Raw genomic sequence first — 57,671 nt, forward strand, 5'->3', positions numbered from 1 at the left:
TGTGCAATTCGAAGTAAAAAGTAAAAATTCAAAAGTGAAAGTTATCTTCGGTGAGCTCGCTACGCTCGGTTAAAAAGTAATAAAAATTTGCGTCCACAATACCTGTCTACATACTAAGTACTAAATACTAATATCTATCGCATTACCCACTACCAATATTTTCCTTACCTTTATATAGTAAACCCTAAATTTACTATGTTATGCATTTCGACGAACAAAAGCCATTGGATATCGTGCTAAACGATCTTTTCGAGCAGTACAGCAAACATGTTGCTGATGTTTCTAAAATTACGAATGCGTTGCTCGAAAAAGCTGTGATCAACGCCCAGGAAGATATCGTAAATGACCATATCGCATTCCGGACATTAGGCGTGCCGCATTTAGGCATACAATCCTTTGAGAAGATTTTTTTGGCTTATGGCTACCAGCGACGCGATCATTATTATTTTGAGGCAAAGAAACTCGATGCATATTGGTATGCACCACCTGCTGCGCACTATCCACGAATTTTCGTTTCCGAGCTGCAGGTAGAGGCTTTAAGTGAAGAAGCCCAACAAATAATACACCGCTATACGGATGACATTACTTCGGATCCTGTATTAGAGCTTGATCTAGCTGATGGGGCCGCTGTGGCAGCTTTCCTACAGCGTCCGCTGTGGTCATTGCCTACGGCAAATGATTACGAGCGCCTGCTCCAGGAAAGTGAATATGCGGCATGGGTTATTTATAATCGCTACTATCTTAATCACTACACCATCAGTATCCATGAATTGAAAGATGGGTATAACACCTTGGAGGAATTCAACGCCTTTCTGGAAAATATAGGTATAAAATTGAACAGCTCCGGCGGAAAAATAAAGACCAGCGCTGATGGCCTTCTGCGCCAAAGCAGTACTGTTTCGGCACTGTATGATGCTACATTTGCTGATGACCGTATCTTGCAAATTGCAGGTAGCTATGTCGAGTTTGCAGAGCGACTTCCCCTTCCCAAATTCCAGCATCTAGGCAAGGAAGAACTGCAACCGGCGCATCGTCGGGAGGGCTTCGAAGCTAACAATGCAGATAAGATATTTGAAAGCACCTATACGCAACAGATAAACAAAAAATAGATCGGGCTATACGATGAACGGGCACTTAAAGCAACTTCAAAAACAGCTTGCGGGTGAGCTCTATTACGATAAAAAGATGCGTGCACTGTACGCAACCGATGCTTCGGCCTATCGGGAATATCCGCTTGCCGTAGCTTTTCCCAAAGATGTGAACGACATCAAGGCGTTGATCGCATTTGCACGCGGACACCATACATCGCTCATTCCGCGCACGGCGGGCACCTCGCTGGCTGGCCAGGTCGTCGGTGCAGGAATCATCGTTGATGTGTCTAAACATTTTACTGAAATAACCGCAATCAATGTCGAAGAGCGGTGGGTGCGTGTTCAACCGGGCGTGATCCGCGATGAGCTAAACCTGTTTTTAAAACCCTATGGGCTTTATTTTGGTCCGGAAACGTCGACGGCTAATCGGGCCATGATCGGCGGAATGGTCGGCAACAATTCCTGTGGATCGAACTCCTTAATTTATAAAAGCACGCGCGAACATACCATGGAAGTAGATGCGCTACTAAGCGATGGGTCTTCCGTTACCTTCCGGCCTCTCACATTTGAAGAGTTTTGCGCAAAATGTGACCTTCAAAATTTGGAAGGACAGCTGTATCGCCACATACGCACGCTATTGAGTGATTATAATAATCAGGAAAGTATTCGCCGTGATTTTCCTAAAAAAGAGATCCAGCGGCGAAATACCGGCTATGCGATCGATCTTTTGCTGGACTCAGATCCTTTCACCGCCGGCGCAGATCTTTTCAATTTTTGCAAACTGATTTGTGGATCCGAGGGAACTTTGGCCTTTATTACCTCCATAAAACTGCAAGTCGTTGAAGCCCCACGACAGCAGAGCGCGTTGCTGTGTGCACATTTTGCCACTGTGGAAGATGCATTACTCGCCAATCTGATTGCGTTGAAACATCAGCCATTAGTTAGCGAGTTGATGGATAACTATATTCTCGAATGTACAAAAAACAATATCGCGCAGAGTGAAAACCGATTTTTTGTACAAGACGATCCCGGGGCGATCCTCGTTGTGGAATACACCGGGAAGACTTTAGACGATATTTATACCAAAATCGGGGAGGTAGAGCAAGATATGCGTGATGAAGGCCTAGGTTACTATTTCCCCATTGTCGCTGGTGCAGATAAAAAGCGCGTTTGGGATCTACGGAAGGCCGGGCTGGGATTGTTAAGCAATACGCCGGGAGACTTTAAGCCGGTAGCTGTGGTGGAAGATACCGCCGTATCCGTTGAAGACCTACCTGCGTATATTGCCGAATTTAACGAAATATTGGCTCGCTACGGACTTTATTCCGTGCATTATGCCCACGCCGCCACCGGAGAACTGCATTTACGCCCCATCTTAAATTTAAAAAATGAAGCGGGCAGAACACAATTCAGGCTTGTCGCCACGGAGATTGCTAAGCTGGTGAAAAAATATGGCGGATCATTGAGCGGCGAGCACGGCGATGGTCGCCTTCGAGGCGAGTTTATAGCACACATGCTCGGCGAGCATAACTATGGTTTGCTGCAACAAATCAAACAGCTTTGGGATCCGGACAGGATATTCAATCCTGGTAAAATTGTCGACACACCTGCCATGGATACCTTCCTAAGGTACGATAACGTGCAACCCTTTCGAGCGGACATACCATCTGTGTTTCGATACCAAGGGCAGCATATCTTGCAGCACATCGAGCAATGCAACGGGTCTGGTGATTGCCGGAAAACGCATCTATCTGGTGGCACCATGTGCCCTTCCTATATGGCTACGCGCAATGAACAAGATACCACCCGTGCGCGTGCGAATATATTGCGGGAGATGCTTTCTACCTCCACAAAAGACAATCCGTTCGACCATCGCGAGATCAAAGAGGTGATGGATTTATGCCTGAGTTGCAAGGGCTGTAAATCGGAATGCCCTTCAAATGTAGATATGGCTAAATTGAAAGCCGATTTCCAGCAGGCATACTATGATGCGAATGGCGTGCCCCTGCGCAGCTGGTTGATAGGGCATGTGGATCGGATGACCAGGCTTGTACAGCCGGTTTCGCGACTCTATAATTGGTCTGTCGGCCATCCCGTGCTAGGTTCCGCGATTAAGCGTTTGTTGGGCTTTGCGTCAGCCCGTGCCTTGCCAGCGGTTACCCAACAAACACTGTACAATTGGTTTTCCAAACGTCAGAGGACGGGAGCTGTAACGATGAAAAAGCAGCTGTATTTTTTCTTTGATGAGTTTACAAATTACCATGATGTCGAGATTGGGCAGCAGGCCATACTATTGTTAGAAAAATTGGGTTATGCGGTGCATGCTAAGGCACATCCGACCAGTGGTCGAGCGCTTATCTCCAAAGGCTTTTTGCGAGAGGCCAAAGCTTTAGCTAATCAGCAGGTAACACATTTTGCTCCGTTGTTGGATGAGAAGCATTACTTAGTGGGTGTCGAGCCATCCGCTATTCTTATTTTTCGAGACGAATACATTGATTTGGTTGATGAGGAATTAGTTTCGGAAGCCAAAAAGATTGCTGGGCGGGCATTGACTATAGAAGAGTTTTTGCATCAAGAGATGTCAGAAGGAAATTTAACAGCAGAGCATTTCGTTTCTGATAGGAAGCAAATTGCATTGCATACGCATTGCCAGCAAAAGGCATGGGGCCTGCAAGATAAAATTGCGGACGTACTGAGGTTGCCCCAAAATTACATGGTAGATGTCATCCCCTCGGGATGCTGTGGTATGGCTGGATCATTTGGGTTTGAAAAAGAGCATTATAGCCTCTCGCAGCAGATAGGCGAGTTGGTGCTGTTTCCTTATCTGCGAAAAAAGCCGACAGATACTGTATTGGCAGCGCCGGGTACATCCTGCCGACAGCAGGTTTGGGAAGGCGTTAATATAAAAGGGGTACACCCCGTAACTATCCTGCTAGAGGCTTTGAAGAAATAGCGCGCGCAATAACGCAAATCGCACGCGCTACATTTATTATTTGGCAGCTGTTATTACCTGCGTATTCAATTTCACATATTCTTCATTGTTAGCTGATTTCGCCATAGCCACACCTTCTGTTGCGGTTTTGATTGCTCCAGCTTTATCTCCCGCCTTCAGTTGAATTTTGGCTTTCCAGTATTTGATGTGCGGCGCTTTCGTATTGTCTTTGTCGGCCTCGTTGGCCCAAGCTAGCGCTTTATTTATATCCAAGTTGTTATTATAGTAGTATTGCGCAGCTTGGAAGTACGGCTTTTTTTCGCCCTTCATAGCTTCATCAATAGACGCCATAATCTCTTTCGATTGATCGACGGCAATATGGAAAGAAATTTTGCTGTTTTCCCACGCAAGGGAAAGATCCGCTCCGTTTGGTTTCACATTTTCAAAAGCCATCGTGAAGGTCTCCACTTTATCGTTTAATTTTTTGGCCTTTGCCGGAAAGCGAACCAAATCCTCTTCTTGTTTGTATTGGTAAGCACCCCACTGGTTAGCGTTCTTGCTTAAAATTATAGTCCAGTCACCCGTTTTTTTCGGGATGCTGAAGATCCCATATGTACCAGCTGGAACTTTATTGCCCGCGATGGTCACTTCCTCTTCAAATGTGATACTTGGAATATTGTTTGCCCCCGTTCTCCACACCTTGTCATAAGGTTCTAAGCCTCCAAAAATTACGCGATCATTTAGATTGGGGCGCTGGTATACCAACGTCACCTTTTTTATACCGATGGCTTGCTCAATCTTTGTTGTGCTGCTCGACTGGGGAAGCTTTACTTGCGCCTGCGTTTCTGATAAGCTTACGAAGATGATTCCAGCGGTAAGCAATGCTAAAAATCTTTTTTTCATTTTTCTCTCTTTTTATTTTCGTTAAAAATAAGGTTTTTTATGTAGATCCGTAGCATGATAAAGAGCTACATATTTCCCTATCTTTGTGTATGGCAACAGCAATACCATTAGCAGAACGCATGCGCCCGAAAAGTATCGCCGATTATATTGGGCAACAGCATATTATAGGCGAGGGTGCAGTGCTTCGTAATGCAATAGCGCAGCAGAATATTCCTTCCATGATCTTTTGGGGGCCGCCCGGCGTGGGTAAGACCAGTCTCGCATTTTTAATCGCAGGCGAACTAAAGCGACCGTTTTTCTCCCTCAGCGCCATACAATCGGGGGTTAAAGATATCCGAGAGGTTATTGATAAAGCGGAGAAGCTCCGTAATTTCAATCAAGAGCAACCGATCCTGTTTATTGATGAGATCCACCGTTTTTCTAAATCACAGCAAGACTCATTGCTTGGCGCCGTGGAGCGCGGTTTAGTAACGCTTATCGGCGCCACAACGGAGAATCCTTCGTTTGAGGTAATATCCGCGCTTTTATCGCGCTGTCAGGTATACGTATTGGAGCATTTATCCGAACAAGATCTACGCATGATATTGGATCAGGCCATAGAACGCGACGACTATTTAAAGGATCATCCTGTACACATTGAAGAGTATGAAGCGTTATTTCGCTTATCAGGTGGTGACGCGAGAAAGCTACTCAACGTCTTCGAACTGGTGGTACATGCGGCCTTTGCGCAGCAGCAATCTGTCACCAATGCTTTTGTATTAAAGCAGGTGCAGCAGAATATGGCGCTTTATGACAAAACAGGCGAGCAGCACTATGATATTATATCTGCTTTTATTAAGTCGATCCGAGGTAGTGACCCTAATGCTGCGGTGTATTGGCTGGCGCGGATGATTGAAGGGGGTGAAGATCCTTCCTTTATTGCGCGTCGTCTACTTATTTTAGCTTCCGAAGATATAGGAAATGCAAACCCGAACGCTTTGCTGTTGGCCAACAACTGTTTCCAAGCAGTAAATGTAATCGGCTGGCCAGAATCACGGATCATACTCTCGCAAACGGTGACCTACCTCGCGTCGTCTGCAAAAAGCAATGCATCCTATGAAGCGATCAATAAGGCCCAAGCGTTAGTTCGCCAAACTGGCGATTTGCCGGTGCCGTTACATTTGCGCAATGCCCCTACAAAACTGATGAAAGAGCTTGATTATGGTACGCAGTACAAATATGCACACGCTTTCCCCGGCAATTTTGTGCAGCAGGAGTTTCTACCGGATAAGCTAAGCGGCACCTTACTTTATGATCCTGGAGCAAATGTCGCGGAGAGCAAGTTGCGAGAATCGCTTCAAAAGAAATGGAAAGAGAAGTATGGATATTGAAGTAATTTTAAGGATGATTAAAGATGTGCATTGCTACATTTCACGTTACAGCGTTCGCCCAACGCCATATCGGTGGCCGTAGTAAACGTGACATCCCCATAAATTTCACTATATTTGTAGAAATATCACGGAATGACCTTTACAGCGATAGATTTTGAATTGGCGACCGCCGCCTATAATAGTGTGTGTGCAGTGGGTATCGTAAAGGTGGTAGACGGCGAGATCGTTGAGCAATTTCACAGCTTGGTTCGTCCCCCCGATAACAAATACATGTGGCAAACCACACGTGTACATGGTATAAAAGCAAAAGATACCGTGACAGCCCCCACCTTTCAAGAGCTTTACCCTACTATAGAAGGCTATTTGCAAGGAGCTTTCATGGTCGCGCATAATGAAAAGTTTGATCGGGAAGTCCTGATGAAAACCATGGCGCATTACGGTTTAGATTACAAAAAGTTGCAATTGTCTCCTAACTGGGATTGCACCAGCATTATCTACCGGGCTAAGGGTTTTAAGAAAACCAAGCTTAGTATCTGTTGCCGTATTATGGGCATTGAGCTTAATCATCACGACCCACTATCCGATGCAAAAGCGAGTGCACAACTCTACCTACTTCAAGAAAGCGTAACAGCAGATTTGGTTCAAACGCATTTCCCTGAGGAGGAGTCTAAGGCGAGCTGATTTTTTTATAACCTTGGGTTTTGAAAACGTTTGCGTAATACCTTAATTTTTTTCAAAAAAAACTTTTGATCTTTTGAGGAAACGTTGTACTTTTGTCTTTCAAAAAGGTTTGAATATCACGTAGATTATGAATTTTTGGGAGAGATTATTTGCTAAAAGAGAGGATACGGCAAAAATGCATGTTTTGGATTGGTTGAAATGGGACATCCACAACCATATACTGCCGCAGATTGATGATGGTAGTCAAAGTATACAAGATTCCGTGAAGCTGATCAAAGGGCTAAAAGATATAGGTATACAAGGTTGTGTTTGTACACCCCATGTGATGAGTGGTGTGCATCCAAATACACCAAGCACCATAAGCACCGCTTACGAAGCGCTGAAACAAGAGCTTGTTCGCCAAGGGCTTAAATTTCAATTGGAGTTTGCCGCGGAATATATGATTGATGAAGAGTTGGATGCAAAAATCAGAAGTCGGGAACTATGCTTGTTGCCAAATGGACATATGCTAATTGAAATGTCTTATCTTTCTGAGTCAAAATCACTTTTTCATACGATCAAAGCAATTCAAAACAATGGCTACCAGCCGGTGCTAGCTCACCCAGAGCGGTATAACTATTACCACCATAACTTTCAGATATTTAAAGATATCAAAAATGCAGGCTGTCTACTTCAGCTCAATTTATTGTCGATCTCCAGATATTATGGGCAAGGGGTTAAAAATCAGGCACTGATGTTGATTAAATCGGGTATGTACGACTTTTTAGGTACTGATATGCATCATGGTAAGCACCTTGCTGCCATTAAACAGGTGCTGCAAAAGTACGACGTAGAAGAATTGCTAAAGCCTTGCGAAATTAAAAACGAATCACTTTTTATACAAAAATCTGATATCTTGGCGTTAGAATTGGCGGTATAAGTTTCTCAAGGATGTGGCTTGATATTTGTCGCAAAAAAGATCACCGTTTCGCCGTATAGCAGATTAAGTATGATAAAGACCATTGCAGTAATAGGACAGGGATACGTAGGTTTGCCATTGGCACTCGCATTTTCACAATATTTTCCGGTGATTGGTTTTGATATCGATCAAAAGCGTGTTGAGGCTTTACAGAATGGGGAAGATTGGACGAAAGAGGTTAATGCGGCCCAGCTTTCGCTATCCTACCGCGAGCCGGGAAGTATATCTCCCGGGTACCGTGCTTCATCCACATTGAGCGATATCGCTGCTGCGCAAATCTATATCATCACGGTGCCTACGCCAATTGATGCTTTTAATACACCCGATCTTCAATTTCTAAAGCGTGCATCAGCGGATGTAGGCCAGGTATTGAAGAAGGGGGATTTGGTGATTTACGAATCCACCGTCTATCCCGGCTGCACAGAGGAGGATTGTATCCCCGTTTTGGAATCAGTTTCAGGATTAACTTGCAACGTGGACTTCGCCGTTGGATATTCGCCAGAACGTATAAATCCGGGCGATAAAGTCCATACGTTAACCAATACCATCAAAGTAACTTCGGGTTCTAATCCAGCAGCAGCAGCAGAGGTGGACGATCTCTATAAGCGGATTATTACTGCCGGCACACATCAAGCATCATCCATTAAAGTTGCGGAGGCATCCAAGGCTATAGAAAATGCGCAACGTGATGTGAACATATCATTTGTTAATGAATTGGCGCTGATATTTGACCGCGTAGGCATTGATACACAAGAAGTGCTTGACGCGGCGTCCACGAAGTATAACTTTCTAAAATTTAAGCCAGGCCTTGTAGGTGGGCACTGTATTTCCGTGGATCCCTACTATCTCGCACATAAATCATCTCAACTGGGTTATCATCCCGAGGTTATTTTATCGGGGCGCCGTATCAATGATCGCATGGCCGCTTTTATCGCCGGAAAGACCGTTAAGCTGTTGATCAAAAAAGGGGTAACAATTAAGGGTGCCCGAGCACTTATCCTCGGAATTACGTTCAAGGAGAATTGCCCGGACATACGTAATAGCAAAGTTGTCGATGTTTATCGGGAGCTAAAGGAGTTCGGCCTTTCCGTTGATGTGTTCGACCCTTGGGCAAGTGCAGAGTCTGTAAAAAAAGAGTATGGCATTTCTTTATTGCCGGCGCTTCCTGCACAAACGCTGGATAGTGCACATGCTATTGTTGCATCTGCCGTGCGGTCTCGTTCGCTAAATAGTCTCGGCGGCGATCAAAACCTCGATGAATCGTTCCCTACTCCATATGGAAGGTCAAATGTAGATAACGGCAGTCAAAGCGGCGCATACGACGCCATAATTTTAGCGGTTGCCCATCAAGAATTTTCCAACCTATCGTTTAGTAATTTAAAAAAGGAACCCGGCGTGCTATTTGATACCAAGGCGGTGCTGCCGCGATCAATAACAGATGCGCGCTTATAGTTTTCGCTAATTTTATTCTTTCTTGCAGCTGCTTTGCTTGGCACATCAACATTATAGAGTTGCTATTAACATTCAAAACAAGTACTTTTGGTAAGATTGTAATGCCAATTTGCGTCTATGTGAGCGGAAAAGGTTGTTTATAAAGCGTGTAGTAGATGCTCCATGTTTGTATGTAGCTCAGGATAAACTAACTTGCTTTGCAGATAGTTGTCATTCCTGTCAGGAGTAAACATTGGAGATGAAATTGATTTAGAAAAAACTTAGGGCTTTATTACATGACGAGGTTTTTAATGTTACCTTTTTGTTTAGGCAGGTGAAGTGCATATTTTGGAACGAATTTTGATCGTACGGGGCATGTCCGATACGTTACGATCAACCTTTCTTTCATTGTCGTCCATACTTATGTTAGCAGATCTCGGTATTCTTTCGTATTAAATGTTTTAAAAGAAGAAGAAGTCATAGTTAAAAATAATTGGGATGGGAGGAGAGAATCAATCAGGTACATTGGGTGATATGATGAACAAGTCGGGTAGAGTTGTAGGGATTACCTTTTCGACTTTTGATTTACTCCATGCTGGTCATGTTCAAATGCTGGCTGAAGCAAAAAGGCAATGCGATTATTTAATTTGTGGATTACAAATAGATCCGAGTGTAGATCATCAATCTAAAAATAAACCTACACAGAGCCTTGTAGAGCGTTATATTCAGCTGCGCGGATGTCAATATGTAGATGAAATCGTTCCTTACGCTACAGAACAGGATTTGGAAGATATCTTGCAAGCATTCAAAATCGATGTTCGTATTTTGGGCGACGAATATAAAGACAAGAATTTTACAGGACGGTCCTATTGTGAGGATACAAATATTCAATTGTATTTCAATAGCAGAGACCATCGTTTTTCAAGCTCCAGACTACGAGAAATCATTTCAGGTAGCGAACTAAAGGGCAGTCCTGCTATCAATAAATCAGATAAAAAGAGATAATAAAAATCAGTAAAATGAATAAAACCATTTTAATAACCGGTGGGGCCGGATTCATCGGATCCCATGTCGTGCGTGAGTTTGTAAACAAATACCCAGACTATCATATCATTAATCTCGATGCGCTCACCTACGCCGGGAATCTCGAAAATTTAAAAGATATTGAAGAGAAACCTAATTACAGCTTCGTAAAAGCGGATATTACAGATGCTTCTTTAATCCTTCAGATCTTTCAAGAACATCAACCAGATGGTGTTATCCACCTTGCGGCAGAGTCGCACGTCGATCGCTCCATTACCAATCCTACGGCTTTCGTCATGACCAATGTTATTGGTACCGTAAACTTATTAAATGCTGCTAAAGAAATATGGAAGGATAACTACGAAGGAAAGCGCTTCCACCATGTTTCTACAGATGAGGTGTTTGGCGCTTTGGGCGATACCGGCCTGTTCACCGAAGACACGAAGTATGATCCGCATTCCCCGTACTCTGCATCAAAAGCTTCTTCGGATCATTTCGTGCGCGCTTATCATGATACGTATGGCCTACCTATTGTTTTGACAAACTGTTCCAATAATTACGGTCCGAATCATTTCCCAGAAAAATTGATTCCATTATGTATTCATAATATTCTTAATGAAAAGCCACTCCCTATCTATGGAGACGGTAAATATACAAGAGATTGGTTGTTCGTTATCGATCATGCGAAAGCGATTGATATGGTGTATCACCAAGGTAAAAATGGAGATTCTTACAATGTCGGTGGTTTCAATGAGTGGCAGAATATCGATTTGGTAAAAGAGCTTTGCAAGCAAATGGATGAGAAGTTGGGTCGTGCCGCTGGTACTTCCGCTACACTGATCACCTTCGTCAAAGATCGTCCAGGTCATGACTTGCGCTATGCTATCGACGCAACAAAAATAAACGAAGAGCTAGGTTATAAACCATCTGTAACTTTTGAGCAGGGCTTGTCCATCACCATCGATTGGTTCTTAGAAAATGAAGAGTGGCTTAACAATGTCACGTCCGGAGAGTACAAGAATTATTACGATACACAATACGAGGGTTGATGAAAGCGACAGAAACAAAACTAAAAGGCTGTTTTATTTTGGAGCCAACAAAGTTTGGTGATAGCCGTGGGTATTTTTTTGAGAGCTTTAATGAGCAAACATTTAATAAACTTACAGGTACGGAAACTCATTTTGTTCAGGATAACCAATCGTATTCTACAAGAGGTGTTCTTCGCGGTCTGCATGCGCAAGCCGGAGAACATGCGCAGGCAAAGCTCGTTCGAGTATTGGAAGGGAAAGTTATTGATGTTGCAGTAGACGCACGACCAGATTCGGAAACGTTCGGCCAGCATGTGGCAGTCGAACTTTCTGCCGACAACAACCTGCAGTTCTTTGTCCCTCGCGGCTTTTTACATGGGTTTGTCGTGTTAAGCGAAACGGCTAGCTTCTTTTACAAATGCGATAATTTTTACAATAAGGAATCGGAATGCGGCGTCAAGTTTGACGATCCAGCTTTGGGTATCGATTGGGGAATCGATGCAAATGAACTCATCATTTCTGACAAAGATCAGGTGTTGCCAAGTTTCGATACCGTTTTTAAAAAGTAGTTTCCAAATCCTATGAAAATACTTATTACAGGTGCTAATGGTCAATTAGGTTCCGAACTGAGCGATGTATTTAAAGATCGCACGGGCTATGAGCTCTTTTTTTTGGATAGGAAACAATTGCCGTTGGAGCAAACAAACCTTATCCAAGACATCTTGGGCATGTATCAGCCTGATCTAATCATCCATTCCGCCGCTTACACAGCGGTTGATAGAGCAGAATCAGAACCTATTCTGGCCGATCAGGTCAATCATTTAGCTTCCGAAGAGATTGCCCAATACTGTCGTTTGCATGATGTAAAACTCATTGCCATATCGACAGATTATGTTTTTGATGGAAACTCTGCAAATCCTTTAAACGAGGATGCTGCTGTAGCGCCTATCAATACCTATGGCGAAACAAAATTACAGGGCGAATTGGCTATTCAAAAATGGGCACCCCATTATATTATTATTCGTACCTCTTGGGTTTACTCTACCTATGGAGCCAACTTTGTAAAGACCATGATCCGCTTAATGGGTGAACGCGATGAGATCTCGGTAATCGCCGATCAAATTGGCTCGCCGACCTACGCCCATGATCTAGCGCAGGCAATCTTGAGCATTTTAGAATCTGATAAATGGGAAAATGGCATTTACAATTATAGTAACGAGGGGCAGATCTCTTGGTATGACTTTGCTATCGCTATTCGCGACATAAAAGGATTGCATTGTAAAATCAATGCCATCTCTACGGAGCAATACCCGACACCCGCCAGACGTCCAAAATATTCCTTGCTCGATAAGAGCAAGATAAAGACAACGTTTTCCGTTGATGTACCGAATTGGAAGGATAGCTTACAAAAGATGATGTACAAGCTGTAATTTCCAAAATTATATACAACTAAGCTATCTTAGAGAGACTCCCTATGGTATCACTTCATAGAAAAATAGAACAATGAAAGGAATTATATTAGCCGGCGGATCCGGCACCCGTTTGCACCCACTGACCTTAGCGGTGTCCAAGCAGCTTATGCCTGTGTACGATAAACCTATGATCTATTATCCGTTATCAACCTTGATGTTGGCAGGAATTAATGAGATTTTAATTATTTCGACACCGCAGGATTTGCCAAACTTTGAGAAATTGTTGGGTGACGGTTCGCAGATTGGTTGCAAGTTTTCGTATAAGGTTCAACCTTCACCAGATGGACTTGCTCAGGCATTCATTCTTGGAGAAGAGTTTATCGGCGACGATAAGGTTGCGCTAATCCTGGGCGATAATATTTTTTACGGCTCTGGTATGTCCAAGTTATTGCAATCTTGTGCTGATCCTGATGGCGGAGTTGTATTTGCCTATCAGGTTCACGATCCGGAGCGTTATGGCGTAGTGGAATTTGACAAGGATAGAAACGTCGTGTCCATAGAAGAAAAGCCAAAAGAACCGAAGTCAAATTATGCCGTTCCGGGCCTATATTTCTACGACAACGAAGTTGTCGAAATTGCCAAGAATATTCAACCATCACACCGTGGTGAATTGGAAATTACCGATATCAATAAAGAATATCTCAAAAGAGGAAAGCTAAAGGTTGGCGTTTTTGACCGGGGTACAGCTTGGTTAGATACAGGTACTATTCAATCCTTGATGCAAGCAGGTCAGTTTGTACAGGTGATTGAGGAACGCCAAGGCATGAAGATTGGCGCGATTGAAGAGGTGGCCTATCGTATGGGCTGGATAGATAGCGATCAATTATTTGCTATTGCAGAGCCATTGGTTAAAAGTGGCTACGGCCGATATTTACTAGATTTAATTAAATAAAATAAGATGTTTAAAGATAAAGTGTTGTTAATTACGGGAGGCACAGGTTCTTTCGGTAATGCAATGTTAAAAGGGTTTCTGAATTCGGATTTAAAAGAAATACGGGTGTTCTCTCGCGATGAAAAAAAGCAGGAGGATATGCGTATAGAGTATAAAAACGATAAACTAAATTTTGTCATCGGTGATGTGCGAAATTTTAGTGATATTAATCACGCAATGGTTGGAGTCGACTTCGTTTTTCATGCAGCGGCACTAAAGCAAGTCCCGTCCTGTGAGTTTTATCCAATGCAAGCCGTGCAAACCAATATTCTTGGCGCAGAAAATGTATTGGAGGCTGCTGCACTAAATAATGTGTCTCGGGTTGTTGTTCTAAGTACTGATAAGGCCGTTTATCCCATAAACACGATGGGGATGTCTAAAGCGGTAATGGAAAAGTTAGCTATATCGAAGGCGCGTGATCCCCGCGTAACAAAAATGGAGGCAATTTACACCGCCACCCGATATGGAAATGTGATGTGTTCCCGAGGATCAATTATCCCTTTATTTATAAAGCAAATCAAGGAAGGTAAACCCTTAACTATCACTGATCCTAATATGACTCGGTTCATGATGTCTCTAGATGATTCTGTTAATTTGGTTATGTTCGCATTTACTAATGGCCAACCAGGAGATATTTTCGTTCAAAAATCTCCTGCTTCGACAGTAGAAACCCTTGCACAAGCGCTGAAAGAGCTTTTTGGAGCGAATAACGAGATTAAAATAATAGGGGCGCGGCACGGAGAGAAAATGTACGAAACATTATGTTCTACGGAAGAAATGAGTAAAGCCGAAGATTTAGTTGATTTTTATCGAGTTCCAGCTGACTATCGGGATCTGAATTACACGAAATATGTGCAACAAGATGCAAATGTCAAACTAGAAGGAGAGTATAACTCTGACAACACACATCGTCTAAACGTTGAAGAGTTAAAAGAGTTATTGCTGACTTTAGATTATGTAAAAGAAGAATTGGCCTCACATCATAAACAATGAAAAAGATTTTAGTTTTAGGTGCGGCTGGAATGGCCGGTCATGTTGTTTACACACATTTGTCCGAAACTGGGAAATATGATGTTGTAGGCACTACGAACAGCAATAGTCTGGATGGTGTATCCATAAAAATGAATATTTTTATAGCCGAAGAAGTTAGAGAGGTAATACAACAGGTCAGGCCTGACGTGGTAATTAACTGTGTTGGTATGTTAATTAAAACTTCAAAAAGTCATCCAGATCAAACCATATATGGCAATGCCTACTTCCCTCACCTTTTGAAGAAAATTGCTAATGATAACGGCGCGAAATTAATCCACATATCAACAGATTGTGTTTTTTCGGGTAAAACTGGAGGATATGTGGAGACCTCCTTCAAGGACGCGACGGATATTTATGGAGCTTCTAAGTCCTTAGGGGAAATAATAGATCACGAGAATCTGACGATTCGTACATCCATAATAGGTCCGGAGATAAAACAAGATGGTGAAGGTTTATTTCATTGGTTTATGAATCAGGAAGGACGTGTTAACGGTTTTAGGAGTAACTATTGGTCGGGAGTGACAACCCTGGAGCTTGCCAAATTTATTGACTGGGTGCTTTGTTCTGATAATGTGGGGTTAATCCATTTGACAAATAACTCCCCAATTTCAAAGTTCGATTTACTTACATTGTTTAATAAGGTTTTTAATAAAGGGATAGTCATTGCAGATGAAAAGGACTATATCTGCAACAAATCGTTTTTAAATACGAACGAAAAGCTAGATTACAAAGTGCCGACTTACAACATGATGTTAGAGGAACAAAAGCATTTTATGAATAGTCACGCAGCAATGTATAAAAATAATTAGGACTACGGGGCGTGAAGAATACCATCGTTAATCTTGCTTCAAATTATATGAATAAATTTTGGGGATTTATCTCTATTTATTTGTTCATACCTGTATATATAGATTACTTAGGTGTGGAGGCCTATGGCGTAATCAGCTTTTACAGCGTGATATTAGGAATAGTTAGTATTGTGGATGCGGGAATGTCATCCTCTGTGACAAGAGAGTTTGCATCTAATGATACCAATTATTACAAGTTTAATATTTTGGACATTATAGAACGTTACTTCTTTATGATGTGTTTAGGAGTCTGTATTCTTCTAATCGTTTTGGCTCCACAGATAGCGAAAATATGGTTGTATACTGAGGGAAGGGATAATTCGTTTATTGTGAGATTAATCGCAATTGGAGTTTGTTTGCAACTATTTTCGACGATATACTACAGTGGATTAATGGGGTTGAATAAACAAGTTTTAGCAAACTCCATACAATTGAGTTGGGGAATCGCTAAAACATTTGGTGTTTTATTACTATTTATTCTCGTAGGTGCCAACTTAGAAATATTCTTCTACTGCCAAATAACAGTGAATATAATCCTTGTGATCGTATTGAGATACAGTTTAGTCAAGAAGCTGGCGCTACAGAAAGATAAATATGTCAGGCAATTTTCAAAGCTCCCCAATCCTGTACAGAAATATATTTTTGGAATGATTTTCATAGCAATAATCTCCGCTATAAACATTTACACGGACAAATTAGTAATATCTAGTTATTTTTCGCTAAAAGATTTTGGGATATATTCCATCGCATCAAATTTGGCGCAACTGCCGGTCTTAGTTGGAACTCCTATTGCGCTTTCTTTTTTTCCTATCTTTAGCAGGCTTTATTCTGAAAATAGCAACGAAGCATTAAATACTACATTCAGTAGCGTGAGTTTCCTATTTAATATAATTATTATACCTTTGGTCACCGTGATATTTTTAAATGCAGACGAAATTTTACGAATATGGGTCGGCAGTAATTTAGACAACGCCGAATTACCATTGCTGACTTATCTTGTAAAGTTTCTTGCGATTGGTGGTGCATTTCTTTCTTTACAAATCATACCGTATTATTTTTTACTAGCTAACGGTGAAACGAAATACACTATCTACCAAGGATGTTGTCAAATTTTAATTGGCATACCATTATTATATATTTGTGTGACGAAGTATGGGGTTCAAGGGATTCCATTACCTTGGATGATAATTAATTTGGGCGCCTTTCTTTTTCTAAATATCGTCGTGGGCCGGAAGTATTTGAAGAAATCTTTTCCTAGAGAGCTTTTCAGAACTATAGCTTTGCCAGCCGCTATTTCGATTACCATAGTAACAGCTGTGGTGGCCATATTAAACTATTTCTCTTTTCACGTAGCCATCAGTTCGGCGGTTGCTATTTTATTGGCACTAGTGCTGAACATCATTATGAGTAATTTGTTAAATGGATATAGATTACTTGATGTAAAATCGATTTTTAAATTCTAACTTATGAAACCATTATTAAGTATAGTCATCCCCACAAAAAATAGATATCGAACATTAGTTAATCTTGTGGAGCACCTTTTAGATTGGCCATCGCGCGAATTTGAGGTAGTTGTTCAAGATAATTCTGATATGATAATGGATGCAGAATTTGAAGTATTGTTGGAAAGAAAAGATGATAGGCTTTGCTATTTCCATGTTAAAGATCCCTTGTCTGCTATCGAAAACTGCGAGTTTGCTATCGGAAATGCAAAGGGTGAGTACACCTGTTTTTTAGGTGATGATGACGGGTTGATAAGACAAACTTTGGAAGTAGTAAAATGGATGAAAGATAATGAGGTTGATTCGTTGACTTGCAAACACGCAAATTATTTTTGGCCAGATTATCGACTTAAAGATCGTGGGGCGCAGCAGTCACTAGCTGGAACATTATCCTACACAAATCGTAGCGGAAGTATTCAGAAATTAGATCCAATAGCAGAGTTAATAAATATCCTCCAACAAGGGGCGCTAGTAATGAGTAAGATTCCACGCGTGTACCACGGTGTTGTTGCTAAAAGTGCTTTGGAGCAAGTAAAAGCAATAACTGGCAGTTATTTTCCTGGTCCCGTTCCAGACATGACGAGTTCTGTAGGTCTATCTTTCGTTGTCAAAAATCATTATTATCTTGATTATCCCCTAATCGTGGCAGGAGCATCTAGAAATAGTATGGCAGGGAGGGGGGGGCTTGGAGAGGCACATGGTCAAGTTGAAAAAGAAAAATCTATTCCCTCAGAAGCATTGGAAAGCTGGTCTAAAGAAATACCTCTTTATTGGGCTCCAAACACCATATGGCCGGAAGGCGCTATGCAATCCTTAAAGAGACTCAAAAAAGAAGAGTACATTAAATATATGGACTTTAATAAAGTGTATTACGCTTTATATCTCGATACCTTATCCTACCAAACCCGTTTGATAGAGTTTTTGAAGCAAAATGATCCATCGTTTGATTTGAAGACGTTCCTTAGTAACACAAAACTTCATAAAGCAGGCGGGAGAAAGAATAGCGTCAAGCAATTTGTTAAAGTCAATTCTATTATTTTGCGACTGAATACATTCGTGAATGTTCAAGTCATAAGATCAAAATCTATTAAAGGCGCGTTAAAAATTTTGGAAGCAAAGACAGAACGATCTTTTTCAGAGAATCGAACACAGTTCGGGCTTATTCTAAGCAATAAATCTAAAGTAATTAAATGATTAGCGTTCTATTTTATATTGTATACATTATCATTATGATTTCTGCTCCCGCTGTGGTTTTCGGGAAAAGAAGTTATTTAATTTTATTTGTTTTGATGATGTGTGCTCAATTTAATGTAACATCGTTTTTTAAGGCAGGTATAACTGTATCGTTTTTCGAAATAGCTTTACTGTTATCAAGCCTGCCTATACTTTTGTATTCAAAAAGCTTTTTGGGTAGCGTTCGGTTTACAGCTGCCGACAAAGTTTTTTTTGCTTTTTTGATTTTCTCTGGTTTAAGTGTTGTAATCGCAGTTATACGTATCGGAATAGGAAATTTAGTTCCATCTTTCGAATATCTAGATACAAATCCAATTTTAAGGAGTTTTATGTCTTTAAATAAGGTTATTTTGTTTGTTCCACTCTTGATAGTATTGCGCAACTACTTGTTAACCAAATGGGATTCAGCTTTTCTTAACCAAAAATTTTTAATATATCTAGCTTATTCAGGAATTTTACCCGCATTTGCGGTGCTCATACAGTTCCTCGGCGTTGGTTTTTTTCTGATCCATAATAACCCGTCGTTTGGCGAAGACTTCAAGATTGTCGATTACTACGTTGACCGTCCTGTTGGCTTGACTAACGAAGCTTCATTTTTCGTCTATCAATTATTCTTTTCATTTGTTGCGCTTTTTGAATGTAACTTTAGAGGATTAATTAAAAAACGACTGTTCATCTTCATCTTCATTTTATTTGCAATAGCTGTTGTATTATCGTTATCTCGGACAGGATTAATTTTTTACATTTTTTTTATGCTTCTTTATCAATTCAGAAGCGGACTATCGTTAACAAAGACTATTGGAGTGGCTGTTGTTCTTTCTGTCGCCTTCTTTTTAGTAAGAAACCTCAATATATACGGGTTCAATATAATTGATCGTATAATGAGTTCGTTTGATACGCAAGCAGATCTATCGACCATAGAGCGATATGGTTCCACGCAAGCGATATGGGATTTAGCGTTGGATAAGGCGTTATTGGTTGGGGTTGGTATTTATAATTACGGTTATTATGCAACCTCGTATCTTCCTGAATATATGTCCGTCATTCAATATTCAAAAGATAAACCCTTACCTTCATTTAATTTTGTTTTGCAGTTGGTTGCTGAATGGGGAATTCCCCTTTTTCTGTTTTTTGTTACTCGACAATTCTTCAAACTTCGTAAGTCTAACGACTATTTTGTGAAGATATTTTTTATGTTTCTTTTATTTTATGCATTAACATTTCAAGTTTTAAATTTCGCTACTCCGTTTTTAATTCTGTTATTCACAACAAACGATGAAAAAGATACTTTACGTGCTTGACCAGCCAAACCTTTACGGTAGCGAGTTGCATTTATTAAAGCTTGTAAAGCTGTTTAAGGAAGAATACAGGGTGACTGTATGTGTGTTTGGAGATGGCCCTTTGGTAGAAAAGTTGAATGAATGGTGCGAAGTTGTCCACTTTCCATTAAAATGGTACCCTACATCTCAAGCTTTACGATTTGCAAACTTTCTAAAAAACCAGAGATTTGATATTGTTCATGCACATCAGCCTAAGGCGTTGCTTTGGGGATCAATTTTGGGAAGGCTTTTCTCCAAAACCAGTATTGTGACCGTACACTCGTTACCAGATAACAATAGAGATTCTTACCAAAACTTTATAAAAGCATCTTTGGTTTATTATTTTCATTCAGCCGTAAAATGTGTAGCGGAATTATTTGCAAACAAGGTCATCTATCTATCGAAATTTTCCCTTGATAAAGCTTTGTTCCCTTCTAAAAGCCTTATTATACCCAATTGGATAAATCCGAAAGGAGATCTAATAAACAAAGTCTTCAACCCTTCCGTTATTAGAATGATAAGTGTGGGCTCGGTAACTTTCCACAAAGGATACGACCGGCTTATCGATGCTTTGGCATTGGTTAATCATACGAATTGGACGCTTGATGTTTATGGGGGCATTGACCAGACTTTTAAAGAAGAATTAGATGCGAAAATCCAAAAGCACGGATTGGAGCAGCGCATAAAGTTTTGCGGTTATGCAGATAAAATAGAATTGGTAATGAATGACTATGATTTCTTTGCTCTTTTTTCGAGGGGAGAAACTTTCGGATTAGTATACATTGAAGCGATGTTGCATGGTTTGCCAGTAATAGCTTGGAAAATACCTGTATTAGAAGATATTATTCCTGACGGAAATTTTATCATTGAGGATTATAGTTCAATCTCCGAAATTTTCAATCAAATTACGGATGGACAATATTCTGCTATATCACTAGCAAACCAACAACATGTTAGAAAGCGATTTAGTCAGATGAATATTAAAACGATTTATCAAGAATTATATGGTTAAGTTTTACTTTTTTGTACTCTTTGAATACTTGGGCAGCTTTTTTAAAGGAGTCCGTTATAATAGTTCGCGCAACATTACAAAGAGAAAATATCGTTTAGATTCGAATTTAAGCTCCACTATAGTGTATCATGTTCACGAGTGGTGTGGATATCCATTCGAAAGAAAGAAGACAATCAAATACGTTAATAAGACATTTGATTGTGGACTTCGCTATTCATTGGAAAAAATTAAGGCTTACAGTGGACAGTACAGTATCAGGAAAATATTGACCTTATCCGACTATAATGAGCCGTATGTCGCTAACTTATCAAGAGAGGAGTATTTCGATGATAACACAGAAATATACAAAGTGGAAAACAGCAGTATGGATTTTTCAGGATATTCTTTTTTAACGAAGAAATTAATTTCTGAGACGAAAAACCAGCTGGTGTTTTTTACCAATTCATCAGTAAATGCGATTCCAGCAGATTTTTTAGATAGCTATGTAGATACATTTATCGCAAACAAAAATTTGGGTTTGTTGGGAATCTCTTATTCCTCTAAAATCTATCAATCACTAGTAAAGAACAACTATTCTCCGCATATTCAATCGTTCTTTTTTCTTACTTCTATAGAGGTGTTAAAAGAAATTTTGGATGCGAACAAAGGGTTTTTCCCGGGCGAAACGGAACGGTACAAGCTATCAATTATCCGCTTTGGAGAAATCGAGCTTTCCAATATCGTTCGTAAGCTGGGGTATGATTTAGGTGTTGTTACCGAAGACGGCAAACTGTTAGTATTACCCGATAGTTACTATCCAAAAATTTTAGTTGACGGGGATTATCGCCTTTTCGCTAAAGATCCAAATCGAATAAATATTATCAAAAATGAATAGCATGCTTTTATTATCAATGTTAGCGTTATTTGCTTCATGCAAGTCACCCACGCACCCTACTGCTGAAGAAAAAGTGAATGGTAATCATGTTGAAGCTGCATTACCATCAAAAACCTTTATAAATGTTAATGATTACGGAATACTCGGTAATGGGACAGACGTATCGGATAAATTACAAAAACTATTAGACGAATCTACCGGTAAGACGATCTTCTTTCCTCTAGGTAACTACGTTATTTCGAAGAGTATATATCTTGTGGACGGGATAGAGTTACTAGGAGAGGGAGACGTAGGTTCTGTTGGCGGCTCCGTAATACAGCCTGTTAAAAAATCTTCTTTACAGTCTGTTTTTATCGTGCGTGGGAACACATTGAATGACGTTATTTTTAGAAACATTAGAACTTTAGGTGCCAAGAATGCACTTATGGTCAATATTGCTGGCGGAGGGCATGTGACAAAAGTAAAGTGGTACAACTGTGTTTTTCAAGAACATGAGATTGCAATTAACGTATATGGCGGTACTACTTCAGGCATGTATGCAAATATGTTTAGAGATTGCTATTTTAAATCGTGTAATACAGGTATCTTTTCAGAAGGAGTATATAATATCAATATTGTTCAAGGCTGTGGATTTGAAAATATGCGTGGTTCTTTTATCAAGATCGGTGAGAAAGCCGCGTCAGCTTTGGGTAACTCGTTCACTGAAAATAGATGCGAATCGGTGTCGAATCCAAATCATATCGGTTTGATCTTGAATAAAAGCACATATGGCTTTTATATAGAGCGAAACTATTTTGAAAATACGTTCAAGACGATTCTGCAAACCAATGGTGCGCGGAATGTATCACTCAATAATAACGTATTTGCTGCCAACATTGAGGGTCTACATGCCATCTCTGTAAACGGAGGAAATGCCTCCGTAAGAAATAATACGAGTCTTGTTAAACTAATTTTAGATATCGATAGAGGAGGGTATTGCTCAGAAGTGGTTGCCAATACGCTGTTTGACTTTTCAGCCAACGTAGTAACTAAAGATCTGGGAAAGGTTAATAATGAACTGAATAGAAAATTCGATAAGTAGTAAACATGATTACAGGTTCTATTGTACTTTATAATAATGATGCTGAGGTATTATCGCAAGCGATCGTAAGTTTTGTAGATTCCCCATTGACAACCCGACTTTATTTGATTGACAATTCGCCAACAGATAAATTGAAATATCTTACTTTAAATCCGAAGATAGTTTATATACACAACCCGTCTAATCCAGGGTTCGGCGCTGCACATAATATAGCTTTACGGATGAGTATAGATTGCGGTGCTAAGTTCCATTTCGTCATAAACCCTGATGTCGCATTCAAAAGCGAAATTATTGAACAGATGGTCGAATTTGTGCGAGATAGACAGAATATAGGAATGTTGATGCCTCAGATACTGAATGAGGATGAATCGGCTCAGTATTTACCGAAACTACTACCCTCTCCCTTCTCTATTTTTAAAAGGATACTTCATAAGAAATATGGATTTTTTGATTTGTTTGTTGAAAAATACGAGCTCCGTTCAGTGGAGACAATAGTGGCGAACGTCCCCATATTGTCCGGTTGTTTTACACTGTTTAATGTAGATGCATTAAAGGATGTCGGGCTCTATGACGATGCTTTCTTCATGTATTTTGAAGATTGGGATATTTCTCGGAGAATGCATTTGAAATACCAGACTATATATTATCCAAAAGTTAGTGTTTACCACGGGTACGAATCTGGAGCAAATAAAAACAAACGACTTTTTAAAATTTTTGTTAAATCTTGTATTCACTATTTCAACAAATGGGGCTGGTTCCTGGATAATGATCGTGCTAAAATAAATCAAAAAACCTTAAATCAATTTAAATGATGTCTGTTATAATTACAGGAGGTTCGGGCTTCGTCGGTAAGAATCTCTGGCAGTATCTTTTGTCACTCGAAATCAGTGTTTTGCCTGTTTCTCTCCGGGGGGATGATTGGAAAAGCAAGATTAATTTCGATGCAGATGCCATTATACATTTAGCTGGGAAGGCTCATGACACAAGTAATACTTCTGATGCTTCTAGTTATTTTAAAGTCAATCGTGATTTGACAATTTTGTTATTCAATCACTTCCTAACATCGCCTATTCGAGATTTCTTTTTCTTCTCGTCTGTTAAAGCCGCGGCGGATACAGTGGATGATGTTCTGGAAGAGGGAATGCCATGCAATCCACAAACCCCATATGGAAGATCGAAATTTGAAGCAGAAGAATATCTGCTTAAACAAAAACTCCCAGCGGGAAAACGGTTATTTATTGTGAGGCCTTGTATGATACATGGTCCGGGGAACAAAGGAAATTTAAATCTTCTTTATAAGATTGTTCAAAAAGGAATTCCTTGGCCACTTGGAGCCTTTCATAATCATCGGTCGTTCTTAAGTATTGATAATCTTTCTTTCTTGATATCATCTATTTTAGATAATAAGGAGGTCGAATCAGGAATTTACAATTTTGCTGATGACGAACCAATATCAACGAATGAGCTAGTTTCGCTTATTTCTGAAACATTGGGGAAACAATCTAAGATCATACATCTTCCAATCCGTTTTGTCCAAATGTTAGCCAAAATCGGTAATATCCTGCCATTTCCGATTGACTCCGAGAGGTTAAAAAAGCTGACTGAATCCTATGTTGTATCCAATGAAAAAATTAAGCAGGCATTGGCTATTGATAAACTACCTATTTCGACACGAAATGGTTTATTAACTACGCTGCAGTCTTTCAAGCAAAATATATAATAGAGTATGTCATATTTTTACGCATTTGTGTTATTAGTGCTTATTGAGCTATTTTACTTCCAGCTAGCAGATCGGTTCAATATTATAGATAAACCAAATCTGCGAAGTTCGCATAGCTCAATTACCCTGCGTGGCGGCGGTGTTATATTTTATTTCGCGGCTGTCATCCACTTCGTAATGTCTGGGTTTTCTTATCCTTGGTTCTTTTTGGGATTGACGATAATGACAGTCATATCCTTTTTAGACGATGTCTTCACCTTATCCAACAAGTTACGTCTGCTCGTTCATTTTTCTGCTGTCCTCCTAATGGCCTTCGAATTAAACGTTTTTGACATGCCATGGTATATTTTGCTCATCACTTTTGTTGTTGTTGTCGGCGTTATCAATGCCTATAATTTTATGGATGGCATTAATGGTATAACAGCATGTTACAGTTTGGCTGTTGGAGGATTGCTACTATTAGCAAATCGTAGCATCCATTTTATTGATCAAGATCTCCTCATCTATACAATGATAGGGTTACTGGTTTTTACTTTTTTTAATTTTCGGACTAAGGCCAAATGTTTTGCTGGGGACGTGGGCTCTGTAGCTATCGCTTACATTCTCTTATTTGCGCTCGGAGCACTCATATTAACCACGGGAAAGATTATTTATATACTCTTCCTCTCCGTTTACGGTATCGATGCAGTGTGGACTATCGCCCGTCGAATCTACTTGCGGGAAAATATATTTGAGGCTCATCGGTCTCACTTCTATCAGTATCTTGGAAACGAAGCGGGTGTAAATAAACTTTTAATTTCGTTTCTGTACGGATTGGCGCAATTTGGCGTAGGACTATTGGTCTTAACAATTGCAGAACACAATATGATAACGCAACTCGTGTTTTCATTTAGCTTGTTAATTGCAATGAGTACGCTATATCTGTTTGGAAAAGCGTATCTTATTAGAAAATACGTTAAAGTTTAAAATAAACCAAATTTTAAGCTTCTACTATTTGAATGAGTGGAGAGGTTTTTGCTTATTCAACTGTACGTCGTATTAAGGGAATTAAGTGGATAACAACAATAAAAAAACATGATAACGATACAAGGTGGAATCGCTCAGGACGACCGTGGTGATATACGATTTGTCAACGAATTCGATATGAGCGAGGTGAAACGTTTTTACATTATAAAGAATGCAGATACTGATCTAATTCGCGGATGGCGGGCTCATCGTATTGAACAAAGGTGGTTCTACGTTTTATCCGGATCTTTCGCTCTGGATCTAGTACAGATTGACGATTGGCATACACCATCGAGAAACCTTTCGGTAGAAAGAAAAGTTCTTAAAGCAAGAAGTATGCAAATTCTCCACATTCCCGCTGGTTACGGTACGGCCTTCCAGGCGATGGAAGCTGATAGTGAGTTGCTCGTTTTTGCAGACCATGGTATAGAACATGCGGCAAAAGATGATTTTACTTGGCCAGAGCCATATTTCGAAAATAGAATACAGAATGTTCCTTGAGCGTAAGGTTAATAGCGTTTTGCGGTACTATCATATTAAAAGTGCCCGAATTTCGAAAAAAAACCTATTTTTGCAATAGAATAAAGATTTGGAAAAATAAATATTGATATATACCCATATTTTGTTAATGATAAGAATTTCCATTGCGTTAGCGGTCTTCGCACTACTGACTTCATGCGCGTCAAAAAAAAGTATAGTTTATCTGCAACCTACCGACGTTAATGCAGAAAAACTCTACGAACAATATGCTCCCAAAATACAACGTGAGGATTTAATTACAATTACGATTTCGGCTGCTGATATTAAGGCGACTATGCCGTTTAATCAGCAAAATGCCTACCAAATCAATGCTGCAGCGAGTCAAGATCTAGCATTTAAGCCGACCTATCTTGTAGATGATAAAGGTGAAATTGATTTCCCAGTTTTAGGAAAAGTAAAGTTAGGCGGATTAACTAGATTGGAAGCTACTGAACTACTGCGGGGAGAACTTCTAAGATACATAGTAGACCCTGGTGTTAATTTAACGTTTGCAAATTTTAAGATTACGGTATTAGGAGAAGTAAATAAGCCAGGGAGTTACACACTTCCTCAAGAACGAGTTACTATATTGGAGGCACTTGGTTTAGCTGGCGATATGACGATACGAGGTGTTCGTACAAATGTACTATTGGTGCGTGAGACAAATGGCGTAAAAAAATTGGAACGTCTAGATTTAACAGCAGATTCATTGCTTCAATCTCCCTATTATTATTTAGCACAAAACGATGTTCTTTATGTTGAACCGAACGGTGCACAAGTTAGAAGTTCAAGTTTAGGACAAAATACCAATGTGTTAATTTCCGTGTCCAGTGTAGTTATTAGTATTTTGACATTAGTCGTAACCAATAGCCGTAGATAATCCTATCTTTTTTATGAATAATCAAACGAAGAAAGTTTCTAATGTAAACTCTGAGGACGAGATTGATGTCAAGCAGATCGTTGAGCAGTATGCTTATTATTGGAAATGGTTTGTAATATCGATTTTTCTTACAGTTTTCGCAGCTGCGTTTTACCTTTGGTACGCTACGCCTCTTTATAAGGTTGATGCAAAAATACTATTAGAGAACGAAGATAAAGCAACTGGTGAACTAGCTGGGTTAGCGGAGTTAAGTACATTGACAGGCGGCGGCGGACCATCCGCGTTTGTGGTAGATCAAATTGATGTATTGCAATCAAGGCGTTTAGCTCGAAAAGTGGTGTTAGATCACGATTTGGCTATTTCCTATTTCCTAAGTGACGGATTGCGAAAGAAACAGGTCTTGAAATCACAATGCCCAGTTAGTATAGAGGTTATTGGAGATAATTTGGCAACTTCCGTCGTAAATTTTGAAATTGAGATTGACAAGCGTGGACTGAATGTTACGAATACGGACACCGAGGAATTGTATGAACATGTTCCTTTTGGCCGACCGTTGAAAACATCAGCTGGAACATTGCAGTTTTCTCCCAATGCAAAAGTGTTGGCGACGAATGCATTGCCCGTGGAAATTTCAATTGCACCTCTTGAAAAAGTTGTTGATGATTTGCGGAAAGAAATAGACGTACGTCCTAACACTGAGAAGCAGTCTTACATTGTGAATTTTTCAATGACAACTCCACTTCAGAAACAGGCAGAGTTAATTCTTAATAGTTTAATTGGGACCTACAATAAAGATGTTTCTGACGATAAAACCAAGGTTACCAAAGCCACCTCACGTTTCATAAATAGTCGTTTGGAGCTAATAGGTCAGGATTTATCCAATGCAGACCGAAAAGTGGAAGATTATAAAACGGCGAATAGTTTGACCGATTTGCAGGCCGAAGCGGAGATGAACCTTAAAAATCTAACCGAGATTGATAAGCAGGTTTTGGATGCGCGCACTCAACTTCAATTAATAGATTACATGCAGGAATCAATAGCTAATAATTCTGACCTCCAGTTATTGCCCTCAAATATTGGTTTGCAAGATCAATCAATAGAGAAGTCGCTCGTAGAGTATAATCGCTTGGTACTTGAGCGTGAAGATTTGCTGAGAAGCTCAACGGAAGAAAATCCTATCGTGAAAAACTTGACGCAAAATATTCGTGATTTTAATAAGAATCTAGTTAACTCATTAAATAACTATCGGTCCACACTACAGCTTTCATTGAATAGTGTGCAAGGTAAGAAGAATGAAATTCAAGGCCGTATTTCTTCGTCGCCGAGACAAGAGCTTGGTTTTCGCGATATATCTCGACAACAGCAAATTGTAGAATCTATCTATCTTTTTCTTTTACAGAAACGGGAGGAGAATGAAATTAAAGCCACAGCAAGGCCAGATATACTTAAAGTCATTGATGAGGCCTATAGTTCTGACATACCTGTTGCACCGAAAAAGTCGTTGGTTTTATTAGGTGCGATACTGGCTGGGGTGATTATTCCCTTAGGTATACTCTATTTAAAATTCCTTCTAGATAATAAAATCCATTCCCGTAAAGATATTGAAGCTAAATTCGCGGCGCCTATTTTGGGTGAAGTCCCTAGTTCAAAAGACCCTATCGTGCATGATAACGATCGTAGCTCGTTGGCGGAGGCATTCCGGATCTTACGCACCAATATTTCGTTTATGTTGGGTGCGAAGAGAACGTCATCGATTATTTTCGTTACGTCCACAACATCAGGGGAAGGCAAATCTTTCGTGTCTACAAACTTAGCCCGTATCCTATCCATGTCCGGAAAACGGGTGCTTTTGGTAGGTGCCGATATTAGAAGCCCGAAAGTATTAGACTATTTAGGGTTGTCACATTTACAACACACGAATGTAGGAATCACGCAATATTTGATAAATCCGGAGATGGATATCAACAATATTATTATCAAGAAACCAGGGCAATACCAGTTTGATGTGATTTACTCCGGTTATGTAGCACCCAATCCAGCTGAACTGCTGATGAATGGACATTTCGATGATGTTTTGCAATATGGCAAGGCACATTACGACTACGTAATAGTCGATACGGCTCCGGTAAGTTTGGTTACAGACACCCTATTAATCGCGCATAATGCAGACCTTACCGTCTACGTCGCACGTGCCAACTTCCTAGACAAACGTTTATTGAATGTTCCCAAGGAACTATTCGAAGAAGGCAAGTTGAAGAATATGGCTGTCGTTATCAATGATGTGGACTTTGCTAAAGGCTACGGCTATGGCTATGGTTACGGTTATGGTTACGGAGATATGGGAAATTCTTCCTTAAGAAAGCGTTTACTTTCGAAATTTAAGGGGGTATTCAAGAAAAAACAAGATCGCTACTAGTAGTTAGGTTTTATATTTTAAGCACGCATCGATCGCATTGATGCGTGCTTTTTTATCTGTACAGGCTGAGGTATTTCTCCCTATTGGCTTTACCTCTGTTTAAATGTAAACGCAAAGTTAAAATTCGGTGCGGTTTTTGTAACAGAAGAAAATTGGATATTTTAACATATCTAAGGCTTGTGTAGCGAATTTGGCTTGTCAGGCGTTTTAATGATAAACAAACGATATACTGTTTATGGGGATTTTTACAAAACTATTTGGAGCATCCAAAAGAGATGTTAACATAAAGGTATTTAGCAAGTTGGCTTTTCTGGAGGTCGATATGCACAATCACTTGTTGCCGGCGATTGATGATGGAAGTCAATCTGTAGAGCAGTCTCTGAAACTCATGTGCGGCCTACATGATCTTGGCTTTAAAAAATTTATTTGTACTCCCCATATTATGGAAGGCGTACATCCGAATACACGAGAAAGCATCGCTCATGCACATCATGAATTGCATAGATGTTTGGAAGAGTCTAATCTTGATGTAGATACGGTCGCTGCTGCAGAACACATGATAGACGAAGGCTTGGTGAAAATGATCACCAACGATCGCCTTTGCGTGATGCCTGGAGGATATGTGTTGATCGAGATGTCCTATTTAGCAGAATCGAACGCCCTATTTAAGACAATCTACGATATACAGATGCTGGGCTACAAACCTATTCTCGCGCATCCGGAGCGCTACAATTATTACCACCATAATTTTGATATGTATAAAAAGATTAAGGATGCAGGTTGCCTCCTGCAGCTAAATCTTCTTTCTATCAGTAGATATTATGGCACAGAAGTGAAAGTGGCAGCGCTAACAATGATCAAATCCGGAATGTACGATTTCGTAGGAACTGACTTACATCATGGCAAGCATTTGGCCGCTTTAGAAGAGGTGGTTGCAAAATACCCCGTTCGTGAACTGCTCAGCACCTGCCCTATACGCAATGCCTCATTAGTGGATGAAATTGATAATGGTCGGTCTCATTACAACGCGATTGGTTAAGATCGTTAAGACTTAAGATTCGTTTGCCATCATAATACCCACCTCTGGCTAACCAAATTGTTGGTTCCACGGCCCTGAACAGTCTCACTTTGTCCACAGCGCTACTCGTCGATTTGCAGCTATGGCATTAGTTTTGCTTTAAAAGCGGCAATCAACTAAATACAAATTTACAGTAATAGAAATTCCCCAGCATGAATAACCCACATCATAGCCCTATATTGGTTATCCTCGCCGCAGGCATGGCTAGCCGCTACGGGTCAGCAAAACAGGTAGATGGTTTCGGACCAAATGAAGAGACAATTATTGACTATTCCATACATGATGCGATACGAGCAGGATTTGGTAAAGTTGTTTTCGTTATCCGCGAAGAGTTTCTGCCGGTAATGAAGAAAAACTTCGACAATAAACTTCGGGGCAAAATTGAGGTAGCTTATGCTTTCCAGAATTTCGATTTAAAGAAGTTTGGGATCGATACAGTCGTGGGGCGTGAGAAGCCTTGGGGAACAGCTCATGCGGTGATGAGCGCCGAAAGCGAAATCAACCGACCATTTTGCGTTATTAATGCTGATGACTTCTATGGCTACGACGCTTTTCAGAAGATGTATGATTTCCTGACAACAGCCGCCAACGACGAGGAAATGGCTTTAGTCGGTTTTCAGATTGGCAACACCCTTTCTGATCATGGTTATGTCTCGCGCGGCGTATGTGCTATTAACGATGCGGGCTACATGGAAAGTGTGACGGAACGAACCAATATTTACCGCGGTGCAGATGCAGATCGCGAAGCGATAGTATACAAAGAGAACGAACGCGAATATACTATTCCTGAAGGTACATTAGTATCAATGAACTTTTGGGGTTTTACACCTAAGATTATTGATGTAGCCCGTTCACTATTTCCAGATTTTGTGCAAAATAATAAGCACAATCCAAAAGCAGAATTCTTTATCCCTTCCATTCCTGATTATATGGCAAAAATGGGGCTCGCAAAGTTTAAAGTGCTTCCTACGTCTTCGCAATGGTTTGGGGTAACATATAAGGAAGATAAAGAGCAGGTTCGCCAAAGCATCCTTGATCTCGTTTCATTAGGTGTCTATCCTATCAACTTATATCCTCAAGTGAATAAAGTAAATGCCGCATTGTATTTAGAACAATAATCTTTTTACGGCATACAAAACTTGCCTTTTATCTTGTAATGGGTTGTCTATTACAGGTTGCACAGGCTTAGGGGCTCATTTTGTAAATTTTCGCGTTATCCACTCAGAGCGTAGCTACACATCAAACTTATTTTCAATCCCACCCTTTTGGGTGGGAAAACTTCCGATACGGTGAGCTAATTTTGGCTATCACCTACCGAAGAACAATGATTAATCTAAATACGAGCAAAATGGCTCTAATTGATAGTCGGCCTGCATATCGGCAGCGGCTATCAGATCATTTCCAGAAGTCAGCCGCATTTGATCCCATTACTTCCGTTAGCAGTGTTCGTGATTTCAAGAATATCCTGGGGAGGAATAAATACGATGTCGTATTGTGTGGCTTAAAGCCGGCTCAAGAAGCTGTGCAAATATTGCTCAACGAACTGCAGAGCCGGTCCATAGCTACTAAAATTGTATTACTTGCACCATTGGATCAGAAAAAATCAATCTTTCAAGGGCTATGTTTTGGAGCGACTGCTTTTATGCCAGAGCAACTGCCGCTCCCCATTATGGAGCAAAAGCTGTCTTTCCACATGCAGGATAATTACTGGCTCAATCCTGAGCTTGCCCGGCTCATGTTGCGCTATTTTAGTGGGCGCGGTTTGCAGGCTCCTGAGGCTCTCCATATATTGTCTGATACCGAAATAAATCTGCTGGAAATGGTAAGTGAAGGTGCTTGCCAACGGCGTGTAGCGGAAGAACAAAAGGCCGAGAGTAGGCATATAAAAACCTTGGTACGAGGTATATTCCAGAAGCTCCACAGCACACATCGTCAAAAAATAAATTAAATATTCCTTTCACAAATCAAAAGATCTAAAACCCGATCTTTAACCTAAATCCGAGTCGCTAATTTAGCAATACCGACTTCTTCTATCTTTGATCGCAAATACGTACCATAGTTCTTAGTTGGATTTCTGTCGATATACATCGCCGCCTGCTTCCAGATTTGCATGATGGCTAGTACAGCTGCGCACTAAAGTCTCGATAGAATGCAGCGGCTGGCTAAATTAGCTACCAAAAATTTTACAGTGGATCCTATGTGTAACAGAGATCTATCCGAAATGATAGTGCACAAATAATGGCTGCTTATCAGATATCGCCACAAAGAGTACAGTTCAACTGTATCGAATTAGCTCGTGCAGCAGAACAACTCCTGTTCGAATACCAATCCTGCCAGTCATACGGCCTACTGCTGATTTTTCATAGCTGTCTAGAATGGATGGCTGCGAAGGTCTCGTTTTAGAGCATGCTTTAAGAGATTATTTTTTTGATATGGGGGGCGCTTATTAAATATAAAAGGGTCGCTTTCGCGACCCTTTCACTGCTTATGAAAATTATGTTTCCCGGGGAGAGAAACGATGCTTCAAATTTAGCAATTATAATTGACTAAAAGGTGATCTTTGTTATAATATGTTGTAACGTTTGTATTGTACCCTAACGTATTATGTCGTATATTACTATGACTAAATCAATGAGACTTTTCCTATTGAAGTAGGCTAACTAGCCCCTGATGTCACCTATACTTTAGTCTAGTTTTTCGTATTTTATTCATCTTTAGTCCGTTAATTTCTATGTGCGTTTATTTATGCTAGCCCTTTAAATAAAGCCTTCTAGGGTATTTCGGCTCATAAACATCCGCCGGTTTGTTAAAAAAAATTTGAATTTTATTGTTGAAGAGTGTTTGAAAAATTCTATTTTTGTGGCCATAATACTACCAGCTCTTTTTAATCAGTGAAAAAGAGTGTGCAAATGAAAAGCAAACAAAAGCCAAGGGAAACGATCGCAAGCCGAAATTTGCAGCCGATTGTTACAATACATGAAATTATTAAAGAATTTAATCTTCTTTTCTTGGTCTGAAATGCAGTTTTTACATTAATAATATAGATTTAATATAAAATTAGTGATAATATAGCATAATGTTTACAAAATATGGCTATATTTGGGTCTACAATTTAAAGATTAACACCGAGTGGATTAAATTCCATGGGTAGTGTACGGCAAAAGCATCGATCTAAACTATTATTATTGTGAAAAGCTGTACTTATGAAAATTTTAATGAAAATTAGTGTTTACTAAACTTACAAACTAAAAAAACAGAGAGTTCCATTTCAAGCGTGGCCGTTTCGACAGCCGATCAAAAATTAAATGTCTAATGTTAACTTAGTGTTAACTATAGCTGTGCGTTTTTGATTTGTTTATGTTCGCATTACGAAATGCTTACCGTGTACCGTTTTGCCTATTCATTAACCTTTACGACTATTGGTTTATTTATAGGACTTACTTTCTCTTTGTAATTTTATTGTATTCGTAAACCCTCGAAAAAACATAATTAATCTTGTAGAATATGCATAGATATGTCCAGAACCGCGTATTAGCTTTTTTAAAGATATTGCTTGTCATGACCGACGCAGTATGTTTGAATATTGCTTTTGTAGTTGCCTTTTCTTTGGTAACTGCCTATAGCCTGGTAGACGCAACGGAGGTAATGAGTAGTAATTACTTCTCACTGTGGATGATGTTCAATCTAATTGCTGTTGTATCAGCGATGTTTTTTAAGCTTTATGCGGACAGCACCATAGAGCGTTTGGAAGGTGTCTTCCGAATGACTGTTCGTAGTGTGGTTACGCTATTGATCATCTTTACCGGCTGCACCCTTATTGGGCACGCATTTTCAGGCGTTTACTATTTTCTAGGTGCCGTATGGGCTAGTGTTTTTTTCTACGCCGCGCTCTCCCGGTTTTTATTGACCTATGTGTATACTGTATTGCCTAGACGGTTGAAATGGAGCAAGCGTGTGGCTTTAATCGGTCATAACACGCATTTGGCACCTTTTGCCGGCAATTTTTCGCAAAGCAACCCTTTCTACAGTGTGGATACCATCCAATACCATGATGGCTTGGAAACAGCAACCAAAGAGGAGAAGGTGGCACAATTTAAACGCTACTTTGAAGAAGTTTCCAAATTAGGAATACACGACGTTTTCCTCGTTAGCACGCCTGATATGAGCAGTTTAAGTACCGAGTTGATTATGGCTGCCGATCATCAATGCTTACAGTTAAACTTTGTTCCGGCTGTTACGGCGAGTATCAATTATGGGTCGGCCACGGCCGCGCCGGTGACGATGCAGCTTCCAGTACTGCGTTCGCATGACGAGTCCTTGTCTACGATGGAAAACAGGATAAAAAAACGGTTAGTCGATCTTTTTATCTCCAGTATGGTGATCATTTTTATTTTAAGTTGGTTAATACCGATTATCGGTATAATCATTAAGATTCAGAGTCCTGGACCTATTTTCTTTAAGCAGCCGCGCTCGGGAAGAAATAATAAATCATTCGGCTGTTATAAGTTTCGCAGTATGGTGATTAATAAAGATTCGGGAAACAAGCAGGCGACAAAAGGTGATAAACGCATTACTCCAATAGGTGCTTTTTTACGCAAAACAAATTTGGATGAGTTTCCACAATTTATCAATGTTTTCTTGGGTCAGATGAGTGTTGTGGGGCCACGCCCACATATGCTATCGCACACGGAGCACTACAGCCAGCTTATTCAACATTACATGGTGCGTCAGTTTGTGAAGCCAGGTATTACGGGCTGGGCACAGGTTAACGGTTATCGGGGAGAAACGAAAGAGCCGGAATTGATGGCAAAACGCGTTGAGTTTGACATTGAATACATGAGCAATTGGTCAGCGATGCTTGACTTTAAGATCGTGTGTATGACCGCGATTAACATGGTTAAAGGGGAGAAGAACGCGTATTAACATGCAGATTAAAAATCCAAATACATTAAATACCTATTTAGAAATACCTATGAAAAACAGATTTACTTATTTCGCTATGATGCTGATAAGCTTTCTGACGTTTGCTGCTTCCAGTATGGCGGTAGCTTCGGAAGGAGAGCGAGACAGTATCCCGGAGTCGGCTTACGAGCATGGCTATCCGAATCCATTTGCACTGGGGGTGCACGTGGGAACAACGGGCGTTGGCTTGCATATTTACCAGCCTTTGGGAACCCATTTCGGCCTACGTTTGGGTGGATCATTTATGCCATTTAACACACGAATTACCGGTAACTACAGCAACCGGGATCTTCGTTCCAGCGTATCAGCGAAGGCTAGCAACGTATCCCTGATGGCTGGTTGGGCGCCTTTTTCGCAAAATCGTGGCTTCTTCCGCAGTTTTAACATACAGGTGGGGGGCGCATATTTCTTCGATCTAAACGGAAAATTGGAAACACGCTTGTCCGAAGGCTATCAGTACGGTGATATCGTGGTAGACCCTAATCGGGTGGGAACCATTACGACAAACGTTAATTGGAAAGAAACAGTAAATCCCTACGCAGGTATTGGCTGGAGCAACATCGTCTTAGATAGTCGTTTTTCTGTGAGCATTGATTTGGGCGCATACTACCTGTCAAAACCAACCGTGACTATGCAAGCAACAGGTCTACTGGAAGAAAACGTAAACAACGCGGCTACTATTCAAAAAAACATTGAAAACTACCGCTATTTACCACGCGTAGAAATTGGTTTCAGCTACAGATTTTGGTAGGTCTATTTAAATTATTGTGATTATGAAATTCAAGAAATTAGCGATATATACCATGGCGTTTGCTCTATTAGGAGGAGTGGCATCATGTGAGAGTCCATTAAAGGACTTCAATCTGCAAATTAGTACAGAGGTAATTAGACATTCGGCTGTTCTTCAGGTAGCAGGAGCAGATGGTTCAGATATCAGCAACGCAACCATTCGTTTAATCGGTGGGGATATGGATGATATCTACAACCTCGAAGGAAGAAAGACCTTCCAGCTGGCAAATGGGTTTGTAGCGTTTGGTGTAAATCCAAACCGCGAAGTAATGCCCGGTGCACCGGTGACTTTCCAAGTCGAGATTGCAGCGGCAGGCTATACCACCCAAATTGTAACTGTAGCCATCAGCAATATAAATAACGGTATACAGGCGGTCCGTTTAGTAAGACCAATGAATCTTCCGGACGGTGTTGCTTCAAATACACAAACCGTTGCTTTGGGCGCAAATGGCGCAACGACCACTGCCGTTACCGTAGGCGCGTCCGATAATGCTTCGGGAGTCGAGGTCAGTATTGCTATCCCAGCAGGCACACAGTTTTTGGATGCGAATGGTAATGTTATTCAAGGTGGTACATTAACTGTAAACACCCTCGGTTTTGATGCGTTGAGTGAAGATGCGCTAGCCTTATTCCCTGGCGGAAGCTTACAGGCGGAAGGCGTAATTGGTCCAGACGGTTCTACCAGTTCAGGAACATTCAACCCTGCGGCGGCAACGACCATCGATATGAATGTAGGCGGCGTAGCCGTTCGTCAATTTAGTCAACCGATACAAATAACGATGGATGTTAGCCCAGATTTTCAACTGAGCACTGGTGCCGCCCTAACGCCAAACACACAGCTTGTATCGTATAGCTTCTCGCCATCGGATCCTGTATGGACATACCAGCAAACGGCTATGGTAACAGGTTCTGCGGCTTCAGGTTACAGCCTGAGTTTTGCAACAGATCACCTAACAACCTTTGTAGGTGGTGAGTTTATAAAATCTTGTGCGGCTGTCAGTGAAGTTACATTCACGGGCGAGTGGATCACACAGGGCTTCACCTATCCGGTTACCGTAGAGGCATTGCACCATGGACAAGTGATTAGCACACGGACATTCTCGGTAAGCCAAGGCAACCAAACTATTGCATTGGAAAACTTGCCAGCTAGCGATGTAACGGTGGTCGTGCGTAATACAGTAGGAGCCGTTGTCGCACAAGGACCACTGGCTGCATGTGGTACGACAACGCAGATTGCAATTCCTAATCCTCCGGGCACCTTCGTAACCTTACAGTTATATGTTCGTTGTCCGAATAACACTACCCCGATCACGTTGTTACCAACCTTCCAGATGGAATACCGTGTAACCGGAACATCACGCTGGTCGTACCTGGGTGAAGTGAATAACGGTTTCTTATCAACAACACTTTTAAAGGCAGATGGTACACGTTATGATTTCCGTGCAACATGGAAAAACAGAACCAAAGTCGTTGCGGGTAAAACCGTTGTAGAAAGCAATATAGCCACTGTCGGTGTGCAGCCTGGCGATATCATTGGCGAAAAAGCAGGCGCTACAAACTTGGCTATCTTGACCGAGGAGTGTAACGGATTATAGTACAATATAAAAAATGCTCGAGAGAGCAAGCAAGATCTCAAGTGTTAAACTTGTAATTGTAGGGGAATATCCCGGCAGGTCGCTCCTGCCGGATATTTCTTACGATCGGCAAGAAACACGGGAATACAATCAAAAAATGTCATACTGAGCTAGGCATGTCCCTGTAAAAAGCTCGCTATAGATAACGTAAGCGATCGTATCGGTCGTAATAAAATTTAAATTCGAAGTCGCGTCAATCGTGTCCTCGCTTGTAACAAGAACGAACATGTTTAATATCTTCAACCGAAACCCAAAAACCAATACGCTAGAATGGCTGGAGGTGGATATGCATTCGCATATTTTGCCGGGTATTGATGATGGTTGCAAAACGGCGGAAGATAGTTCGGGTTTGTTAAGCCGTCTTTCCGCGCTAGGTTTAAGCACTTTCTATTTTACCCCGCACATCTATCAGGATATGTATCCAAACACGCATAGTAGCGTAAGTGGAGCTTACACCAATCTGCAGCAACGCTATGCATCTGATGGCTTAGCGGGTTATGCTGCTGAATATATGGTCGATGGTCATTTCGAACGTCGTTTAGAAAGGGAAGAAGAGACGCTCCTGACATTGCCCGGCAAGCATGTATTGATTGAGATGTCTTACATTCAAGAGAGTAAAAACATTGAAAAAGTCATATTCGATTTACAGATTAAAGGATACCGGCCAATCTTGGCGCATCCTGAGCGTTATGTATTTTATCACGAAAATCCTAAAGCCATAGAGCGTTACAAAGATTTAGGCTGCCTTTTGCAGCTGAACGTTTTGTCTGTTTTTGGCTATTATGGATCGCGGGAAAAAAAGGTTGCAAAGTACCTCTTGGATCGAGGACTTATTGATTTCGTAGGAACGGATGCGCATCATGAAAGGCATGTGTACATGCTTGAGCGTGGCTTAAAAAAAGAAAGTATCAAATCCTATTTCAAGAAGTGCAGCCTTAAAAATCAGACGCTGATTCATTGCACGACATAGCTAAACTCTAACTTACGACTACTACTACAATACAAGAATTATTAACATGAAAAAAAATCCCAATCCCAAGAAGTACTACCCCTTATGGTATGGCTTTATTGCCTTACTTTTTTTGAACAGTTGCGCCGTTAAAAACATTCCTTACTTTCAGGATTTGCCGGTAGATTCCGCTCGAATCACCAAGCAAGCTGCTGCTTTTACAGAACCGGTTATTCAGTTTGACGACATCTTGAGCGTTACGATTCAAACTATTGATCCGACAACAGCTGCCGTAGCTAATCAAGCGGTGAGCGAAAGTGCTGCAAATGGCACATCAGTGCAACAGATTACCGGATTTTTAGTAGATAAAAACGGGAGCATCCAAATTCCAATGATCGGATCTGTGCAGGTTGCTGGTTTGACAACGTATCAAGCAAGAGAGCGTATTCTGGAACAAGCGCGTCAGTTCTATAAAGAGCCAACTGTACACGTTCGTTTTGCAAATTATAAAATAACCGTACTCGGCGAGGTTGCCCGGCCTGCTGCATACACTGTCCCGAATGAAAAAGTATCCGTACTGGATGCTATTGGCCTAGCCGGAGATTTAACGATTTACGGGAAGCGTGAAAATGTACTATTGATACGGGAAAAAGGCGGTGAGAAGGAGTTGGTACGATTAAACCTCAATGATTCGAAACTCTTTCAATCACCATATTTCTATTTAAAGCAAAATGACGTCATCTACGTAGAACCTGGTAAAGCAAGATCAGAGATGAACAATGCTTCCAGAACGCAGATGTTTGCGTTGGTAACCTCTCTCGCGACAATAGTCACGCTTGTTTTAACAAGATTTTTTTAACACTAGCATAGGCTTTTATCTATTGCAACACGTTGCATCTTAAGAAAATTTATGAAGAATACTAAAATTGATTGGGAAGACGAAGTAGGATCTGAGAACCAAAAATCAGATAACAAAAAGCTCCATATTTTCGTTGGAAAAGTATCTGCGAACTGGCACTGGTTTGTATTGTGTGGTTTGCTTGGATTTGCTCTGGCTTTCGCGAAAGCACGCTACAGCGTTCCATCTTATAATGTGCGTGCAAAACTTATCGTATCTGACGATCAAAAAGGTGGTGACCTGTCCAGCTCCGCTTTGGGCGAACTGTCAGGATTGATGAACACAAAATCTTCCGTAGACAACGAAGTGGAAATCCTAAAAACAGGGGATTTGATGCGCGAAGTCGTGTTGGCGGAAACATCATATATCAGTTATTCGCATGTAGGGAGCATACATAATGTGCCTGTTATACAAACACCCTACAACGTTGAATTGTTAAGCGATCCTGATTCTATTAAGTCAGCAGTAGAAATAAAAGTGAGTGACTTAGAAGGTGAAAAAGTGCAGTTATCACAAGGCGAGCGTACCACAGAGATTGCCCTAAATTCAGTTTTCAGTTTGGATGGCGTAGGCAAAATGCGGATCACGCCGTCGCTTGCGAACGTGGCTAATCAAGATGCTTACTTGATTCATATCCTTCCGGTGAAATCGGCCGTGGCAGCGCTGAAGGCATCGTTAAATGTTTTTGTCACCAATAAAAACGTTTCAACGATAGATTTAACGATGGTTCATCAAATTCCTTCCCGGGGGGAGAAATTGTTGAAAACCTTAATTGACAAATATGTAGAGCGCAATCTCCACGACAAAAATGTCGTGGCTGATTCTACATTGTCGTTTATCAACGCTCGGCTAACCCGAATTACCAATGAACTTGCCGGCGTGGAAGATCGAATTTCTGGATACAAAAGAAATACGCAGCTGTCAGATATTGGGGAGCAGAGTCGTATTTTACTCGAAAACTCATCAGGTTATACCAAAAGTATCGCGGAAGCAGAAACGCAACTTTCTGCCCTCGATGCTATTAGTTCCTATCTTGCAGATACGCGTAATCCGCGCGTGGTGCCCTCATCAGTACTAGCACAAGATGGTACATTTGCTGCGCTGACATCGAAATACAACGAACTTGTTTTGCAGCGTGAGCGCCTTTTGTTAGCTAATACGGAAGACAACCCCTTGGTAATTAACGTTACCAATCAAATCGCCGGTTTACGGAATGATATGATTGCGAACGTGGCTTCGTCTCGAAGACAGCTGGAGCTTGCAAAACAAAATCAGGTGCAACTCTCCAATCGCGTTACCTCACAAATTCAGCGCGTTCCGACTATCGAACGTGGGTTTATTGATTTAGCCCGCTTACAACAAATCAAGCAAGCACAATATATCTTCCTCCAAGAAAAATGGGAGGAGACGGCTATCAGCAGAACAGCCAATGTATCGAATTCAAAGATCATTGATTCGCCAAAGGCAGATACAATGCCTTTCGAACCAAAGACAAAAATTATGTATGGGCTAGGCATACTTTTTGGCTTGCTGCTTCCTGCATTGATCATATGGCTGAAAGATTTATTGAATGTACGGGTGCGCAATCTTGATGATGTAAAACTGTACAACCAGCTACCCATATTGGGAACTATATCCCATTCAGACGAAGCTGAGCAAATTGTTGTCACGAAAACATCGCGCTCACCAATCACCGAGCAGTTTCGCGCTATGCGGACCAACTTGGAGTTTGCGCTCAATGGAGGGAAAACCATATTATTCACTTCCTCTATGTCGGGAGAGGGAAAATCTTACGTAGCCCTAAATCTCGCTGTTACCCTTGCACTGCTGGATAAGAAGGTGCTGATTATGGAACTCGACTTAAGAAAACCGTCGATCACAGCGAAACTTGGACTGCCGGCAGGAAAAGGTTTTTCACATTACATCGTCCGCTCGGACATGCGTTTGGAGGAAATTATTATGCCATCTGGAGCGCATGAAAACGTAGATCTTATCCAAGCAGGTGCCATTCCGCCTAATCCAGCGGAGCTATTGGTGCATAGCCGCACGCAAGACCTTATGCAAGAGCTTAATCAGCGCTACGATTATATTTTAATGGATGCGCCACCCGTTGGAATGGTGACCGACGCACAACTTCTTGCGCGTTATGCAGATTGCTGTTTGTATTTGGTGCGTCAAGGCTTTACGTATAAGGAGCAACTGCGCATCCCTAACGATTTGGTTCAGCAAAATAAAATACAACCTATTCAGCTGGTCGTGAATGATGTACAGAAGAAAGGCGGCTATTACAGTGGTTACGGTTATGGCTATGGTTATGGCTACGGCTATGGCGACTATGGCCAGGAAGGCAAACGTAAGAAGCGCTGGCAATTTTGGAAAAAGTAACGATTTTACTTAGATACCATGTTAAATAAAGAAACAAAGATTTTTATCGCTGGCCATCGGGGCATGGTTGGCGGTGCCATCAAAAGAAATCTGGAGGAAAAGGGGTACAGCAATTTGCTTGTCCGCACATCATCCGAATTGGATTTGCGTAATCAAGCTGCGGTAACAGCCTTTTTTGAGGAGGAGAAACCGGAGGTTGTTATTGATGCGGCGGCTCGTGTAGGCGGTATTTTAGCAAACAACAATTTCCCTTATCAATTTTTGATGGAGAACATGCAGATTCAGAACAATCTGATCGACGCTTCTTTAAAAACGGACGTACAAAAATTTATTTTTCTAGGTTCATCCTGTATCTATCCAAAATTTGCACCTCAACCATTAAAGGAAGAGTACCTATTAACAGATACCTTAGAACCTACCAACGAATGGTATGCTATTGCAAAGATAACGGGCGTGAAAGCCTGTGAAGCTATTCGCAAGCAATTTGATAAAGATTATGTAAGCTTAATGCCGACCAATCTTTACGGCACCTATGACAACTTTGATCTGCAAACATCCCACGTGCTTCCAGCGATGATGCGTAAGTTTCACGAGGCCAAAGAAAACGGTCATGTACCGGTGACACTTTGGGGTTCTGGTACGCCAATGCGCGAGTTTTTATTTGTCGATGACCTGGCTGAGGCTGTGGTATTTGCCCTAAATAATGTGTTGCCTGATTATTTGTATAATGTGGGAACAGGGGTTGACTTAAGGATCAAAGAACTGGCTGAAGTTATCCAAAAGGCCGTTGGCCACGAAGGCGAAATCATTTGGGACAGCAGTAAGCCGGATGGTACCCCACGCAAACTAATGGACATCTCGAAGATGCATGCACTGGGTTGGAGCCACAAAGTTGCCCTTAAAGAAGGGATAGAAAAAACCTACGCTTGGTTTCTTGAAAACCAACAAAACTACAAGGAAGTAAAACTATAATATAGCGCGTCATTGCGAGGAGTGTAGTGACGCGAGAATTGACTAAAATCCAAAGAGGAAGTATCTAAGTACTACATACGAACTACTTCATACTAAAATACGAAAAAATGAAATCAGCACTAATCACCGGAATCACAGGACAAGATGGTTCTTATTTAGCAGAGTTATTGTTAGAAAAGGGGTACATGGTACATGGTATCAAGCGTAGAGCATCTTCCTTTAATACGCAACGTATCGACCATCTATATATCGATCAACACGAACAGCATGTACGGTTCAAATTGCACTATGGCGATTTGACAGACTCTACAAACCTGATCCGGATTATTCAGGAAGTGCAACCGGACGAGATTTACAATTTAGGTGCGATGTCGCATGTAAAAGTATCTTTCGACTCGCCGGAGTACGTAGCCAACGTAGACGGTATCGGCACCTTAAGGATTTTGGAAGCTGTTCGAATCCTTGGTCTGGAGAAAAAGACCCGTATCTACCAAGCTTCAACTTCGGAGTTGTACGGTGGTTTGCCAGAAAATAAAAATGAAAAGGGCTTTTATGATGAGAACTCACCATTCTACCCACGCTCTCCATACGGTGTCGCTAAGATTTACGGTTTTTGGATAACGAAAAACTACCGCGAAGCATACAATATGTATGCCTGCAATGGGGTATTGTTTAACCACGAATCACCGCGCCGGGGCGAGACGTTCGTCACCCGTAAGATCACTATGGCAGCAGCAGCGATCGCTTTAGGCAAACAAGAGTGTTTATATCTGGGTAACCTGAATTCCCTACGCGACTGGGGTCATGCAAAAGATTATGTAGAAGCGATGTGGAGAATCCTACAGCAAGATGTCGCCGAAGATTATGTCATTGCAACGGGTGTAACGACATCCGTTCGTGACTTTGTTAGAATCGCTTTTGAGGAAGTAGGTGTCGAACTAGCTTTTGAAGGCGAAGCGGAAAACGAAATCGCTACGGTTGTAGCGTGTGCCAATCCAAGCTATCAGTTAGAAATCGGTAAAACCATTGTGAAAATAGACCCCACATACTACCGTCCTACAGAGGTAGATCTCCTATTGGGCGATCCTACAAAATCCAAAACACAATTGGGCTGGGAGCCACAATACGATCTGGCTGGCCTTGTGAAGGAAATGGTCGCTTCAGACTTGGAGTTGGTAAAGAAAGAATCGTATAATGCTCAATGGGAGCATATTGTCGGTTAAAAATGCATTTGCCGCGATACGTGGTATAACAATATTTTAACACTTAATATTATTCCCCATGATAAAGATATTAGACTGTACATTACGTGACGGAGGTTACTATACCAATTGGGATTTTAGTAAAGAGGTTGTCGATAAATACATAAAGCATACGAACAACTTACCTATAGATTACTTAGAAGTAGGCTACAGAAGTAAACCTATAGATGGTTACTTAGGAAAGTACTTTTACATGCCTGTTTACGAACTGGCCTATATCAAATCCAATACGCAGAAAAAGCTTGTTATCATATTAAATGAAAAGGATGTTCGCGTAGAGGATTTGGACGAGTTGCTGAAACCTATTCAGGGTATCGTGTCGATGGTACGTATCGCGCTGGATCCTCAACAGCTTTTACGTGCCGTGAAATTGGCCGAAGCGATTAAAACTTACGGTTTCGAAGTAGGATTTAATGTGATGTACATGTCAAAGTGGAAACAATATGATGATTTCTTAAACAACTTAGTACATGTCAATGGGGTGGCGGATTATTTTTACATGGTCGACTCTTATGGCGGTGTGTTTCCGGCCGATGTCAAAGAAACCATCGCTTTAGTACGATCTAAAGTAGATGTTAAGTTAGGTTTTCATGGGCACAATAATTTGGAATTGGCCTTGATCAATAGCCTGACAGCCATGGAGGAAGGTGTTGAAATTATTGACTCCACCATTTTGGGCATGGGACGCGGCGCCGGCAATTTAAAAACAGAACTCTTTTTGACGGCTTTAAATAGCCAGCACGGTCTTGATTTGAACTTTAACGCCTTGGGCGACGTTGTCGACGCATTTTCCGGATTGCATGAAAAATACAATTGGGGAACGAATCTGCCTTACATGATCTCCGGCGGGAATTCTTTGCCGCAAAAAGATGTCATGGATTGGGTAACCACTCGTTTTTACTCATTTAACAGTATTATTCAAGCGCTTCAAAACCAAAAAGAGAAGGTAAAAGACAATGAACAACTTCCTGTTTTCAAACCACAAGGATCCACAAAACGTGTGGTCGTTATCGGCGGTGGGAAAGGTGCATACGAACATGTTGACGCTGTCAGGGAATTTATCCGCAACGACAAAGATGTGACTATCGTTCACGCGAGCTCCAAAAATGCCTTGGCCTATCAAGACCTTGAAAACGAGCAAATCTTTTGTTTGGTGGGTAATGAAGGTCATCGGATGGAAAAAGTATTTGATGATTTGGGCAATTTCGCTGGGCAGACCATTTTGCCACCATTCCCGCGCAAGATGGGTACCTATGTGCCTAGCTGTGTCAAGAACAATAGCTTCGAATTAGAGAGTGTAACCTTCACCGATAAATATCAAGATTCACATACTGCCCTGGCGCTGCAAATCACACATGATTTGGGAGCAGAGGAGATTTATTTAGTAGGCTACGATGGCTATAACGATTTTCCAATTGCGGAAAAAGAACGTCAACTGACTGCAGAGAACGAGTTTTTATTTAATCGTTTCTTGGAATATAGCAACAAGCAGGTACAAGCCATCACGCCAACGCGCTATGATATCCCCATGAACTCTGTTTATAGCATGATATATGACAAATAAAGTAAGCTTTTTCTTGCCCACGCGCAAAGGAAGCCAGCGTGTGATCGATAAAAATACCCGCCCATTTGCGGGCAAGGATGGTGGCTTATTACGCCACAAACTGGAACAGCTTCTGCAAATGGAAACGGTGCACGAAATTGTACTTTCCACAAATGATGAAATCTGTATAGATATCGCCACTTCCATGCAGGGAAATTTGGAGAAGCTTGTTATCGATAATCGGCCAGATCACCTTTGTCTGGATACGACAAATTTGAGCGATTTAATAGCCTACGTGCCTAGTGTCGTCACAGGAGATCATATTATCTGGGGGCATGTCACCACGCCCTTTGCCGATGCTTCGGTATACGATCGCGGCGTGACAAATTACCTGGATGGGTTGCAGCAAGGTTTCGATTCATTGGTCAGTGTAGAGAAATTTAGAAATTTTCTGTTGGACGAGCAAGGTAAGGTTGTTAACAATACCACGCCAATACCCTGGCCACGCACGCAAGATCTGCAAACATTATATGAAATAAACCACGTCATGTTCATCACGAGCAAACAAATCTATCAACAAGAAGGCAATAGACTTGGTGCAAAACCTTTCCTTTTTGAGATGGATAAGATGGAGTCTTTCGATGTGGACTGGGAAGAGGATTTTAAAGTTGCTGAATTAATGTATGGACATGTTCAAAAAGTATAACGTTATTCTTTGGGATTTCGATGGCGTAATAATGGATTCCATGCCTATTCGCGATCTGGGATTTAAAGAGGTGCTGAAAGAATACCCACAAGAGCAGGTTGACGAGCTCATTGCCTTCCATCAGCATAATGGCGGACTCTCCCGTTACGTGAAATTCCGGTATTTTTTTGAAAATATCCGCGGAGAGTCTATTACTGATGATGAGGTATTGCGGCTGGCAGGCAAGTTTTCAGAAGTGATGTTGTCCCTACTTATTAACAACGATCTGTTAATCCAAGATTCCGTTCAGTTTATCCAGGATAATTACCAAACCTACAACATGCACGTGGTCTCGGGATCCGACGGCCGCGAGTTAAACTATATATGCGCGCAATTGGGGCTTGATAAATTTTTCCGCTCCATTCATGGATCGCCTACGCCAAAAAAGGATTTGGTGCGGCAGGTTTTGTTGGACAACAATTACAATAATGCAGAAGTGGTATTGATCGGCGATTCCGTAAATGATCACGAGGCGGCGCAGCATAATGCTATTGATTTTACAGGGTATAATAATGTACATCTGCACGAATTAGGAAGCTACGTAACGAGCTTTAATAGCTTAGTTTAGGCTGAACAGGAAGTTTAAATATTTTTAAAAATAATAAAAATGAAGATTTTAGTAGAAAATTCGACTTGGAACAATGTCGGAGATGGTTGGTATCAATACTCCCTGTATTTTCTTTTAAAAAAGCTCTACCCAGATAGCAAAGTAATCATGGGTGAGGGCCCCATAAAACGATCGTTCAGAATTCGTTCGGAAAAACAATTAAGTAATGCACTGAATCTTTTAGAATGGCAGGATGCTGATTTGCATGTTTTTTCGGGACCGATGCTGAAATCGCTGATTGCAGACTACGGAACCAAGATCAAAAAGATTGTAGAATCAGGGAAGCAATATGCGTTTATAAGCGTTTCAGGCGCTAACGAGGCGTCGACCAAACAAACCTTGGAAGATGCAAAAGACTTTTTAAAAAAATATCCGCCAGTTTTCTTTTCCTCTAGGGATTCATTCACGTACAATATTTTTAAAGATGCTGTACCAAATGCATACGACGGAATTTGCACCGCTTTCTTGGTTGATTTGACCTTGGAATTGGATACATTCAAAATGGACAAACCATTTTTCGTCAGTTCTTTTTATATGGAAAATGAACCCGATTTCAATGTGGACGGATCAAACGCGTTGACTGTTGAAAATCTGGAAGTGAAACATAGGAAGAATAAATGGGGTTTACCCTTCAAGTATGCCCGTCATTTAAACTATACGTTGCCGCAGCAGGCGGAGGTCGGCGGACACCAAATTGTTCGACTTATTCAGAACTTAAATACGAAATTCAACCATATCAATTTCGCTATGCCCAATAGCTTTATGAGTTTCAACCCTATTACATACTTGGAGGTAATTAAGTCGGCCGAGTTTGTTGTTTCAGACCGTGTTCATGCCTGTGCTACCTCTTTAGCGTGCAATAAGCCAGCTCGGTTCCTTTTCGATACACCACGCGCTGTCATTTTTGATCGATTAGGATTCGACTATAAATCAAACAAAGGCATTATGTATCCAAATATGGATAAAATTGCGGAAGAGAAATTGAAGCTCGAAGACAAAATCAAACAGTACATCTAAGAGACAACCGTTAACGACATACAAGCTTAAACACAGAAACCTTGTCACTAACAAAAAGAAATATCATTAAAAATGGCATATCCACAGCCGGTCAAAAGGGCGTCAAGATATTGGAGCAACTTTTCCTTGTGCCATTTTTTATTTCCCAATGGGGAGCAGCATATTACGGTGAATGGTTGACGTTAACTATAGTTCCATCCGTTTTAGCATTTACCGATTTAGGCATGGGCTCTGCTGCAGCCAATGGATTTGTCTTAAAATATGCGGCGGGCGAACGGCAGGAAGCAAGAAACATGGGTTATACAGGCTTTTTGGTTGTTTCTGCTGTCATTCTCGTGGCCATACTATTAGGGTCTATCGGCATTGCGGTAGCCTATCATTTCAACTGGTTAAAAAACTCGCTTATTCCGCAAAATGAAGCGTTGACAGCCTTAGCTTTTATGATCCTGTCCAAGGTGTTGACCTTTTACATGGAGCTTTTTGAAGCCCGGTTCAGAGCCGCACGGAAAGCGGTGTTAGGCATCAATCTGAATACGGTGAACAGCTTACTGAATATTGGAGTAGGGCTTACGGTGCTTATGCTTGGCTATGGCGTCGTGGTTTATGCAATTAGTCAGTTTGTGATTGCGCTGCTCTACAACGTTTTTTATGCTTTCATCGCCAATAAAATCTTGAGCCTACGAAAGGAGTTTAAAGCGACCTACAATGCCGTTTACGCCAAAGCTATTTTAGCAAAAGGCTTAGGGTATATGATGTCGCCCTTATGGCAAGCGGTTTTGTTTCAAGGTACCACCTTTGTCGTTCGGATCGCGCTAGGCCCGGAGTCTGTAGCCATCTTCAACACCGTGCGCACATTGTCCAGATCGGTAAACCAGGTTTACAGTATAGTAAATGCCAGTATTTTTCCAGAGTTACAATATGAAATTGGTGCTGGAAACTTACCGAAAGCAAAAGGAATTCTAATGGGCTCAATGAAAATCACGGCTATCCTTGCGGTGCTCGGTGTGCTTTTTATGTCCGCATTTGGTTTGCCTATATATAACCTATGGACGGATAATGCGCTCCAGCCGTCGTATACCATGTGGTATTTCTTTATCGCCGCTACAGGCTTCAACGCGATATGGTGGACCTCGGCTGTCGTCTTCAGAGCAACAAATAAGCCTTATCAATTATCATTTGCAGGGTTGATATTCTCCGTACTCGCGATAGGATTCACCTACTTTGGTGCTAAATTTTGGGGACTACAGGGAGCTGCTCTCGGGAGTTTGTTGTTTGAAGTTTGTATGGCAGCATATATCCTACCAAAAAGCTTTTTATTAATAGATGGTGCCAAACTAGAATTTACATAATGAAAAGAATTATCATAGCCCACGTATCAAAACAGCATTCTTTTCACACGGCGGTAGCCCTGAAGAGAGCTGGTTTGTTAGCAAAATATATCACTACGGTTTACGACAAGCAAAGTTCGTTAACAGGGAAAGTAAAAAAAGTGCTAAAAGGGGCTACATTGAATAAGGCAGGCACGCGGCGTTCGGCAGAGTTGGAAGACGATTCTGTGTTGCTAATCGGCGAATTTTTCGGTTTGTTGCGCATCTTTTTAAGGCGATTTAAAAAGATTAATATCGACGCTTTCGTGATGGATTATTTCGGAAGAAACGTAGCGAATTACGTCATCAAGCAAAAGCCTGATGCAGTTATTCTATACGATGGTGTGGGAAAAAAATACATCGATAAAATAAAGAAAAAATCTCCAAATACTAAGGTAATTATGGATGTCACCATCTCATCGCGCTTGTATATGAAGGAGATCTTTGAAGAAGATATGAAGCTATATGGGCATGATAAGTTTTATCTGCAGGAGGCTAGTCTTTGGAATAAAGAGCATATGCAGAATGTCAGTGATGATTTCCGGTATTGCGATTTTTATCTTGTTCCTTCCGAGGTGGTAAAGCGAAGTTTGATTGCAGCCGATGTACCCCTATCGAAATTAATAAAAGTGCCATACGGCGTATCGGTGCGCGATTTTTCATATCATGAAAAGCCACAGAAATCTGCTGCTGAACCCTTAAGATTACTTTTCGTAGGCGGTGTGATGCATAGGAAAGGGATCCACCACCTTTGTGAGCTCGTCTCCATGTACAATGCGCAGGAGGTTATTCTGGAAATTGCGGGCGGGGTCGTTGCTTTTGAAGACACACCGGAAAAATACCGGGACTGTGAAAACATCAAATTTTTAGGCTTTGTCACGCGCGACCGTATCGCCGAAAAATTTAAGCAGGCCGATGTCTTTATCCTTCCCTCGCTGGGAGAAGGGTTAGCGTTGGTAATTTTAGAAGCGTTAGCCACCGGCACACCTGTATTGACGTCCAACCTATCAGGCGGCAATGATGCAGTAATCAACTACGAGAATGGGATCGTGTATGATTACAATAATCTCGGGCAACTGAAAGACGGTATTGATTGGTTTAGAGCCAATAGAGATAAAATTCCGGCAATGTCTAAAGCGGCTCGAAAAACTGTAGAAGAAGAATATACATGGGAAAAATATTACCAACAGCTTGTCGGTAAAATCAATAATATTTTAGAAATAAATCAGTAGCAAATGGGGTTTTGGGAATACATGATAAAAAAGGATGCTCGGATTTGTTCCGGTATTGATTGGGCGTTGGGCGTAAAAGCTTCGCTAAATCCTAAAGTGCAAAATGTGCTTAAACGGATGGATAAGATGCCTAAAGCGGGGCAAGGACGAGAAGCATTAGTCATTTTAAACGGTCCTTCGCTCAAAGAACAAGATATTACACAAATTCGCGATAATGTGGATTTAGTATTCGTCAATAGAGGATTTATGCATCCGGATTTCGCCCGTGTAAAGCCGAAATATCATGTGTTCGTGGATCCTAAAATGCTGACCGGCGAGTGGTCGTTGACTTGGATTGATGACATCATAGCTATGGTACCTGATATCACCATCGTGTTGCCGGTTACTTGGGCATTTCGCCCCGAATTTAAGCGGTTTATAGATAACAATACAAAAATACACTGGATACCTGATTTTAAAAAATGCTATTGTGTGGGCGTTTCGGGAAATTGCTTTGACTTTCTGGCCAGTCAAGATTACAAAACAATTTATTTCACCGGCTTCGATGCCAATGGCCTACCGCTGGAAATGTTGAATGTCTCTAATAGTCATTTTTACGGGAAGAATGAGGAAAATCTGACGAAGACTAGCAAAGAGTATGTGCGGGATCTGTATATGTTTTCCAGACACTTCGCCGACCTCAATAAAATGTCAAGTTTATATAAAAGGAGAAATATCCGCCTGGTTAACCTAACACAGGGAGGCTTGTTAGATATGTTTGAGCGAGAACGTTTAAGTATTTTAAATAAAAGATGAGCGCAATACTGATTTGGATTTATGTACTATTGAATTTATTTTTCATAGTTCGCTATTTCAGGCTAAAGAATGGCACTTTTCAGGCACCTTTTTTAATGGCTGGTGTCTCGTTGGGTGTATTGTTGCCGCAGCTCACTACGTATTATTTGAGCCCAGTGTATGACAACGAACTCCTATATCTTTTGCTGTTCGTCATGATAACGGGTAACGCGTCTTTCGCTTACGGGTTTGAACGTGGAAAATCCAAGGCAATCCCCAAATCCATCACGACGCTCAATATGGGGGACACGCTAGTTTACCTGAACCTGTTTTTTGCCGTCTTAGGCTGTCTCAGTGTTTTGATATACAGGAATGATGATTCCGATTTTGTTATCGGAGCGTTTCTAAAAGCGTTTGCGCAATTCAGCTTTTTTACCTCCTTAATTCTCGTCGTTTATTATAAACGCAATACCTTCGTATACTTAGCGTTGATACTATCCTTTGCTACTATCTTTAACTTTGCTTTTTTGGTTAAGGGCTCTCGGTCAGATTCATTACTGTTAGGCCTTGCGATTCTCTTCTTCCTGAATTTCTATAAAGCTTTTAACAAAAAGGTGAAATACTTCACCCTAGGCATGTTTCTTTTCGGCGCTGTGTTTAGTGCAAGTATCACGATGATTCGGAACTATATCAAAGATGGCGAAGCGTTCGGCGATTCTTTTTATGAAAACTTTACCGAATCCTTTTCCGAGGATGGTACAGAGCAAACTTTGGGGATGGATATCGCCAATGCTGCAAAAGGTATAGCTTACTGCTGGGAAAACATGGAATATGACTATGGTTTGCAACTTTGGAATGGTTTCGTTTATAACTTTGTCCCAAAAAGGTTGGTTGGTGAGGAGATAAAAAACGCGCTGACCTATGAAAACGGTTATACACAGAAGCTCCCTACCTGGACACATGGTGTGACCACCATGACCGGATATGCTTCTGCCTTCGCCTCCTTTTCCGTCTTCTCGTTTTTATTCTTTTTCGCCGTCGGATATATATATGGATGGATATGGAAGTATTCGGCCTATTCGACCTATTACCTCTTGTTGTATTTTTGGCAAGTCACCTGGTTGCACGCGTTCTTTTCGCACGGTATGCAATTATTCTTTGGCCGTTTAGAAAGCTTTTTCATCTTCCTGTTCCCTATTTTGATCATATTCGGATGTTTGCGACAGCGTAAAATGGTTGCCAAAAAATCTGCAAGGAGTTTACAGTTAACTACACAATAAGATGAACGTAACGTCTGTATATCGCCCCTATTCATTTTCACACATTCTTTTGTCGTCGCTATGCAAATAACCGGATATTTAAGCAACAAACTAAAGATATTTTCCTTTGTAGCGACCTTATTGGTCCTGTATATACATTCCGGATTTCATCAGAAGGAAATACAGGGGATGGATATTAATTTTTACGTTCAAACCATCATCAGTGGTAAAATTGGAAGAATGGCTGTTCCGTTCTTCTTTGTGACATCTGGATTTCTCTTCTTTTTAAAGGTTAACGAGCACATAGCTGCCGTCTTTATGAATCAAAGGAAACGGGTCCAATCACTGCTTTTACCCTATGTTTTCGCATGTATATTCTTTGTTTTAACCTATTCACTTGCCCTCGTTCCCGCGCTCTCTAAGTTCTTTAATGGCGCGCCAGATTATTTGGCAGATGACTTCAATGTGCTTAGGTTTCTTAGAAGCGTATTTTGGATGAATGAGGGACGAGACTCACCACTCGCATTTCAATTATGGTATCTCCGAGATTTGATATTGCTGGTTTTCATTTCCCCCATTATCTACCTACTATTGCGATACTTGGGCTGGTTTATAATTCCTCTTTTAGGTTTTCTACTTTTTAAAGAGACTCATTTACCCTATCTGCCACAAAGTATCTCTACGTCATTCCTATGGTTTACATTTGGCGGATTAATAGGATTTAAAAAAATTAATATCAACTACTTCCGTACATCCTGGTCTTGGCTCATTATGTTTTTATTTCTAGCCATCGGCGTTGTTGAACTTTGCTATCCCACAGTCATGCTTCAACCATTCTACAGCGATAATGTGGTGATTTTACTGGGGATCATTGGCTGTTGGTTGTTTTATGACTATGTAAACCAGCATCAAGACGTGCCAGCGGGGCAGTCCCTGATTCTGCGTGCAACTGCTTTTACATTTTTTGTGTATCTGTATCATGAGCCCACCATTAATATTGTACGAAAACTAATTGTGATTGGAGTTGGGAAAACATCATTTGGCTATCTACTCTCTTACTTACTCTCTCCACTCTTGTTTTATCTTCTCGCAGCCATAGTTGCCATTTACTTAATAAAGATTGTCCCTGCTTTCTATAGGTTGCTAACAGGGGGGCGCATTTAAATCGTTATGAAAGACCGTATTAAAGTATCGCTATTAACATCTTCCGTCTCACGAAATGCCGGTGGTCTTTTTGACGCCTTAAAGGATATGTGCCTGGTGTTAAGAAATACAATAGATATTACTATTTTTTCCTACCGCGACGAACATACGGAAAGCGATATCCATCAGTGGGAAGGCATTCCGATCAAGCTTTTCGAAAGCAAAAATTTCTTCCAATATTCTGCTGAACTTAAGCAAGCTATCCTTTTGGACAATGCGGATGTATTGCATGTCCATGGTTTGTGGCGATATCCACATGCATTTATATCCACTTGGAAAAAGCAAACCGGAAAGCCCGTCGTTGTCACGCCGCATGGCATGTTAGATCCCTATATTTTACAAAACCAGGGAACTATAAAAAGGGTGTTGGGTGACTTGTTATTCGCCAAAAAGGCATTTCGAAATAGCGATTATTTTCAGGCATTATCGCAAAAAGAATGGGAAGACATTCGGGCCTATGGATTAAAGCAGCCTATAACAAAAATACCGAACGGCATAAACTTACCCACTGCGGCGGATGCGCTGGCTCGGCCAGACGGACGAAAAAGCCTGCTTTTCTTGGCACGTTTACATCCCAAAAAAGGAGTGGATCTGTTGATCGAGGCTATTGCGAAGATAAGGAAAACACATCCGGATTTGCTTCATAATTGGGTGCTAGATATAGTAGGTTGGGCGCAGGAAAATTTCGATGAAAAGCTTAAAGAACTCGTGAAAAAATATGAGCTCAATGATCTTGTTGTTTTCCACGGCGGTCTTTTTGATGAAGAGAAAAAGCAGATGTATAAGCAAGCATCCGGGTATATTCTTCCTTCCCACGGAGAAGGTTTGCCGATGACGATTTTAGAAGCTTGGGCCTATCAGCTTCCAGTTTTGATGACGCCCATGTGTAATTTGCCGGAAGGATTTGAAAGCAAAGCGGCGTTGAAAATTGATACCGATGTAGACGCGATCGCCTCGGGTTTATCCACATTTTTCGCTATGTCAGCGGAAGAGCGGGAAGCGATGGGACAGCGGGGCTATCAGCTGGTTAAAGAACATTTCACATGGGAAAGTTCTGCAAAAAAGCTGCAGGATCTTTATGAAACTATCGTGAATTCCAATGATAAAAAGATTTGAGATATGAGTGAATTGGACATCAAAGCAAATCGAAAAGATTTAAAGTATTCTAAATGGGTGTATGTGAAACGAATATTATGGAGCTTCGCTAAGCCTTTCTTTAGGTATTCACCACGGATAGCTTTTGGGTACCGCAACTTTATATTGCGTCTATTTGGTGCAAAGATCGGCAAACAGGTACATATCTATGCGTCTGCAAGCATTACGTTCCCCTGGAACCTGACGGTTGGTGACTGGAGTGCGATTGGTGAGCATGCATTTATATACAATCTCGGCCCAGTGACACTAGGGGAGAAGGTAACCATCAGTCATATGGCGCATGTATGCGCAGGAACGCACGATTACACAGACCCTGCTTTACCGCTTATTCGGCCAGCTATAATAATTGAAGACCAAGTCTGGGTATGCGCAGCCGCATTCATCGGGCCGGGGGTTACAGTAGCAGAAGGTTGTATTGTCGGAGCTTCGGCGGTGCTGACTAAAAATACAGAAAAATGGGGCATATACGCCGGCAATCCGGCAAAGTTCATTAAACTCAGAGTTTTAAAACATGGTTCATGATCAGATAACCACCATTATATTAACATATAATGAAGAGAAGCATATTCAACGTTGTATTGAAAATGCCAAGCGATTTTCGGGGACTATTTTTTTGGTCGACTCCTTTTCCAGCGATAAGACCAAAGAGATAGCAGAATCTATGGGCGCTGTCGTGTACCAAAATAAATGGGAAAATAATTATGCAAGGCAGTTGAATTGGGGTTTAGATAACCTGCCTATAAAAACGCCCTGGGTTTTTCGGTTAGATGCGGATGAATACCTATCGGATGCACTCATCGAAGAAATTCATGAAAAATTTCCAGCAATGCCGGATACCATTTCAGGCGTCGTGATGGAAAGAAAGATGATCTTCCTAGGGAAAGTCATCAATCGCGGTAATGTGCAATGGAATATGTTGCGCTTATTTAAGTATGGTAAAGGGGTTTGTGAAGAGCGTTGGATGGATGAACACATCGTGTTGACAGAAGGAACCTCGGTTCAATGGAAGAATTGTTTTTACGATGATAATTTGAATCCCTTGGGCTGGTGGATCGCCAAACATAACGGATATAGCATTCGCGAAGCGGTCGATCTTTTGAATATAGAATTGAACTTCCTGCCGGAAAACAATTCGCACCTGTCCGCAGAGATGTCCAAAGACGCCGAGGACAAACGGTTAAAAAAGGAGAGGTATGCGCGTATGCCTTTGTTCTGGCGAAGTTTTACCTACTTCATGTACCGCTATTTCTTCAAACTTGGCTTTTTAGAGGGAAAGGAAGGATTTCTATGGCATTCCATGCAGGGACTGTGGTATCGCAGCCTTGTTGATGCCAAAGTATATGAGGTAAAAAAGCATTGCGGCGACAATCCCCTTAAGATCAAAAAATTTGTAAAAGAAAACTATAATATAGATTTAGGTAATTAGCCTTTTTTATTAAAGAGCATTTACTGAAGGCAAAATGATAGACAAGTAAAGAAGCGGAAATCCTATTTTATTTAAACAAAAGTTTAAAAATGAAAAATGTTAATATAGCTACGATCATCTTGACCTATAACGAAGAAAAGCATATTCAACGTTGCGTACAGAATGCACGGCGCTTTTCAAAACAAGTTTTTTTGGTGGACTCTTTTTCCACCGATAGAACGAAAGAAATCGCTGAGTCTTTAGGCGCTATTGTGTATCAAAATAAATGGGAAAACAACCATGCAAAACAATTTAATTGGGGGCTGGAAAATCTTCCGATCGCCACGGAGTGGGTGTTTAGATTAGATGCAGATGAATATTTATCTGATGCGCTGATCGATGAAATCCATACGAAGTTCCCCACTGTTTCCCCAGAGGTATGCGGAATCGTTATGGAACGTAAAATGATCTTTTTGGGGAGAAAGATCAACAGGGGAAATGTCCAATGGAATATGCTACGGCTGTTCCGGTATGGCAAAGGCTTTTGCGAAAATCGCTGGATGGACGAACATATCGTATTAACAGAAGGCCAATCCGTGCAATGGGAACACTGCTTCTACGATGACAACTTGAATCCGCTAGGGTGGTGGATCACAAAGCATAATAATTATAGCATAAAGGAAGCCGTGGAGCTCCTAAATTTTGAATTCGATCTTGTTCGTCACGAGAAAAGCTTCGGCATGCTTTCTAAAGATGCGGACGAAAAGCGAGCGAAGAAGGAGAAATATGCTAAGATGCCCCTTTTTTGGCGCAGCTTCATATATTTTATTTTCCGCTACATCTTCAAATTAGGATTTTTAGAAGGCAAGGAAGGCTTTTTGTGGCACTTTTTACAAGGCTGGTGGTACCGCACTTTGGTCGACGCTAAAGTTTATGAAATAAAAAAACAGTGCGGCAACGACTCCACAAAAATTAAACAATTTATTAAAGACAATTACCAAATAGATTTGAGCTAGCGAAGCGTATGAGGATTTTAATTCACGGCATTAATTATGCGCCGGAACTGACCGGTATTGGTAAATATACAGGCGAGATGGCCGAATGGCTAGCAGCTCAGGGGCATGATGTGCATGTGCTTACGGCATTACCCTACTATCCCGAATGGGAAATTCAT

At 41.1% G+C, this 57,671-nt stretch carries 51 protein-coding genes (1 of these 51 running past the window's edge); 50 read left to right on the forward strand and 1 reads right to left on the reverse strand.

All coding sequences use genetic code 11. From position 1 onward, the window contains the following. The first annotated feature begins 200 nt into the window (after nucleotides 1–200). Both DI53_RS09195 and DI53_RS09200 read left to right on the forward strand, forming a co-directional pair. Nucleotides 201–1,109 (forward strand): DUF1338 domain-containing protein, encoded by a 909-nt coding sequence (locus DI53_RS09195; RefSeq protein ID WP_037498021.1) that lies wholly within the window; start codon nucleotides 201–203, stop codon nucleotides 1,107–1,109. 13 nt (nucleotides 1,110–1,122) lie between these two features. Further along, the gene (locus tag DI53_RS09200; protein WP_037498022.1) at nucleotides 1,123–4,044 is read left to right on the forward strand and encodes an FAD-binding and (Fe-S)-binding domain-containing protein; all 2,922 of its coding nucleotides are present in this window, start codon (nucleotides 1,123–1,125) and stop codon (nucleotides 4,042–4,044) included. A gap of 36 nt (nucleotides 4,045–4,080) precedes the next feature. On the opposite strand, the gene DI53_RS09205 is transcribed toward DI53_RS09200, so the two are convergent. Continuing rightward, complete coding sequence (locus DI53_RS09205; RefSeq protein ID WP_037498023.1) at nucleotides 4,081–4,926, reverse strand: DUF2911 domain-containing protein; 846 nt, start codon at nucleotides 4,924–4,926, stop codon at nucleotides 4,081–4,083. Nucleotides 4,927–5,015: 89 nt separating this feature from the next. On the opposite strand from DI53_RS09205, the gene DI53_RS09210 reads away from it, so the two are divergent. The 48 genes from DI53_RS09210 to DI53_RS09445 all read left to right on the forward strand — a co-directional run. Then, entirely contained in the window at nucleotides 5,016–6,296 is a 1,281-nt protein-coding gene (locus DI53_RS09210; RefSeq protein ID WP_037498024.1) for a replication-associated recombination protein A, read from the forward strand. 132 nt (nucleotides 6,297–6,428) lie between these two features. Beyond that, nucleotides 6,429–6,977: a 3'-5' exonuclease gene (locus DI53_RS09215; RefSeq protein ID WP_052072262.1), complete on the forward strand. Its 549-nt coding sequence runs from the start codon at nucleotides 6,429–6,431 to the stop codon at nucleotides 6,975–6,977. Nucleotides 6,978–7,104: 127 nt separating this feature from the next. Continuing rightward, nucleotides 7,105–7,896 (forward strand): tyrosine-protein phosphatase, encoded by a 792-nt coding sequence (locus tag DI53_RS09220; RefSeq protein WP_052072264.1) that lies wholly within the window; start codon nucleotides 7,105–7,107, stop codon nucleotides 7,894–7,896. A 69-nt stretch (nucleotides 7,897–7,965) separates the two neighbouring features. Further along, complete coding sequence (locus DI53_RS09225) at nucleotides 7,966–9,387, forward strand: nucleotide sugar dehydrogenase (RefSeq protein WP_037498025.1); 1,422 nt, start codon at nucleotides 7,966–7,968, stop codon at nucleotides 9,385–9,387. A gap of 477 nt (nucleotides 9,388–9,864) precedes the next feature. After that, nucleotides 9,865–10,371 carry an adenylyltransferase/cytidyltransferase family protein gene (locus tag DI53_RS09230; protein WP_052072266.1) on the forward strand — a complete coding sequence of 169 codons (507 nt, stop codon included), beginning with the start codon at nucleotides 9,865–9,867 and terminating at the stop codon, nucleotides 10,369–10,371. A gap of 14 nt (nucleotides 10,372–10,385) precedes the next feature. Next, nucleotides 10,386–11,438 carry a dTDP-glucose 4,6-dehydratase gene (gene rfbB, locus DI53_RS09235; protein ID WP_037498026.1) on the forward strand — a complete coding sequence of 351 codons (1,053 nt, stop codon included), beginning with the start codon at nucleotides 10,386–10,388 and terminating at the stop codon, nucleotides 11,436–11,438. Continuing rightward, nucleotides 11,438–11,986: a dTDP-4-dehydrorhamnose 3,5-epimerase gene (rfbC, locus tag DI53_RS09240; protein ID WP_037498027.1), complete on the forward strand. Its 549-nt coding sequence runs from the start codon at nucleotides 11,438–11,440 to the stop codon at nucleotides 11,984–11,986. The genes rfbB and rfbC overlap by 1 nt, the downstream gene beginning before the upstream one ends. A gap of 12 nt (nucleotides 11,987–11,998) precedes the next feature. Then, on the forward strand, nucleotides 11,999–12,847 hold the full coding sequence (gene rfbD / locus DI53_RS09245; RefSeq protein WP_037498028.1) for a dTDP-4-dehydrorhamnose reductase: 849 nt from the start codon (nucleotides 11,999–12,001) through the stop codon (nucleotides 12,845–12,847). A gap of 73 nt (nucleotides 12,848–12,920) precedes the next feature. Continuing rightward, complete coding sequence (gene rfbA / locus DI53_RS09250) at nucleotides 12,921–13,781, forward strand: glucose-1-phosphate thymidylyltransferase RfbA (protein WP_037498032.1); 861 nt, start codon at nucleotides 12,921–12,923, stop codon at nucleotides 13,779–13,781. 6 nt (nucleotides 13,782–13,787) lie between these two features. Then, nucleotides 13,788–14,813: a polysaccharide biosynthesis protein gene (locus DI53_RS09255; RefSeq protein ID WP_037498035.1), complete on the forward strand. Its 1,026-nt coding sequence runs from the start codon at nucleotides 13,788–13,790 to the stop codon at nucleotides 14,811–14,813. After that, nucleotides 14,810–15,661 carry a dTDP-4-dehydrorhamnose reductase family protein gene (locus DI53_RS09260; protein WP_037498038.1) on the forward strand — a complete coding sequence of 284 codons (852 nt, stop codon included), beginning with the start codon at nucleotides 14,810–14,812 and terminating at the stop codon, nucleotides 15,659–15,661. The genes DI53_RS09255 and DI53_RS09260 overlap by 4 nt, the downstream gene beginning before the upstream one ends. A gap of 47 nt (nucleotides 15,662–15,708) precedes the next feature. After that, on the forward strand, nucleotides 15,709–17,163 hold the full coding sequence (locus DI53_RS09265) for an oligosaccharide flippase family protein (protein WP_037498041.1): 1,455 nt from the start codon (nucleotides 15,709–15,711) through the stop codon (nucleotides 17,161–17,163). 3 nt (nucleotides 17,164–17,166) lie between these two features. Continuing rightward, a complete protein-coding gene (locus DI53_RS09270; protein WP_052072268.1) occupies nucleotides 17,167–18,396 on the forward strand; it encodes a glycosyltransferase family 2 protein in 1,230 nt (409 codons plus the stop codon). A 35-nt stretch (nucleotides 18,397–18,431) separates the two neighbouring features. Next, a complete protein-coding gene (locus DI53_RS09275) occupies nucleotides 18,432–19,736 on the forward strand; it encodes an O-antigen ligase family protein (RefSeq protein ID WP_157836766.1) in 1,305 nt (434 codons plus the stop codon). After that, on the forward strand, nucleotides 19,711–20,766 hold the full coding sequence (locus DI53_RS09280) for a glycosyltransferase family 4 protein (protein WP_037498045.1): 1,056 nt from the start codon (nucleotides 19,711–19,713) through the stop codon (nucleotides 20,764–20,766). Before DI53_RS09275 ends, DI53_RS09280 begins: the two co-directional genes overlap by 26 nt. Before the next feature lie 121 nt (nucleotides 20,767–20,887). After that, entirely contained in the window at nucleotides 20,888–21,640 is a 753-nt protein-coding gene (locus DI53_RS09285; protein ID WP_131555216.1) for a hypothetical protein, read from the forward strand. A gap of 1 nt (nucleotide 21,641) precedes the next feature. Continuing rightward, entirely contained in the window at nucleotides 21,642–22,721 is a 1,080-nt protein-coding gene (locus DI53_RS09290; RefSeq protein WP_157836767.1) for a glycosyl hydrolase family 28-related protein, read from the forward strand. A 5-nt stretch (nucleotides 22,722–22,726) separates the two neighbouring features. Next, nucleotides 22,727–23,533, forward strand: coding sequence for a glycosyltransferase (locus DI53_RS09295; protein WP_037498054.1), 807 nt, complete (start codon nucleotides 22,727–22,729; stop codon nucleotides 23,531–23,533). After that, entirely contained in the window at nucleotides 23,530–24,441 is a 912-nt protein-coding gene (locus tag DI53_RS09300; protein ID WP_037498061.1) for an NAD-dependent epimerase/dehydratase family protein, read from the forward strand. The genes DI53_RS09295 and DI53_RS09300 overlap by 4 nt, the downstream gene beginning before the upstream one ends. Nucleotides 24,442–24,447: 6 nt before the next feature. Continuing rightward, the gene (locus DI53_RS09305) at nucleotides 24,448–25,407 is read left to right on the forward strand and encodes a UDP-GlcNAc--UDP-phosphate GlcNAc-1-phosphate transferase (protein WP_037498064.1); all 960 of its coding nucleotides are present in this window, start codon (nucleotides 24,448–24,450) and stop codon (nucleotides 25,405–25,407) included. A 108-nt stretch (nucleotides 25,408–25,515) separates the two neighbouring features. Continuing rightward, nucleotides 25,516–25,947: a WxcM-like domain-containing protein gene (locus DI53_RS09310; RefSeq protein WP_037498067.1), complete on the forward strand. Its 432-nt coding sequence runs from the start codon at nucleotides 25,516–25,518 to the stop codon at nucleotides 25,945–25,947. Between the two features lie 127 nt (nucleotides 25,948–26,074). Further along, a complete protein-coding gene (locus tag DI53_RS09315) occupies nucleotides 26,075–26,845 on the forward strand; it encodes a polysaccharide biosynthesis/export family protein (RefSeq protein ID WP_117624872.1) in 771 nt (256 codons plus the stop codon). A gap of 13 nt (nucleotides 26,846–26,858) precedes the next feature. After that, nucleotides 26,859–29,261, forward strand: a complete 2,403-nt coding sequence (locus DI53_RS09320; RefSeq protein ID WP_037498071.1) for a GumC family protein — start codon at nucleotides 26,859–26,861, stop codon at nucleotides 29,259–29,261. Nucleotides 29,262–29,496: 235 nt separating this feature from the next. Continuing rightward, nucleotides 29,497–30,300: a tyrosine-protein phosphatase gene (locus DI53_RS09325; protein ID WP_037498079.1), complete on the forward strand. Its 804-nt coding sequence runs from the start codon at nucleotides 29,497–29,499 to the stop codon at nucleotides 30,298–30,300. Between the two features lie 191 nt (nucleotides 30,301–30,491). Beyond that, nucleotides 30,492–31,457: a nucleotidyltransferase family protein gene (locus tag DI53_RS09330; protein ID WP_052072269.1), complete on the forward strand. Its 966-nt coding sequence runs from the start codon at nucleotides 30,492–30,494 to the stop codon at nucleotides 31,455–31,457. 230 nt (nucleotides 31,458–31,687) lie between these two features. After that, nucleotides 31,688–32,287, forward strand: a complete 600-nt coding sequence (locus tag DI53_RS09335) for a response regulator transcription factor (RefSeq protein WP_131555218.1) — start codon at nucleotides 31,688–31,690, stop codon at nucleotides 32,285–32,287. A 1,556-nt stretch (nucleotides 32,288–33,843) separates the two neighbouring features. Next, on the forward strand, nucleotides 33,844–35,262 hold the full coding sequence (locus tag DI53_RS09340; RefSeq protein ID WP_037498085.1) for an exopolysaccharide biosynthesis polyprenyl glycosylphosphotransferase: 1,419 nt from the start codon (nucleotides 33,844–33,846) through the stop codon (nucleotides 35,260–35,262). 49 nt (nucleotides 35,263–35,311) lie between these two features. Beyond that, nucleotides 35,312–36,052 (forward strand): hypothetical protein, encoded by a 741-nt coding sequence (locus tag DI53_RS09345; RefSeq protein ID WP_131555220.1) that lies wholly within the window; start codon nucleotides 35,312–35,314, stop codon nucleotides 36,050–36,052. A gap of 22 nt (nucleotides 36,053–36,074) precedes the next feature. Continuing rightward, on the forward strand, nucleotides 36,075–37,685 hold the full coding sequence (locus tag DI53_RS09350; RefSeq protein WP_037498090.1) for a hypothetical protein: 1,611 nt from the start codon (nucleotides 36,075–36,077) through the stop codon (nucleotides 37,683–37,685). 265 nt (nucleotides 37,686–37,950) lie between these two features. Beyond that, nucleotides 37,951–38,694: a tyrosine-protein phosphatase gene (locus DI53_RS09355; protein ID WP_052072274.1), complete on the forward strand. Its 744-nt coding sequence runs from the start codon at nucleotides 37,951–37,953 to the stop codon at nucleotides 38,692–38,694. 46 nt (nucleotides 38,695–38,740) lie between these two features. Beyond that, nucleotides 38,741–39,532 carry a polysaccharide biosynthesis/export family protein gene (locus tag DI53_RS09360; protein WP_037498093.1) on the forward strand — a complete coding sequence of 264 codons (792 nt, stop codon included), beginning with the start codon at nucleotides 38,741–38,743 and terminating at the stop codon, nucleotides 39,530–39,532. A 51-nt stretch (nucleotides 39,533–39,583) separates the two neighbouring features. Next, a complete protein-coding gene (locus DI53_RS09365) occupies nucleotides 39,584–41,956 on the forward strand; it encodes an exopolysaccharide transport family protein (protein ID WP_037498096.1) in 2,373 nt (790 codons plus the stop codon). An 18-nt stretch (nucleotides 41,957–41,974) separates the two neighbouring features. Beyond that, nucleotides 41,975–42,928 (forward strand): GDP-L-fucose synthase family protein, encoded by a 954-nt coding sequence (locus tag DI53_RS09370; protein ID WP_037498099.1) that lies wholly within the window; start codon nucleotides 41,975–41,977, stop codon nucleotides 42,926–42,928. A 107-nt stretch (nucleotides 42,929–43,035) separates the two neighbouring features. Continuing rightward, on the forward strand, nucleotides 43,036–44,151 hold the full coding sequence (gene gmd, locus DI53_RS09375) for a GDP-mannose 4,6-dehydratase (RefSeq protein WP_037498102.1): 1,116 nt from the start codon (nucleotides 43,036–43,038) through the stop codon (nucleotides 44,149–44,151). A gap of 58 nt (nucleotides 44,152–44,209) precedes the next feature. Then, a complete protein-coding gene (locus DI53_RS09380; protein WP_081939425.1) occupies nucleotides 44,210–45,754 on the forward strand; it encodes an aldolase catalytic domain-containing protein in 1,545 nt (514 codons plus the stop codon). Further along, nucleotides 45,744–46,439 carry an acylneuraminate cytidylyltransferase family protein gene (locus tag DI53_RS09385; protein WP_037498105.1) on the forward strand — a complete coding sequence of 232 codons (696 nt, stop codon included), beginning with the start codon at nucleotides 45,744–45,746 and terminating at the stop codon, nucleotides 46,437–46,439. Before DI53_RS09380 ends, DI53_RS09385 begins: the two co-directional genes overlap by 11 nt. After that, nucleotides 46,417–47,046 carry an HAD family hydrolase gene (locus DI53_RS09390; protein WP_071790475.1) on the forward strand — a complete coding sequence of 210 codons (630 nt, stop codon included), beginning with the start codon at nucleotides 46,417–46,419 and terminating at the stop codon, nucleotides 47,044–47,046. Before DI53_RS09385 ends, DI53_RS09390 begins: the two co-directional genes overlap by 23 nt. A gap of 39 nt (nucleotides 47,047–47,085) precedes the next feature. After that, the gene (locus DI53_RS09395) at nucleotides 47,086–48,102 is read left to right on the forward strand and encodes a polysaccharide pyruvyl transferase family protein (protein WP_037498111.1); all 1,017 of its coding nucleotides are present in this window, start codon (nucleotides 47,086–47,088) and stop codon (nucleotides 48,100–48,102) included. A 41-nt stretch (nucleotides 48,103–48,143) separates the two neighbouring features. Then, a complete protein-coding gene (locus DI53_RS09400) occupies nucleotides 48,144–49,451 on the forward strand; it encodes a lipopolysaccharide biosynthesis protein (protein ID WP_037498115.1) in 1,308 nt (435 codons plus the stop codon). Next, nucleotides 49,451–50,701, forward strand: coding sequence for a glycosyltransferase family 4 protein (locus DI53_RS09405; RefSeq protein ID WP_037498118.1), 1,251 nt, complete (start codon nucleotides 49,451–49,453; stop codon nucleotides 50,699–50,701). Before DI53_RS09400 ends, DI53_RS09405 begins: the two co-directional genes overlap by 1 nt. Before the next feature lie 3 nt (nucleotides 50,702–50,704). After that, nucleotides 50,705–51,496, forward strand: coding sequence for a hypothetical protein (locus DI53_RS09410; RefSeq protein ID WP_037498122.1), 792 nt, complete (start codon nucleotides 50,705–50,707; stop codon nucleotides 51,494–51,496). After that, nucleotides 51,493–52,755 (forward strand): hypothetical protein, encoded by a 1,263-nt coding sequence (locus DI53_RS09415; RefSeq protein ID WP_037498125.1) that lies wholly within the window; start codon nucleotides 51,493–51,495, stop codon nucleotides 52,753–52,755. Before DI53_RS09410 ends, DI53_RS09415 begins: the two co-directional genes overlap by 4 nt. A 60-nt stretch (nucleotides 52,756–52,815) precedes the next feature. Next, entirely contained in the window at nucleotides 52,816–53,898 is a 1,083-nt protein-coding gene (locus DI53_RS09420; protein WP_037498128.1) for an acyltransferase family protein, read from the forward strand. Between the two features lie 6 nt (nucleotides 53,899–53,904). Continuing rightward, nucleotides 53,905–55,053 (forward strand): glycosyltransferase, encoded by a 1,149-nt coding sequence (locus DI53_RS09425; protein ID WP_037498131.1) that lies wholly within the window; start codon nucleotides 53,905–53,907, stop codon nucleotides 55,051–55,053. 3 nt (nucleotides 55,054–55,056) lie between these two features. Beyond that, nucleotides 55,057–55,614 (forward strand): LbetaH domain-containing protein, encoded by a 558-nt coding sequence (locus DI53_RS09430; RefSeq protein ID WP_037498134.1) that lies wholly within the window; start codon nucleotides 55,057–55,059, stop codon nucleotides 55,612–55,614. Further along, the gene (locus tag DI53_RS09435) at nucleotides 55,604–56,518 is read left to right on the forward strand and encodes a glycosyltransferase family 2 protein (RefSeq protein WP_037498136.1); all 915 of its coding nucleotides are present in this window, start codon (nucleotides 55,604–55,606) and stop codon (nucleotides 56,516–56,518) included. The genes DI53_RS09430 and DI53_RS09435 overlap by 11 nt, the downstream gene beginning before the upstream one ends. A gap of 89 nt (nucleotides 56,519–56,607) precedes the next feature. Next, nucleotides 56,608–57,513: a glycosyltransferase family 2 protein gene (locus DI53_RS09440; protein WP_037498139.1), complete on the forward strand. Its 906-nt coding sequence runs from the start codon at nucleotides 56,608–56,610 to the stop codon at nucleotides 57,511–57,513. A gap of 8 nt (nucleotides 57,514–57,521) precedes the next feature. Beyond that, nucleotides 57,522–57,671: the 5' end (the start) of a WcaI family glycosyltransferase gene (locus DI53_RS09445; RefSeq protein WP_037498141.1), read on the forward strand. The gene runs 1,089 nt beyond the window's last position; only the first 150 of its 1,239 coding nucleotides appear in the window; it begins with the start codon at nucleotides 57,522–57,524; its stop codon lies beyond the right edge, outside the window.

The sequence above is a fragment of the Sphingobacterium deserti genome, assembly GCF_000757725.1.
Classification (GTDB): Bacteria; Bacteroidota; Bacteroidia; order Sphingobacteriales; family Sphingobacteriaceae; genus Sphingobacterium; species Sphingobacterium deserti.

Excerpts from the sequence above, each read along its gene's own strand:
- DI53_RS09220 (WP_052072264.1), top strand. The coding sequence starts at position 7,105 with ATGAATTTTTGGGAGAGATTATTTGCTAAAAGAGAGGATACGGCAAAA.
- DI53_RS09430 (WP_037498134.1), top strand. The coding sequence starts at position 55,057 with ATGAGTGAATTGGACATCAAAGCAAATCGAAAAGATTTAAAGTATTCT.
- DI53_RS09360 (WP_037498093.1), top strand. The coding sequence starts at position 38,741 with ATGAAAAAAAATCCCAATCCCAAGAAGTACTACCCCTTATGGTATGGC.
- DI53_RS09395 (WP_037498111.1), top strand. The coding sequence starts at position 47,086 with ATGAAGATTTTAGTAGAAAATTCGACTTGGAACAATGTCGGAGATGGT.
- DI53_RS09335 (WP_131555218.1), top strand. The coding sequence starts at position 31,688 with ATGGCTCTAATTGATAGTCGGCCTGCATATCGGCAGCGGCTATCAGAT.
- DI53_RS09210 (WP_037498024.1), top strand. The coding sequence starts at position 5,016 with ATGGCAACAGCAATACCATTAGCAGAACGCATGCGCCCGAAAAGTATC.
- DI53_RS09265 (WP_037498041.1), top strand. The coding sequence starts at position 15,709 with ATGAATAAATTTTGGGGATTTATCTCTATTTATTTGTTCATACCTGTA.
- DI53_RS09325 (WP_037498079.1), top strand. The coding sequence starts at position 29,497 with ATGGGGATTTTTACAAAACTATTTGGAGCATCCAAAAGAGATGTTAAC.
- DI53_RS09435 (WP_037498136.1), top strand. The coding sequence starts at position 55,604 with ATGGTTCATGATCAGATAACCACCATTATATTAACATATAATGAAGAG.
- rfbB (WP_037498026.1), top strand. The coding sequence starts at position 10,386 with ATGAATAAAACCATTTTAATAACCGGTGGGGCCGGATTCATCGGATCC.
- DI53_RS09355 (WP_052072274.1), top strand. The coding sequence starts at position 37,951 with ATGTTTAATATCTTCAACCGAAACCCAAAAACCAATACGCTAGAATGG.
- DI53_RS09205 (WP_037498023.1), bottom strand. The coding sequence starts at position 4,926 with ATGAAAAAAAGATTTTTAGCATTGCTTACCGCTGGAATCATCTTCGTA.
- gmd (WP_037498102.1), top strand. The coding sequence starts at position 43,036 with ATGAAATCAGCACTAATCACCGGAATCACAGGACAAGATGGTTCTTAT.
- DI53_RS09275 (WP_157836766.1), top strand. The coding sequence starts at position 18,432 with ATGATTTCTGCTCCCGCTGTGGTTTTCGGGAAAAGAAGTTATTTAATT.
- DI53_RS09215 (WP_052072262.1), top strand. The coding sequence starts at position 6,429 with ATGACCTTTACAGCGATAGATTTTGAATTGGCGACCGCCGCCTATAAT.
- DI53_RS09195 (WP_037498021.1), top strand. The coding sequence starts at position 201 with ATGCATTTCGACGAACAAAAGCCATTGGATATCGTGCTAAACGATCTT.
- DI53_RS09415 (WP_037498125.1), top strand. The coding sequence starts at position 51,493 with ATGAGCGCAATACTGATTTGGATTTATGTACTATTGAATTTATTTTTC.
- rfbA (WP_037498032.1), top strand. The coding sequence starts at position 12,921 with ATGAAAGGAATTATATTAGCCGGCGGATCCGGCACCCGTTTGCACCCA.
- DI53_RS09255 (WP_037498035.1), top strand. The coding sequence starts at position 13,788 with ATGTTTAAAGATAAAGTGTTGTTAATTACGGGAGGCACAGGTTCTTTC.
- DI53_RS09420 (WP_037498128.1), top strand. The coding sequence starts at position 52,816 with ATGCAAATAACCGGATATTTAAGCAACAAACTAAAGATATTTTCCTTT.
- DI53_RS09405 (WP_037498118.1), top strand. The coding sequence starts at position 49,451 with ATGAAAAGAATTATCATAGCCCACGTATCAAAACAGCATTCTTTTCAC.
- DI53_RS09260 (WP_037498038.1), top strand. The coding sequence starts at position 14,810 with ATGAAAAAGATTTTAGTTTTAGGTGCGGCTGGAATGGCCGGTCATGTT.
- DI53_RS09390 (WP_071790475.1), top strand. The coding sequence starts at position 46,417 with ATGGACATGTTCAAAAAGTATAACGTTATTCTTTGGGATTTCGATGGC.
- DI53_RS09365 (WP_037498096.1), top strand. The coding sequence starts at position 39,584 with ATGAAGAATACTAAAATTGATTGGGAAGACGAAGTAGGATCTGAGAAC.
- DI53_RS09225 (WP_037498025.1), top strand. The coding sequence starts at position 7,966 with ATGATAAAGACCATTGCAGTAATAGGACAGGGATACGTAGGTTTGCCA.
- rfbC (WP_037498027.1), top strand. The coding sequence starts at position 11,438 with ATGAAAGCGACAGAAACAAAACTAAAAGGCTGTTTTATTTTGGAGCCA.
- DI53_RS09320 (WP_037498071.1), top strand. The coding sequence starts at position 26,859 with ATGAATAATCAAACGAAGAAAGTTTCTAATGTAAACTCTGAGGACGAG.
- DI53_RS09230 (WP_052072266.1), top strand. The coding sequence starts at position 9,865 with ATGGGAGGAGAGAATCAATCAGGTACATTGGGTGATATGATGAACAAG.
- DI53_RS09200 (WP_037498022.1), top strand. The coding sequence starts at position 1,123 with ATGAACGGGCACTTAAAGCAACTTCAAAAACAGCTTGCGGGTGAGCTC.
- DI53_RS09350 (WP_037498090.1), top strand. The coding sequence starts at position 36,075 with ATGAAATTCAAGAAATTAGCGATATATACCATGGCGTTTGCTCTATTA.
- DI53_RS09370 (WP_037498099.1), top strand. The coding sequence starts at position 41,975 with ATGTTAAATAAAGAAACAAAGATTTTTATCGCTGGCCATCGGGGCATG.
- DI53_RS09440 (WP_037498139.1), top strand. The coding sequence starts at position 56,608 with ATGAAAAATGTTAATATAGCTACGATCATCTTGACCTATAACGAAGAA.
- DI53_RS09380 (WP_081939425.1), top strand. The coding sequence starts at position 44,210 with ATGATAAAGATATTAGACTGTACATTACGTGACGGAGGTTACTATACC.
- DI53_RS09300 (WP_037498061.1), top strand. The coding sequence starts at position 23,530 with ATGATGTCTGTTATAATTACAGGAGGTTCGGGCTTCGTCGGTAAGAAT.
- rfbD (WP_037498028.1), top strand. The coding sequence starts at position 11,999 with ATGAAAATACTTATTACAGGTGCTAATGGTCAATTAGGTTCCGAACTG.
- DI53_RS09385 (WP_037498105.1), top strand. The coding sequence starts at position 45,744 with ATGACAAATAAAGTAAGCTTTTTCTTGCCCACGCGCAAAGGAAGCCAG.
- DI53_RS09295 (WP_037498054.1), top strand. The coding sequence starts at position 22,727 with ATGATTACAGGTTCTATTGTACTTTATAATAATGATGCTGAGGTATTA.
- DI53_RS09425 (WP_037498131.1), top strand. The coding sequence starts at position 53,905 with ATGAAAGACCGTATTAAAGTATCGCTATTAACATCTTCCGTCTCACGA.
- DI53_RS09340 (WP_037498085.1), top strand. The coding sequence starts at position 33,844 with ATGCATAGATATGTCCAGAACCGCGTATTAGCTTTTTTAAAGATATTG.
- DI53_RS09410 (WP_037498122.1), top strand. The coding sequence starts at position 50,705 with ATGGGGTTTTGGGAATACATGATAAAAAAGGATGCTCGGATTTGTTCC.
- DI53_RS09315 (WP_117624872.1), top strand. The coding sequence starts at position 26,075 with ATGATAAGAATTTCCATTGCGTTAGCGGTCTTCGCACTACTGACTTCA.
- DI53_RS09330 (WP_052072269.1), top strand. The coding sequence starts at position 30,492 with ATGAATAACCCACATCATAGCCCTATATTGGTTATCCTCGCCGCAGGC.
- DI53_RS09290 (WP_157836767.1), top strand. The coding sequence starts at position 21,642 with ATGCTTTTATTATCAATGTTAGCGTTATTTGCTTCATGCAAGTCACCC.
- DI53_RS09270 (WP_052072268.1), top strand. The coding sequence starts at position 17,167 with ATGAAACCATTATTAAGTATAGTCATCCCCACAAAAAATAGATATCGA.
- DI53_RS09280 (WP_037498045.1), top strand. The coding sequence starts at position 19,711 with ATGAAAAAGATACTTTACGTGCTTGACCAGCCAAACCTTTACGGTAGC.
- DI53_RS09310 (WP_037498067.1), top strand. The coding sequence starts at position 25,516 with ATGATAACGATACAAGGTGGAATCGCTCAGGACGACCGTGGTGATATA.
- DI53_RS09345 (WP_131555220.1), top strand. The coding sequence starts at position 35,312 with ATGAAAAACAGATTTACTTATTTCGCTATGATGCTGATAAGCTTTCTG.
- DI53_RS09305 (WP_037498064.1), top strand. The coding sequence starts at position 24,448 with ATGTCATATTTTTACGCATTTGTGTTATTAGTGCTTATTGAGCTATTT.